The sequence below is a fragment of the Streptomyces sp. NPDC059989 genome (assembly GCF_042736975.1).
GTDB lineage: Bacteria > Actinomycetota > Actinomycetes > Streptomycetales > Streptomycetaceae > Streptomyces.
On sequence record NZ_JBHWUO010000014.1, the window covers coordinates 13,930 to 70,304 of the forward strand.

A 56,375-nucleotide genomic window follows, 5' to 3' on the forward strand; every position below is an offset into this window, starting at 1 on the left:
TCGCGGTCCCCCGCCCCGCCGCGGGGGCCCCCTCCCGGGCCGGGCCCCTCGCGGGCGGCTTACCCCCCCCCCTCCCCCCCGGGGGGGGGGGGGGGGCCCCCCCCCCGCCCCCCGCCCCCCTGCGGCATTGTCGGGAGGCGAGCCCTAGTCTGCCGGGAGAACGATCACCACCCCGCTCCCGCACTCCGGAGGCCCCCGTGCCGATGCGCCTGGGACAGGGCGAAGCCGAGCCGTTCAGCGTCGTGGTGGACCCGGGCCGGTACCGGGCGGAGGCCGCGATCGCCACGCTGGTGCGCCCCGACGGCCCGGAGGGATCCCGCCCGGACACCCGGGTCGCCGCCGCGCGTCTCGTGATACGGGACACGCCGACCGTGAGCTGGGAGATGGCCGTGGACGAGGGCCAGGACCCCGCCGTCCTCGGCGAGGACGAGTTCTACGGCTACGGCGTGGACGCGGGCACCGGCTGCTTCTACGACGCCTGCGCCGACGACTCGTTCCCGGTACCGAGGACGAGGAGGGGCCGGTGTGGGCCGCGATGGAGGCGGCCGGCGACGGCCCGTCCGTCTTCCTGGCCGAGGGAGAGGACGGTCACACCCTCGCGGGCTTCACCTCCGGATGGGGCGACGGCTGCTACCCGACCTGGATCGGGCGCGACGCCGAGGGCCGGGTCACCTGTTTCGTGACGGACTTCCTCGTCGTGCCCACGGCGCTGGTGCCCGCGGCGTAGGCTCGGCCGCATGCCGATCCGCGCCGTGCTGTGGGACATCGACGACACCCTCTTCGACTACACGGGGGCCGACGCCGCCGGGCTCGCGCGGCAGCTGGAGGCCGAGGAGCTCGCGGAGCGGTACGGGACCCCCGCGCAGGCACTCGCGCTCTGGCGGGAGATCACCGACCGGCACTGGGCGCGCTTCGCCGCCGGCGAGGGCACCTTCCAGGGGCAGCGACAGGACCGGGTGCGGGAGTTCCTCGGGCAGCCCGCGATGACCGCCGACGAGGCCGACGCCTGGTTCGACCGGTACGTCGAGCACTACAAGGCCCAATGGACCGTCTTCCCGGACGTGGTGCCCGCCCTCGACGCCCTCGCCGACGGCTACCGGCACGGGGTGCTCTCCAACTCCTCCACCGCCAACCAGGACCCCAAACTGCGTCAGCTCGGCCTGCGCGACCGCTTCGAGGTGCTGGTGTGCGCCGTCGAGCTCGGCGTCAGCAAGCCCGAGGCCGGCGCCTTCCTCGCCGCCTGCGACGCGATGGGGCTGCCGCCGGGCGACGTGGCGTACGTGGGGGACCAGCCGGAGATCGACGCGCGCGGGGCCCGGGACGCCGGGCTGCTGGCCTTCTGGCTCGACCGCGACGGCGGACGCGGGGCCGGGCCCGACGGCGTGCACCGGATCGCCGGCCTCGAACAGCTGCCGGAGCTGCTGGCGCTGGATACCCGTTTTGGAGCACGGTCAGGCATCCGGTAATGTTCTTTCTGCGCCGCCGGAGCGGGCCGAAAGGCCGGACGGAGGCGCCACTCGAAAGAAAGTCCCGACAAGGGCTTGACTTTCGGTGGGGTATAGTGTAATTGGCAACACGAGGGTTTCTGGTTCCCTTATTCTAGGTTCGAGTCCTGGTACCCCAGCGCAGTGCAGCAGTAACGCAGTGCTTTGCCCCCGTTGTGTAGCGGCCTAGCACGCCGCCCTCTCAAGGCGGTAGCGCCGGTTCGAATCCGGTCGGGGGTACAGATCCTTCCCGTGAGGTGTCCTGGGTAGCTCCCGTACGTCTTGATGCAGGATCGCTAGGGCCCCCGTTGTGTAGCGGCCTAGCACGCCGCCCTCTCAAGGCGGTAGCGCCGGTTCGAATCCGGTCGGGGGTACTGTTGGTCTGGTATAGACCACCTTGGGCTATGGTGTAATTGGCAACACGAAGGTTTCTGGTTCCTTTGTTCTAGGTTCGAGTCCTGGTAGCCCAGCGCAGTGCAGCGAAAGCTGTATGGCTTGCCCCCGTTGTGTAGCGGCCTAGCACGCCGCCCTCTCAAGGCGGTAGCGCCGGTTCGAATCCGGTCGGGGGTACGCATCGAAGAGGCCCTCCGCGTTCATCGCGGAGGGCCTCTTTCGTCGTTCCCGCCCCAAGGGCTTCCGGATGTAAGTGCGGGCCCGGAGGCGCGTGTTCGGACGTGTGCGGCGTCGTACGCGCCCCCGGGCCCGGGGGAGTGAACAGGTGGGTGTGTGGAGGTCAGCCGGAGCGGCGCAGGGCCTCCGTGAGGCGGGCGGCCGCGTCTATGACGGCCTGGGCGTGCATCCGGCCCGGGTGGCGGGTCAGCCGCTCGATCGGCCCGGAGACCGATACGGAGGCCACCACACGGTTCGACGGCCCGCGCACGGGCGCCGAGACGGAGGCCACGCCGGGCTCCCGCTCGCCGATCGACTGCGCCCAGCCGCGACGCCGTACGCCCGAGAGCGCCGTCGCCGTGAAACGCGCGCCCTGGAGGCCGCGGTGGAGCCGCTCCGGCTCCTCCCATGCCATCAGGATCTGCGCGGCCGAGCCCGCCTTCATCGGGAGCGTGGAGCCCACCGGCACGGTGTCGCGGAGGCCCGAGAGCCGTTCCGCGGCCGCCACGCAGATGCGCATGTCTCCCTGACGGCGGTAGAGCTGCGCGCTCTCGCCCGTCACGTCCCGGAGGTGTGTGAGTACCGGTCCCGCCGTGGCCAGCAGACGGTCCTCGCCGGCCGCGGCGGCGAGCTCCGCCAGCCGCGGGCCGAGGATGAACCGGCCCTGCATGTCCCTCGCCACCATCCGGTGGTGTTCCAGTGCCACGGCCAGGCGATGTGCCGTGGGTCGTGCGAGCCCTGTCGCCGCGACCAGCCCGGCGAGGGTGGCCGGACCGGACTCCAGTGCGCTCAGTACCAGAGCCGCCTTGTCGAGAACGCCGACGCCGCTAGAGTTGTCCATGAAACGATATTCACGTCTCACACTGTGAAACGCAAGTTCAATTTTTCCAAGAACCAGCGAGTCTGTATGTGCGGGTCCACGAACCACTGGGTCCGAGCCGTCGTCCGGGACGTGGGGTACGGGCGATCAGGCGCACAAGATCTCTATATAGCGCCGGCACAACCGGCCGGCCGGAGGGAAAGCGATGGGTAGGACACTCGCGGAGAAGGTCTGGGACGACCATGTCGTCCGGCGCGCCGAAGGTGAGCCCGACCTCCTCTTCATTGATCTTCACCTGCTGCACGAGGTGACCAGCCCGCAGGCCTTCGAGGGCCTGCGTCAGGCCGGCCGCAAGGTCCGACGCCTCGACCTCACCATCGCGACCGAGGACCACAACACCCCCACCATCGACATCGACAAGCCGATCGCGGACCCGGTCTCCCGGGCCCAGCTGGAGACGCTGCGCAAGAACTGCGCCGAGTTCGGCGTGCGCCTGCACTCGCTGGGCGACGTCGAGCAGGGTGTCGTCCACGTCGTGGGACCGCAGCTGGGTCTGACCCAGCCCGGCACCACGGTGGTCTGCGGTGACTCCCACACCTCCACCCACGGCGCCTTCGGCGCGCTGGCCTTCGGCATCGGCACCAGCCAGGTCGAGCACGTGCTGGCCACCCAGACGCTGCCGCTGGCCCGTCCGAAGACGATGGCGATCACCGTCACCGGCGCGCTGGCCGAGGGCGTCACCGCGAAGGACCTGATCCTGGCGATCATCGCCAAGATCGGCACCGGCGGCGGACAGGGCTACATCCTGGAGTACCGCGGCGAGGCCATCGAGAACCTCTCGATGGAAGCCCGCATGACCATCTGCAACATGTCGATCGAGGCCGGCGCCCGCGCGGGCATGATCGCGCCCGACCAGACCACCTTCGACTACCTGCAGGGCCGCGACCACGCCCCCGCGGGCGAGGACTGGGACGCGGCGGTCGCGTACTGGAAGACCCTGCGCACCGACGAGGACGCGGTCTTCGACGCGGAGGTCGTCATCGACGGCACCGCGCTGTCCCCGTTCGTCACCTGGGGCACCAACCCGGGCCAGGGCGCGCCGCTGTCGGCCAACGTCCCCGACCCGGCTTCGTACGAGGACGCTTCGGAGCGCCACGCCGCCGAAAAGGCCCTGGAATACATGGGGTTGACCGCCGGCCAGCCGCTGCGCGAGATCAAGGTCGACACCGTCTTCGTAGGTTCCTGCACCAACGGCCGCATCGAGGACCTGCGTGCCGTCGCCGGGATCATCGAGGGCCGCAAAGTCGCCGACGGCGTACGGATGCTGGTCGTCCCGGGCTCGGTCCGGGTCGCCCTGCAGGCCGTGGAAGAGGGCCTGGACAAGGTCTTCAAGGAGGCCGGCGCCGAATGGCGGCACGCGGGCTGTTCGATGTGTCTGGGCATGAACCCCGACCAACTGGCCCCCGGTGAGCGCTCCGCGTCCACCTCCAACCGCAACTTCGAGGGCCGGCAGGGCAAGGGCGGGCGCACGCACCTGGTCTCCCCGCAGGTGGCCGCCGCCACCGCGGTGCTGGGCCATCTGGCCTCGCCCGCCGACCTGTCCGACGCCAACGCGACCGCCGGAGTCTGAGAACCATGGAAGCCTTCACCACCCACACCGGCCGGGCCGTCCCGCTGCGTCGCAGCAACGTCGACACCGACCAGATCATCCCGGCCCACTGGCTGAAGAAGATCACCCGCGACGGGTTCGAGGACGGGCTCTTCGAGGCCTGGCGCAAGGACCCGGAGTTCATCACCAACCGTCCGGAGCGCGCCGGGGCGACCGTGCTGGTCGCCGGCCCCGACTTCGGCACCGGTTCCTCGCGTGAGCACGCCGTCTGGGCCCTGCAGAACTTCGGCTTCAAGACGGTCATCTCCTCCCGCTTCGCCGACATCTTCCGCGGGAACTCGCTGAAGAACGGCCTGCTGACCGTCGTCCTGCCGCAGGAGACCGTCGACCGGCTGTGGGAGCTGACCGAGGCCGACCCGACCGCCGAGGTCACGGTCGACCTGGTCGCCCGCCAGGTGCGAGCGGAAGGCGTCGAGGCCGAGTTCGAGCTCGACGACAATGCCCGCTGGCGTCTGCTGGAGGGGCTGGACGACATCTCGCTCACCCTTCAGAACGAAGCGGACATCGCCACGTACGAAAGCGCCCGACCGGCCTTCAAGCCGCGCACGATTCAGGCCTGATTCCGGCCTGATCAGGGCTTATTCGCCCTTGGGTGATCACCGCGACAACACTGTGCCCCCCGCCTTCCGGCGGGGGGCACAGGCGTTTGTTGAGGCCCCGTGAGGCGACAACTCGCCCCAGATGGCACAATCTGTGCATGGAACGCGACAGTCAACTCGAGCTCTACGAGCTCGTCGCGAGCCGGCTGAAAGAAGCACACACACGGGTGCGCTCACTGCAAGTCCCGGAGGGCGTAAGGATGGCGCTGTCCCGGAAGCTGTTGGTCGTCACGGCCGCGGCGAAGCACGATCTCGCCGATGCGGCAAGACGCCTGGACAGGTTGATGAAGGACCTCGACGAGGGTCGATTCCCTGAAGGCGACTGATGCGAAGGAACTCCGTAACGGCCTACAGCGTTGCGGCACTAGGGTGATTAGCCCGTTTCGTGTTTGATTTGCGGTATATATCCGCCTAACGTGCGAAATAAGCTTGAACACATTCGTTCTGGCGAAGTCTCCGAAGGGGAAGACGTTGAACAAGGCGCAGCTCGTAGAAGCGATTGCCGACAAGCTGGGCGGCCGCCAGCAGGCCGCGGACGCTGTCGACGCGGTACTGGACGCGATCGTCCGCGCTACCGTCGGGGGCGACCGGGTCTCGGTCACGGGCTTCGGCTCGTTCGAGAAGGTCGACCGTCCGGCCCGTTACGCCCGCAACCCGCAGACCGGAGAGCGCGTCCGGGTCAAGAAGACCTCGGTGCCCCGCTTCCGTGCGGGCCAGGGGTTCAAGGACCTGGTCAGCGGCACCAAGAAGCTCCCCAAGGGCGGCGAGGTCTCGGTGAAGAAGGCGCCCAAGGGCAGCCTCACCGGTGGCGCCTCCGCGACGGTCAAGAAGGCCGCCGCGAAGAAGGCCACCACCGCCAAGAAGGCCGCGGCAAAGACCGCGGTCGCAAAGAAGGTCACGGCCAAGAAGACCACCGCCACCGCGAAGAAGGCGGCGGTGAAGAGCACGGCCACCGCGAAGAAGGCGACGGCCACGGCGAAGAAGGCCACGGCCACCGCCAAGAAGGCCACGGCGACGGCCAAGAAGACCACCGCCACCGCCAAGAAGACCGCTCCGGCGGCCAAGAAGGCCACCGCAGCGACGAAGGCGCCCGCCAAGAAGACGGCGACGCGCAAGGCCACCGCGAAGAAGACCACCGCCCGCAAGAAGTAGGGGCACGAGTCACACACGCCGGGCCGGTTTCCCCTTCGTGGGGGAAGCCGGCCCGCGGTGCGTTTTTCGCAGGTGTGCGGATGCGTACGCGCGCACCCGCGCAGGTCAGAAGGTCTGCAGCGTGACCAGGGTGATCCGCAGGCCCGGGCCCTCGCCGTCCGTCTCGATCCGGACCCGCTGTCCGGGCCGCAGCAGCCGCAGGCCGCCCGCGTCGAAGGCCGGGGCCTCGAAGGGCACCGGAGTGCCGTCGTCCAGCAGCACACTGCCGCTGCGGGTCTGGGAGTCGTACGTGTACGCGGTCGCCTGCATACCGGCACTGTATCGGGCGGTGTGACGCCCCACACCGAGGGCGAGCGCCGTCCGCAGGTCCTCCGCCGTGTCCACGTCCCGGCGCACGCTGTCGACGCCCGCCAGGGCGATTTCCACCGCCCCCGACGCCGAATGCCTGGCCCGCGACGGGCCGCCGAACGAGGGTGCCAATTCCACCTCCGGCGCCGCGGAAAGCAAGGTCGTCCCGATTCCGGCCGCATCCGCCAGAAATGCCCGGGGAAATGCGGAGGCGGTTTCGAGCACGCGTAGCAATTCGGGCGGCCGCAGCGCCGGCAGATCCGCGTTCATCGCGGCCACGGGCGCACCCGGCCGGACCGCGCGTATCGCCCGCGCTCCGTGGGCCAGCGCCGCGTTGAGCCCCGCCCCCGGGGAGTCCGGGACGATCCGCGCGCCCAGCCGGGCCAGTTCCGCACCGGCCTGCGCGTCATCCGTGACGACGACCACATCCGCGACGGCCGCGCAGGCCAGCGCCCCCGCCACGGTGTCCTGGGCGAAGGCGAGCGCGAGCCCCGGGCGGGAGGCGCCCACGGCCGCCGCGAGACGGCTCTTGGCCGTCGCCAGAGGCTTCAGCGGGACCACCAGACTCCAGACGGCGTTCGTGACGGGCCCCTTCCCTCCGGTGCGCTCCGGCACATTCACAGGCCATGGCCAGGTCATGACCGGGTCATGTGTCGGCCCATTGTCGCCCCCGCCCGGGCAGCCCGGGGTTCCGGTGCCCTGAGCGGGGCGTACGGTGTTCTCGACAGAGACCGGGCCCGGGGCGACACTTGTCCGGCCGACGAGGTGCCCAAGCTCCCCCAGCCTCCGCTGGGAGGTAGCCACCCACCGGTCCAGAGGAAAGGTGTCCGAGTGTCCCGCCGCAGAATCGGCTTCTGGTACCGCCTGGCGGCGGTCATCGCAAAACCGCCGCTGGTAGTGCTCTTCAAGCGGGACTGGCGGGGAATGGAGCACATTCCGGCCGAGGGCGGCTTTATCACCGCCGTCAATCACAACTCGTATCTGGACCCGCTGTCCTACGCGCACTTCCAGTACAACACCGGCCGGGTGCCCCGATTGCTCGCGAAGGCCGCCCTCTTCAAGGTGCCCATTGTCGGCGCGATCCTGCGCGGTTCCGGGCAGATCCCGGTCTACCGGGAGAGCACCAACGCCCTGGACGCATTCCGGGCCGCGGTGGACGCGATCGAGCGCGGCGAATGCGTGGCCTTTTACCCGGAGGGCACCCTCACCCGCGACCCCGACATGTGGCCGATGGCCGGCAAGACCGGCGCCGCCCGCGTCGCGCTGATCACCAGGGCCCCCGTCATTCCGGTGGCCCAGTGGGGCGCGAACCTCGCGATGCCGCCCTACGCCAAGGAGGACAAGGTCCGGCTCTTCCCGCGCAAGACCCTCCAGGTGCTCGCAGGACCGCCCGTGGACCTCTCCGCGTACTACGACCGGGAACCCACCCCGGACGTGCTCAAGGAGGTCACGGAGGTCATCATGGCGGCCATCACCGCGCTGCTGGAGGAAGTACGGGGAGAAGCCGCGCCCGAGCAGCCGTACGACCATCGCAAGGCCAGGGCGGAACAGCGGCGCAAGGCCGCAGGGGAGGGCAAGAAGTGACACGTCCCGTGAAGGCGACCGTCTTCGGAACCGGCTCGTGGGGCACGGCCTTCGCCATCGTGCTCGCCGACGCCGGCTGCGAGGTGACCCTGTGGGGCCGCCGCCAGGAGCTGGTCGACGCCATCAACACCGGCCGGACCAACCCGGACTACTTCCCGGACGTCGAACTGCCGGAGAACATCCGCGCCACCACCGACCCCGCGCAGGCCGCGGCGGGCGCCGACTTCACCGTCCTCGCCATCCCCTCCCAGACCCTGCGCGGCAACCTCGCCGCCTGGGCGCCGCTGCTGGCCCCCGACACCGTGCTCGTCTCCCTCATGAAGGGCATCGAACTCGGCACCGCCAAGCGGATGAGCGAGGTCATCGAGGAGGTGGCCAAGGTCCCCGCCGAGCGGATCGCGGTCGTCACCGGCCCCAACCTGGCCGCCGAGATCGCCGCCCGGCAGCCCGCCGCCTCCGTGGTCGCCTGCGCGGACGAGTCCGTCGCCCGGCGCCTCCAGGCCGCCTGCCACACCCCGTACTTCCGCCCGTACACGAGCACCGACGTCATCGGCTGCGAACTGGGCGGCGCCGTCAAGAACGTCATCGGCCTCGCCGTCGGCATCGCGGACGGCATGGGCCTGGGCGACAACACCAAGGGCTCCCTCATCACCCGCGGCCTGGCCGAAGCCACCCGCCTGGGCGTGGCGATGGGCGCCGACCCGCTCACCTTCTCCGGCCTCGCGGGCCTCGGCGACCTCGTCGCCACCTGCTCCTCGCCGCTCTCCCGGAACCACACCTTCGGCACCAACCTCGGCCGCGGGATGACCCTGGAGGAGACCATCGCGGTCACCCGGCAGACCGCCGAGGGGGTCAAGTCCTGCCAGTCCGTGGCCGATCTGGCCGGCCGCTACGGGGTCGACATGCCGATCACCGACACGGTCGTCGACATCGTCCACCACGGCAAGCCGACCCTGGTCGCGCTCAAGGAGCTGATGGGACGCAGCGCCAAACCGGAACGGCGCTGACTCCTTTCCGGACGTCTGAGCGGGTACCCTCGTGGCGATATGAGCAGCGAGAACCTCCCCCAGACCCCTGAGCAGCAGGGCCGCAAGCCCCGCGTGGCCGTCGTGTTCGGCGGCCGCAGCTCGGAACACGCCATTTCGGTCGTCACGGCGGGCGCGGTGCTGCGCTCCATCGACCGCTCCAAGTACGAGGTGCTGCCCATCGGCATCACCACGGACGGCCGGTGGGCCCTGACCGCCGACGAGCCGTCGCGGATGGCCATCGCCGACCGCAAGCTCCCGAGCGTCGAGGAGCTCGCGGACTCCGAGGACGGCAGCGTCGTGCTGTCCGTCGACCCGGCCAGCCGCGAGGTCGTCTACACCGAGCCGGGCGCCATTCCCAAGGCGCTGGGCGAGGTCGACGTCGTCTTCCCGATGCTGCACGGCCCGTACGGCGAGGACGGCACCCTCCAGGGCCTCCTGGAGCTCTCCGGCATCCCGTACGTCGGCTCCGGCGTCCTCGCCTCGGCCGTCGGCCAGGACAAGGACTACATGAAGCGGGTGTTCACCTCCTTCGGGCTGCGCGTCGGCCCGTACGTGACCATCCGCCCCCGCGAGTGGGAAGCCGACCGGGACGCCGCCGAGGCCAAGATCCTGGACTTCGCCGCCGAGCACGGCTGGCCGCTGTTCATCAAGCCGGCCCGGGCCGGCTCCTCCATCGGCATCACCAAGGTCGACGACGCCTCCGGCCTGGACGCGGCGATCCGCGAGGCCCGCCGCCACGACCCGAAGATCATCGTGGAGGCGCTGCTGCGCGGCCGCGAGATCGAGTGCGGTGTCCTGGAGTTCGAGGACGGTCCGCGCGCGAGCGTGCCCGCCGAGATCCCGCCGGTGTCCAGCCACGACTTCTACGACTTCGAGGCGAAGTACATCGACTCCGCCTCCGGGATCGTGCCCGCCCCGCTCACCGCGGAGCAGACCGCCGAGGTGCAGCGGCTCGCGATCGAGGCCTTCGAGGCCGCGTCCTGCGAGGGCTTGGTGCGCGCCGACTTCTTCCTCATTGAGGACGGCGAGTTCGTCATCAACGAGATCAACACGATGCCGGGCTTCACGCCGATCTCCATGTACCCGCGGATGTGGCAGGAGTCGGGCATCGAGTACCAGGAGCTGGTGGACCGCCTGATCCAGGCGGCCCTGCGCCGCTCCACCGGGCTGCGCTAGAGCCTCGGGGCTCCCGTACAGCCCACCGCCCGCCGGACCGCCCCTCGGGGCATGGCCGGCGGGCGGCGGTGTGCCCGGCAGGACCGCTCAGTACGAGGAGATGCCCTCGGGCACGGTCGCGGCGATCGCCGCGGACAGGCCGACCAGCATCCCCGCATCCGTGGCATGCTCCTTGTCGACCCGGACCTCCGTGTACGCCCGCCGCAGCCCGGTGGTGAACCGGAAGCCGCCGCCCGTGTCGTCGGGGAGCTTCTCCAGCAGCCAGGCCACCCCGTTGACGTGGACCCCGTCCTGCTTCGGATCCGCCATCTCGGCGGGCTTGGGGATACCGCACCGCAGTACGATCGCCGAGCCGCCCCATGCGGCGGTCAGATCGGACTCCGGTGCGGTCTCGGTCCGCGCCAGGCCGGCCACCTTCTCCGGGAGCTCCTTGTGCAGCGCTGCACAGAACCCCGCGACGTCGGCGGGCGGCGTGGGCGGCGGGTCCACCCGGGCCTCGGAATCACCCGGGGCACAGCCCGCCAGGGCCAGCAGGGCCGAGAAGGCGGGCAGGACCAGCAGACGGACGGGCCGGCGGTGGAGGGACATCACCGGCCAAGAGTAGACGGGGGCTACAGATGGACCACCGGGCAGGTCAAGGTGCGGGTGATCCCCTCCACCTGCTGGACCTTGGCCACGACCATGCGGCCGAGCTCGTCCACGGTGTCGGCCTGGGCGCGCACGATCACGTCGTACGGGCCCGTCACGTCCTCGGCCTGGATCACCCCCGGGATCTGGCCGATGGACTCGGCGACGAACGACGCCTTGCCCACTTCGGTCTGGATGAGGATGTACGCCTGTACCACGGAACCTCCAGGGCGGCCACGAGGATCATTTCCCCTAACCTTCGGGTGGACCCCACACGAGGGACGGGGCCGGGGGAAGAAGGGACGCCACGGTACCGCGTCGCCGCGCGCCACGGGGAGACCCGGGAGCCCGGCGCCACGCACGGCGGGGCGTACGGAGAGCAGAAGTTGACGTATCTGTTGACGGTACCCAGAGCTGTGACGGCTCGCGACCGCAAGCGGACTGGGCAAGAAGGGGCACAGCGATGAAGGGCACTGTGGGCGAGCTGGGGGAGTTCGGGCTCATTCGAGAGCTCACCTCACGGCTCACCACCACCCCGGCGGTCCGGCTCGGTCCGGGCGACGACGCCGCGGTGGTGTCGGCCCCCGACCGACGGGTCGTGGCGAGCACCGACATCCTGCTGGAGGGCAGGCACTTCCGGCGCGACTGGTCCACGGCCTACGACGTCGGCCGCAAGGCCGCCGCGCAGAACCTCGCCGACATCGCCGCCATGGGCGCGGTGCCGACCGCACTGCTCCTCGGCCTCGTCGTCCCGGCCGAACTCCCGGTCACCTGGCCCACCGAGCTGATGGACGGCATCCGCGACGAGTGCCAGGTCGCCGGCGCGGCCGTGGTCGGCGGGGACGTCGTCCGCGGCGACACCATCACCGTGGCCATCACCGCCCTCGGCGACCTGCGCAACCACGAGCCCGTGCTGCGCTCCGGAGCCCAGCCCGGCGACGTCGTCGCCGTGACCGGCTGGCTCGGCTGGTCCGCGGCCGGCTTCGCGGTGCTCTCCCGCGGCTTCCGCTCCCCGCGGGCCTTCGTGGAGGCCCACCGGCGCCCCGAGCCGCCGTACCACGCGGGCCCCGCCGCCGCCGGGCTCGGCGCCACCGCCATGACCGACGTCAGCGACGGCCTGATCGCCGACCTCGGGCACATCGCCGAGGCCAGCAAGGTACGGATCGACCTGCGCTCGGCGTCCGTCGACATCCCGACGCAGATGCACGACATCGGGCAGGCCGTCGGCGTGGACCCGCTCCAGTGGGTGCTCACCGGGGGAGAGGACCACGCGATCGTGGCCACCTTCCCGCCCGACGTGAAGCTCCCCGCCCGCTGGAAGGTCATCGGCGAGGTCCTGAACCGCTCCGCGCTGCCCCAGGTGACCGTGGACGGCGCCCCCTGGACCAGCACCGGCGGCTGGGACCACTTCGGCGCCGACCCGGCCGTCCAGGACGGTCCGGCGTGAGCGTCGCGCCGCCGCTGTGCCTGACCGTCGCCGGATCCGACTCCGGCGGCGGCGCGGGCATCCAGGCCGACCTCAAGACCATGCTCGCGCTCGGCGTGCACGGGATGAGCGTGGTGACAGCCGTGACCGCGCAGAACTCCCTCGGGGTACGGGGAGCCTGGGAGCTGCCCGCGGAGGCCGTCACGGCCCAGTACCGGGCCGTCGTGGACGACATCGGCGTCCAGGCCGTGAAGACCGGGATGCTGTCCTCCGCCGTGCTCGTGGAGACGGTGGCGGCGCTGCTCGCCGGCACCCCCGCCCCGGCCGTCGTGGACCCCGTGGGCGTCTCCAAGCACGGGGACGCGCTGCTCGCCGCCTCGGCGCTGGACGCCGTACGCCAGGAGCTGCTGCCGCGGGCCACCGTGGCCACGCCCAACCTGGACGAGGTGGCGCAGCTCACGGGCGTGCTGGTGGAGACCGAGGACGACATGCGGCGGGCCGCCGACGCGGTCCTCGGCTACGGGCCCCGGTGGGCGCTCATCAAGGGCGGACACCTGGCGGCGCACGGCGACGAGGCCGTGGACCTGCTCACCGACGGGACCGAGGAGCGCTGGCTCCGGGCCCCCCGGTACGACAACCGGCACACCCACGGCACGGGCTGCACCCTCGCGAGCGCGATCGCGGCGGGCCTGGCGAAGGGCCTGGCCGTCCCCGAGGCGGTCACGGCCGCCAAGGAGTACGTCACGGGCGCCATCGCCGCCGGCTTCCCGCTCGGCGCGGGCATCGGCCCGGTCGATCACGCCTGGCAGTGGCGCTGAAGCCCTCCGGAATCCGGCCAGGGCAAGGCAAAAGGCCGGTTCACCAGAGGTGAACCGGCCTTCTTGGCAACCGGAAGGGGCTGCGCGAGGACGGGTGGCGTCAGCGCGAGACCTTGCCGGCCTTGATGCACGAGGTGCAGGCGTTGAGGCGCTTCGGCGTCCCATTGACCACGGCACGGACGCGCTGGATGTTCGGGTTCCAGCGACGCGAGGTGCGGCGGTGCGAGTGGGAGATGTTGTTGCCGAAGCTCGGCCCCTTGGCGCAAACGTCGCAGTTGGCAGCCACAGGTCACTCCAAAGACTTCAGATGCAATTACAGTGAAACCGGCGCACCGGAATCAGAGATCTGAAGTGGTTTGCCGGGGGAATGGCCCGACTCTCATCGGGCAACCGGAGCAGCATACAACGACTGCGTCCGTCCAAGAAAACTACCATGGCCGCCGCCGGCTCCGCCCCGCGGTCCGGACGCCCGGGCGGTCCTTGGTTACCCTGCGGTGAACCCCGGCCCGCACAAGGAGGAACGCCCGGTGCCGTACGAGCCTGCACCGCACACCCTCGACGCCGAAGCGGTGCGCACCTGGAGCTCGCTGGCCGTGGCCGCACTGGGCCGGGCCCGCGAGGACATCGACGCGATCAACGTCTACCCGGTGGCCGACGCCGACACCGGCACCAACCTCTGGCTCACCGCCGAAGCCGCCGACCGGGCCCTCGCCGAGGTCTTCGCGAAGCCCGCCCCCGGCATGACGGACGCCACACCGGAAACCTCCCTGGCCCGGGCCGTACGGGCGTACGCGCACGGCGCGCTGATCGGGGCCCGGGGGAACTCCGGGACGATCCTGGCGCAGCTGCTGCGCGGGGTGGCCGACGTACTGGGCGAGGAGCCCGGGGAGCCCGGGGAGGAGCGCGGGTCCGGCCGGCGGCTGGCCCAGGCGCTGACCCGGGCCGCGCAGGAGGCGTACCAGGCCGTCGCGCACCCGGTGGAGGGCACCATGCTCACCGTCGCCGCCGCGGCCGCCCGGGCCGGCGAGACGGCGCAGGCCGCCACCGGGACCGCCGCCGACGTGGCCCGGGCCGCCTACGACGCCGCCCGCGAGGCGCTGGCCGAGACCCCGGGGCAGCTGGCCGCGCTGGGCCGGGCCGGGGTGGTCGACGCCGGGGGCTGCGGGCTGGTCGCCGTGCTCGGGGCCCTGTGGCAGGCGCTGTCCGGCGTGGAGCCGTCCGCCGAGCCGGTGCCCGGCCGGGCCGTGTCCGTGCCGCAGCCGCCGGACCCGTGCGAGCAGCCGGACGCCGGGCCGGCGTACGAGGTGGTCTACCTGCTGGAGGCCTCCGACGCGGCCGTCGGGGAGCTGCGCACGCGGCTCGACGGGCTCGGCGACTCCCTGGTCGTGGTCGGCGGCGAGGGGCTGTGGAACGTCCACGTCCACGTGGACGACCCCGGCGCGGCCGTGGAGGCGGGGGTCGTCGCCGGACGGCCGTACCGGATACGCATCACGCACTTCGGCGACGAGCGGCGCCGGGCGCGCGGCGAGCGCGTCCAGCGGGCCGTCGTCGCGGTGGTCCCCGGCGAAGGACTGGCCGGGCTGTGCGGGGAGGCGGGCGCGACCACCGTGCTCGCGCCCCCCGGCGAGGTCCCGGCGGTCTCCGCACTGGTCGAGGCCATCCGGCGGGCGCACGCCCGCGAGGTGGTGCTCCTGCCGGGCGGCGCCGAACTGCGCGCGACCGCGGCCGCGGCGGCCGAACAGGCCCGCGCCGACGGCGTGCGGGTCGCCGTGATCCCCACCCGGTCCGCGGTCCAGGGCCTGGCGGCCCTCGCCGTGCACGACCCGGAGGGCAGCTTCGACGAGGACGTGGTCGCCATGACGGCCGCGGCCGGCGCCACCCGCTACGGGGAGCTGGCCGTCGCCGAACGGCAGTCCTTCACCTCGGCCGGCATCTGCCAGGCGGGCGATGTGCTCGGCCTCATCGACGGGGACGTCGCCGTCATCGGCTCGGGCCTCACCGAGACCGCCGAGGCCGTCCTGGAACGGATGCTGGGCTCCGGCGGCGAACTCGTCACCCTCGTCCTGGGACCCGAGGTGCCGGACACCCTCGCCGAGCGCCTGGAGGCGTACGTCCAGCAGGGGCACCTGGCCGTGGACACCGTCACCTACAGGGGCGGCCGGTACTCGGCCCCGCTCCTCATCGGCGTCGAGTAGCGGTCGAGTAGGGGTCGGGCGGGGTCGAAGGCCCCTCTTGTCAGCGGCATGGTGTGCAATGAACACGTGCCCGCGCTCGACGAAGACCTCAAGAAGACGCTCGGCCCCGCCACCGCCAAGGTGCTGGCCGAGCAGCTCGGCCTGCACACGGCCCTGGACCTGCTCCACCACTACCCCCGGCGGTACGCCGAGCGCGGTGAGCTGACCTCGCTGGCCGAGCTCGCCGACCAGATCGACGAGCACGTGACCGTCGTCGCGCAGGTCGCCGACGCCCGCGTCCTGACCTTCAACGGGGGCCGCGGGAAACGCCTCGAAGTGACGATCACCGATGGCAGCGGCCGGCTCCAGCTGGTCTTCTTCGGCGCCGGCGTCCACAAACCGCACAAGGACCTGCTGCCGGGCACCCGCGCGATGTTCGCGGGCAAGGTCGGGATGTTCAACCGCAAGCTCCAGCTCTCGCACCCCGCGTACGAGCCGCTGAGCACGGACGCCTCCGACCGGGACGCCGCCACCGCCTTCGCCAACCAGCTCATCCCGATCTACCCGGCCTGCGCGAAGCTGGAGTCCTGGAAGATCGCCAAATGCGTGGACGCGGTGCTGCCCAGCGCCCAGGAGGCCGTGGATCCGCTGCCGCCCGCCCTGCGCGAGGGCCGCGGGCTGATCCCGCTCACCGAGGCCCTGCTGAAGATCCACCGGCCCGGCACCAAGGCCGACATCGAGGACGCCCGCCAACGCCTGAAGTGGGACGAGGCCTTCGTCCTCCAGGTCGCCCTGGCCCGCCGCCGCCACGCCGACTCCCAGCTCCCGGCCGTCCCCCGGCGCCCCGCCCCCGCCGGCCTGCTCGACTCCTTCGACGCGAAGCTCCCCTTCACGCTCACCGAAGGCCAGCAGACCGTCTCGAAGGAGATCTTCGACGACCTGGCCACCAGCCACCCCATGCACCGCCTCCTGCAGGGCGAGGTCGGAAGCGGGAAGACGATGGTGGCCCTGCGGGCGATGCTCGCCGTCGTCGACTCCGGCGGCCAGGCCGCGATGCTCGCGCCCACCGAGGTGCTCGCGCAGCAGCACCACCGGTCCATCACCGAGATGATGGGCGAGCTCGCCGAGGGAGGCATGCTCGGCGGCTCCGACCAGGGCACCAAGGTGGTGCTGCTGACCGGATCGATGGGGATGCCCGCGCGGCGCCAGGCGCTGCTCGACCTGGTCACCGGCGAGGCCGGGATCGTCATCGGGACGCACGCGCTGATCGAGGACAAGGTGCAGTTCCACGACCTCGGCCTGGTCGTCGTCGACGAACAGCACCGCTTCGGCGTCGAGCAGCGCGACGCGCTCCGGTCGAAGGGGAAGCAGCCGCCGCACCTGCTGGTCATGACCGCGACCCCCATCCCGCGCACCGTCGCGATGACCGTCTTCGGCGATCTGGAGACCTCCGTCCTCGACCAGCTGCCCGCCGGCCGCTCGCCGATCGCCACCCACGTGGTGCCCGCCAAGGACAAGCCGCACTTCCTCACCCGGGCCTGGGAGCGGGTCCGCGAGGAAGTTGAGAACGGCCACCAGGCGTACGTGGTCTGCCCGCGCATCGGCGACGCGGAGGACGAGCCCAAGAAGAAGAAGGCCTCCGCCGAGGACGAGGCCGAGAAGCGGCCGCCCCTCGCCGTCCTGGAGATCGCCGAGCAGCTCACGCGCGGCCCGCTCGCCGGGTTGGGCGTCGAGGTGCTGCACGGGCGGATGGACCCCGCCGACAAGGACGACGTCATGCGCCGCTTCGCCGCCGGCGAGGTCAAGGTGCTGGTCGCCACGACGGTCATCGAGGTCGGGGTGAACGTCCCCAACTCCACCGTCATGGTGATCATGGACGCGGACCGGTTCGGCGTCTCCCAGCTCCACCAGCTGCGCGGCCGCGTCGGCCGCGGCTCCGCGCCCGGCCTGTGCCTGCTGGTCAGCGAGATGCACGAGGCGAGCCCCGCCCGGGCCCGGCTGGCCGCGGTCGCCGCCACCCTCGACGGCTTCGAGCTCTCCCGGATCGACCTGGAACAGCGCCGCGAGGGCGACGTGCTGGGCCAGGCCCAGTCGGGCGTCCGCTCCAGCCTGCGGATGCTCGCCGTCATCGAGGACGAGGAGGTCATCGCCCAGGCCCGGGAGGAGGCCACCCGCGTCGTCGCCGAGGATCCCGAACTGGAGCGGCTGCCGGGCCTGCGGACGGCCCTGGACGCCCTGCTGGACACCGAGCGCGAGCAGTACCTGGAGAAGGGCTGAGCGGCACGACCTATCGTTGGAGTGCCGCGGCACCGCCGCGGCACCCACCCACCGCCGTACCGAAGGACCCCAGATGACCCGCGTGATCGCCGGCAGCGCCGGCGGGCGACGGCTGGCCGTGCCCCCCGGCACCGGCACCCGTCCGACCTCGGACCGGATGCGCGAAGGCCTCTTCTCCACCTGGGAGTCCCTGCACGGCGTCGAAGGGGCCCGGGTCCTCGACCTCTACGCGGGCTCCGGCGCCGTCGGGCTGGAGTCCCTCTCCCGCGGCGCGGCGCACGCGCTGCTGGTCGAGACCGACCCCAAGGCCGCCAAGTCGATCCGCGACAACATCAAGGCGGTGGGCCTGCCCGGGGCCGAGTTCCGGTCGGGCAGGGCCGAGCAGGTCATCGCGGGCGCGGCGGGCGGGGACCCGTACGACATCGTCTTCCTGGACCCCCCGTACGCGGTCGGCAGCGACGATCTTCGCGAGATCCTCCTCACACTCCGGTCCAATGGCTGGCTCACGGACGATGCGCTCGTCACCGTGGAACGCAGCACCAGGAGCGGCGCCTTCCCGTGGCCCGACGGGTTCGAGCCGCTCCGGTCCCGGAAGTACGGCGAGGGCACCCTTTGGTACGGTCGCGCCGCTTTCACCAGCGAAGACTCATGAACGAGGGAGCTCAAGTGCGCCGCGCCGTCTGTCCGGGATCCTTCGATCCCATCACCAACGGACACCTCGACATCATCGGACGCGCCTCCAGGCTCTACGACGTCGTCCACGTGGCCGTGATGATCAACCAGTCCAAGCAGGGGCTGTTCACCGTCGAGGAGCGGATCGAGCTGATCCGCGAGGCGACCGCCGACTACGGGAACATCCAGGTCGAGTCCTTCCACGGCCTGCTCGTCGACTTCTGCAAGCAGCGGGACATCCCGGCCATCGTCAAGGGCCTGCGCGCCGTCAGCGACTTCGACTACGAGCTCCAGATGGCCCAGATGAACATGGGCTTGTCGGGCGTCGAAACGCTGTTCGTGCCGACCAACCCCACCTACAGCTTCCTGTCCTCCTCGCTGGTCAAGGAGGTCGCGGCCTGGGGCGGCGACGTCGCCCACCTGCTGCCGGCGCACGTGCACACGGCGCTGATGGAGCGGCTGCGCAACCGCTGACCGTCTGACGACCCGTCAGTCAGTGTCGGGGGCCCGCCCCGTGGCCTTACAGTCGTCCCGTCCTACTCGGGAACCGCCCGAGGCCGAGAGAGTGCGAGCCCCCATGGACGTGCAGAAGAAGCTCGACGAGATCGTCGCGTCCGTCGGCGGCGCCCGGTCCATGCCCATGTCGGCCTCCTGCGTGATCAACCGCGCCGAGCTGCTCGCGCAGCTCGAAGAGGTGCGCGAGGCCCTGCCCGGCTCCCTCGCGCAGGCGCAGGAGCTCATCGGCGGCCGGGAGCAGATGGTCGAGGAGGCCCGCCGGGAGGCGGAGCGGATCATCGAGTCCGCCCACAACCAGCGCGGCTCGCTCATCTCCGACACCGAGGTCGCGCGGCGCTCCCAGGCCGAGGCGGACCGGATCCTGGACGAGGCCCGCCGGGAGGCGGAGGAGATCCGGGCCGAGGCCGACGACTACGTCGACAGCAAGCTCGCGAACTTCGAGGTCGTGCTCACCAAGACCATCGGCTCGGTGGACCGGGGCCGCGAGAAGCTGCTGGGCCGCGGCCCTGGGCTGGACGAGCACGCTTACGGGGACCCCGACTACGCGGAGGCCCCCGAGCGCAGCCACGACCCCGAGACGCAGCGGCAGCAGGCGGACGCGTACGTGGACACCAAGCTGGCGACCTTCGAGGCGGTGCTCTCCAAGACCCTGGAGGCCGTCGGGCGCGGCCGGCAGAAGCTGCTGGGCCGGGTGCCGACGGACGACCTCGGCGCGCACATGGCCGCCCAGGACGCGGCGGCCGGGCAGTCCTCCCGCTCGGCGAGCGACGCGGACTTCCTGGCGGGCCTGGCCGAACCGGTCGCCCCGGCGGCCGCGCAGATCCCGGCGCAGGCGGAACCCGTGTACGACATGTACTCCGGCCAGGGCGCCGACTCCGCCGGGGCGGCCTACACGGGCTCCTATGCCGGGCAGCCGGACGCGTACGCCTACGCGGACCCCTACACCGGGACCGACGGCGCGGGTGTGGCCTACGGGGCGCCCTACGCCGGGCAGCAGCCCGACCCGTACGCCGGCTACCACCAGGTCCAGCAGCCCGACCCGTACGCCGGCTACCAGCAGCCCCAGGCCCCGCAGGCCGCCCAGGCGCCGCAGGCCGGGCTCGACGAGACCAGCCTCTTCGACACGAGCATGATCAACCTGGACCAGCTGCGCCAGTACGAACAGGGGCGCTAGCACCGGATTGGGCGCTGGGCGCCGCGCCGGGTATCCTGGCTCTTCGGTCGCGCGTATGCACCGCGATCAGTGCTGCCCTTACGTGCGGCATTTATGCAGCATTCTTTGATCTTCAGCGATCTGTGAAAGCAGGAACGGCCCTGAATACCCGCCTCGACCACCGCAACCCCCTCGTGTTCGACACGCACGAGCTGGGTCGGCGTCCTGGTGCCATGCAGCGGCTGTCCCGTGAGATCGCGGCACCGGCGGACTTCGGTCTCGTCGGCGTCATCGGAGTGCCGGAAGGCGCCCCGGTGAAGCTCAAGCTCCGCCTCGAGTCGGTCATGGAAGGGGTGCTTGTCACAGGCACCGCCCGTGCATCGGCCGTAGGCGAGTGCGTAAGGTGTCTGGAGTCCGTCGAGCGCGAGCTCAAGGCGGACTTCCAGGAGATGTTCTCGTACCCTGACGCCGACGACCGGAGCCGCTCCAAGGCGGAACCGGCCGACGACGCCGAGGACGACGAGGACACGCTCTTCCTCGAGGACGGTTTGTTCGACCTCGAACCCGTGCTGCGGGATGTGGTGGTGCTCGCACTGCCCATGCAGCCGGTGTGCCGGGAGGACTGTCTCGGACTGTGCCCCGATTGCGGGCTCAGCCTGAACGACGACCCGGACCACCACCATGACGCCGTCGACATCCGTTGGGCGGCACTGCAAGGACTCGTCACCGATCAGGGCGTCGAGAAGGACAACATGAGCGGCACTGCCTCTGACGGAGTTCAGGGCGCCGCCGAGAAGCAGGAGAAGTAGCCGTGGCTGTTCCGAAGCGGAAGATGTCGCGCAGCAACACGCGCCACCGCCGGTCGCAGTGGAAGGCTGCGGTCCCCACCCTGGTTTCGTGCGAGCGTTGCCAGGAGCCGAAGCTCCAGCACATTGCGTGCCCGAGCTGCGGCACCTACAACAAGCGCCAGGTCCTCGAGGTCTGAGCGGCTGGTGAGAGGCGCAATGTCTGAGCTGTCCAACGCTGAGAAGCAGGCAGACAGTAACAACGCGGCCTCGTCCCACACGCTTCTGGAAGGGCGGCTCGGGTATCGACTCGAGTCCGCCCTTCTGGTGCGTGCTCTGACCCACCGCTCGTACGCGTACGAGAACGGCGGTCTGCCCACCAACGAGCGGCTGGAGTTCCTCGGGGACTCCGTGCTGGGCCTGGTGGTCACGGACACGCTGTACACGACCCACCCCGATCTCCCCGAAGGCCAGCTGGCCAAGCTTCGGGCCGCGGTGGTCAACTCGCGCGCACTTGCGGAGGTCGGGCGCGGCCTCGAACTCGGCTCCTTCATCCGGCTCGGCCGGGGCGAAGAGGGCACGGGCGGCCGGGACAAGGCCTCCATCCTCGCCGACACCCTTGAAGCGGTGATCGGCGCGGTTTACCTCGACCAGGGCCTCGACGCGGCCTCGGAGCTGGTTCACCGGCTCTTCGACCCGCTCATCGAGAAGTCCTCGAACCTCGGGGCCGGCCTGGACTGGAAGACCAGTCTCCAGGAGCTGACGGCGGCCGAAGGTCTTGGCGTACCGGAATACCTGGTCACCGAGACCGGTCCGGACCACGAGAAGACCTTCACTGCTGCCGCCCGCGTCGGTGGTGTCTCGTACGGCACCGGCACCGGCCGCAGCAAGAAGGAAGCGGAACAGCAGGCGGCGGAATCCGCCTGGCGCGGTATCCGTACCGCGGCGGACGAGCGGATCGCGGCGGCAGCCGCTGCCGCCGCCGCTCCGGTGGCGGTCCCGGCTTCGGCCGAGGCCGACGCCGCCGACGGCGGGGCGCCCGAGCCCGTCGACCCGGCGCCGGACGCCTGACCGCTTTCTTTTACAGTGACCCCGTCGCACCTCGGTGCGGCGGGGTTTTGCTGTCCGCCCTCACGCCCACTCCGGAGGAACACGTGCCAGAGCTGCCCGAAGTCGAAGTGGTGCGGCGGGGCTTGGAGCGCTGGGTGGCCGGGCGGACCGTCGAGTCCGTCGAGGTCCTGCACCCGCGGGCCGTACGCCGCCACCCGGGCGGCGGCGCCGACTTCGCGGCGCGGCTCACCGGGCAGACCTTCGGGGTGCCCCAGCGGCGCGGGAAGTACCTGTGGCTGCCCCTGGAGGGGCGGGACCTGTCCGTGCTGGGGCATCTGGGGATGAGCGGGCAGCTGCTCGTGCAGCCCGCGGACGCCGCGGACGAGAAGCACCTGCGGATCCGCGTGCGGTTCACCGATTCCGACAGCGGCTCCGCCGCGGGCGCCGCCGGGACCGAGCTGCGCTTCGTGGACCAGCGGACCTTCGGCGGGCTCTCCTTGCACGAGAACACCCCCGAGGGGCTGCCCGACGTCATCGCGCACATCGCGCGGGACCCGCTGGACCCGCTGTTCGACGAGGGGGCCTACCACCTCGCGCTGCGCGCCAAGCGGACCACCGTCAAGCGGGCGCTGCTGGACCAGTCGCTGATCAGCGGGGTCGGCAACATCTACGCGGACGAGGCGCTGTGGCGCGCCAAGCTGCACTACGAGCGCCCCACCGCCACCCTCACCCGCCCCCGGAGCGCGGAACTCCTCGGTCATGTGCGGGACGTCATGAACGCGGCCCTCGAAGTCGGCGGCACCAGCTTCGACAGCCTCTACGTCAACGTGAACGGCGAGTCGGGCTACTTCGACCGCTCGCTCGACGCCTACGGGCGGGAGGACGAGCCCTGCCGGCGCTGCGGTACGCCGATGCGCCGCCGCCCGTGGATGAACAGGTCGAGCTACTTCTGCCCGCGCTGTCAGCGGCCGCCGCGCGTCTCGTCGTAGGACTGCCGGGCCGTGAGCACCTCCGGCATGCTCCCCTCCAGGAAGTGGATCAGGGCGAGCAGCCGGTCCGCGACCTCGACGCCGAGCGGGGTCAGCTCGTAGTCGACGCGGGGCGGGTTCGTGGGTTGCGCGTCGCGGTTGACGATGCCGTCGCGCTCCAGCGCGTGCAGGGTCTGGGAGAGCATCTTCTCGCTCACGCCCTCCACCCGGCGGCGCAGCTCGTTGAAGCGGCACGGGCCCTCGCGCAGGGCGCCCACGGTGAGGCTGCCCCAGCGGCCGGTGACGTGCTCCAGGGTCTCCCGGGACGGGCACGCGCGGGCGAAGGCGTCGAACGGCAGCCCGGGGTCGGCCGCGTCGGTACAGATGGCTGGTGTCTCCATGAAGAGAGCGTACCCCCGTGCAGCGCTAACTGCGGGGTTGCGCTTTCTAAAAGTTAGTGATTCTCTTCTGTTGTCGCACCACGCCCCGTGGTGCGGCGGGACTTATCCGAGGAGAGATCCACCGTGTCCGGTACCACCCACACCCCCGTCGTCTCGATCGCCTACCACTCCGGCTACGGTCACACCGCCGTCATCGCCGAGGCCGTCCGGGCCGGTGCCGCCGAGGCCGGTGCCACCGTCCACCTGATCAAGGTCGATGAGATCGACGACGCGCAGTGGGAGCTGCTCGACGGATCCGACGCGATCGTCTTCGGCTCCCCGACCTACATGGGTACGGCCTCCGGCGCCTTCCACGTCTTCGCCGAGGCCAGCTCGAAGCGCTGGTTCGGTGACGCCTGGCAGGACAAGGTCGCCGCCGGCTTCACCAACTCCGCCTCCAAGAGCGGCGACAAGCTGCACACGCTCCAGTTCTTCCAGATCCTGGCCGCGCAGCACGGCATGAGCTGGGTCAACCTGGGCCTGAAGCCGGGCTGGAACTCCAGCACCGCCTCCGAGAACGACCTCAACCGCCTCGGCGTCTTCGCCGGCGCGGCGGCCCAGACCAACTCCGACGAGGGTGTGGAGGGCGTCCACAAGGCCGACGTCGCGACCGCCGAGCACCTCGGCCGCCGTGTCGCCGAGCACACCCGGGTCGTCGTCGCCGGCCGCGCGGCGCTGGCAGCGCTCTAGGCCGGGATGCGCCGGCGCCCGCGCGCCGGCAAGGGGCTAGAAGCCGAAGTCCTGCGTCCACCAGGGGCCGCCGGCGGCGAAGTAGGCGCCGACGCCCAGGGTGCGGAACTCGCAGTTCAGGATGTTCGCCTTGTGGCCGGGGCTGTTCATCCAGGCCTTCATCGCGGCCGTGGCGTCGCCCTGGCCGCGGGCTATGTTCTCGCCGCCCATGCCCGAGATCCCGGCCTTGGTGGCGCGGTCCCAGGGGGTGTTCCCGTCGGGGTCGGTGTGGTCGAAGAAGCCGCGGACGGCCATGTCCTTGCTGAAGGCCGCGGCCAGTGTCGCCAGCGGCGGGTTCGCCCGGACCGGTCCGCACCCGGCCTGGGCGCGCTCCTGGTTCACCAGGGCCAGTACGGCGGCCTCCTCGGCCGAGTGTCCGTCCCCGGCGGGCGGGGCGGTCGGCGCCGGCACGGGAACCGGTGCCTTGGTCGCCGGCTTCGAGGGCGCGGGGGCGGGCGCCTTCTTCGGGGCCTTGGTGGAGGGCGCGGCCGAGGGGGAGGAGCTCGGCGAGGGCGACGCGGACGGACTCGGCGAGGCCGACGGCGACGGGGAGGCCGAGGGCGACGGCGAGGCCGACGGGGTGCCGGAGGGGGAGGAGCCGGCGCCGGCGGAGGCGCGGCCGGACAGGCTGACGAGGCCGCCCTGCTGCTCCGCCGCGTTGTCGGGGCTCGCCGAGGGCTTCGCCTTCGCCTGCGTGCCGCTGTCGGTACCGGTACCGCTCACCCCTACATAGGGGAAGGAATGGCCGACCGGTACCACGCCGGTGGTGACCGCCGCGGTGCCCAGGGCCACGGCCACCGCGACACCCAGCAGGCCGTTGCGCACGGCGGTGCCGCGCTTGCCGCCGCGGCCCGGCGCGGCGTGGAGTCGGTGGCGTCCCATCGGCGTCGTGCCTTCCTTACCAGTCAAGATCATCCCTAACTCACCCAAACGGGTGAGTTCATTGGTGCGCGACTGTACGCCATGGGGCCAAGGGGCGATGTGCCCCGAAAGTGTTTGCCCGGTTAGCGTTCACGCATGAATGAAGATGTCCGCATGACCGCCTGGGTGCGCGGCCGTGTACAGGGAGTGGGCTTCCGCTGGTTCACCAGGGAGAACGCTCTGGAGGTCGGCGGGGTGGTCGGCTTCGCGCTCAATCTCGACGACGGGCGAGTGCAGGTGGTGGCCGAAGGTCAACGTGAGAATTGCCACCGGCTGCTGGACTGGCTGCGCTCGGCCGACACGCCCGGCCGGGTGGACGGGGTGACAGAGATCTGGGGCACACCGCGCGGTGGCTATGACGGGTTCGCCATCCGGTGACGGATCGGCTGATCATGTACTGATCACACCTCCGGACCGCCCGCACCTGGTCGGATCTGCGCATTCTCCGCCGGCACGTTGCCGACGCGGTAGATCCGTGGAAGGCTCGGAGATGAGGATGATCTCCATGCCCCGTGCAGGGGCCGGGCCGCCCGCCGATACGGGGCGTGATCGTGTTGACCGTCAAACTTTTTGGTGAGACGCTGGAAGCCCCGCGCACCTGAGCTGTTTGGCAGTGTTGGCAATAGTAAGAGCAGTGACTGTCAGTCGCTGCCGGACATCCGCGGGTGCGATTCCCTCACGACCCACACCGCTTCGGTCGGTCACTCAGTGTGGAGGACCATCCATCATGGCAAAGGCGCTTCTCGGTTACGTCGGCGGTTCCGATCCGCGACTCCTCGCCGAGATGCGACGGCTTCAGCAGCGCGTCCAGGACCTCGAGTCCGAGCTCGTACGGATTCAGTCCGAAAATGACGCGCTGAACGCGGCCGCCGCTCAGCACGACGGAGACTCGCTGCTGGACAGCATCGATATCGACGTACCCCAGGCGGAGCCTGCGCTCACCTGATCCCATAACGTCGCTCGACTCCAGCCTCGCATGATCTGCAAGGGACGCTCCGGCGTCCCTTCTTTCTTTGACCGCCGATTCCTTTAACGTCTGTCGTGCCCTGCGCCTTCATGGGCGAAACCGAACGTGAAAGGTAGAGTCCGGCGGCGTGCACCTCAAGTCCCTGACCCTGCGCGGCTTCAAATCCTTTGCTTCCGCCACCACCCTGCGCTTCGAACCCGGCATCACGTGTGTCGTGGGGCCGAACGGCTCAGGCAAGTCCAATGTGGTGGACGCGCTGTCCTGGGTCATGGGCGAACAAGGGGCCAAATCCCTGCGCGGCGGGAAGATGGAAGACGTCATCTTCGCCGGGACCACCGGGCGTCCGCCGCTCGGGCGCGCCGAGGTCTCGCTGACGATCGACAATTCCGACGGCGCCCTGCCGATCGACTACGCCGAAGTCACCATCACGCGGATCATGTTCCGCGGCGGCAGCAGCGAATACCAGATCAACGGGGACACCTGCCGCCTCCTCGACATCCAGGAGCTGCTCTCCGACTCCGGCATCGGCCGCGAGATGCACGTCATCGTCGGACAGGGCCAGCTGGACTCCGTACTGCACGCCGATCCCATGGGGCGCCGCGCCTTCATCGAGGAGGCGGCCGGCGTACTGAAGCACCGCAAGCGCAAGGAGAAGGCGCTGCGGAAGCTGGACGCGATGCAGGCCAACCTCGCGCGCGTGCAGGACCTCAACGAAGAGCTCCGGCGGCAGCTGAAGCCGCTGGGACGGCAGGCGGCGGTGGCCCGGCGGGCCGCCGTGATCCAGGCGGACCTGCGGGACGCGCGGCTGCGGCTGCTCGCCGACGACCTCGTCACGCTGCGGCGGGCGCTCGACGCGGAGATCGCGGACGAGGCCGCGCTGAAGGAGCGCAAGGAGGCCGCAGAGGCGCAGCTCGCGGGCGCGCTGCGGCGCGAGGCGGAGCTGGAGCAGGCGGTACGGGAGCTCGCGCCGAGGCTCCAGCGGGCGCAGCAGACCTGGTACGAGCTCTCGCAACTCGCCGAACGGGTGCGCGGGACCGCGTCGCTGGCGGACGCGCGGGTCAAGAGCGCGACGGCTCCGGTGGAGGAGGAGCGGCGGGGCCGCGACCCGGAGGAGATGGAGCGGGAGGCCGCGCGGATCCGCGAGCAGGAGGCGGAACTGACGGCCGCTCTGGAGGCGGCCTCGCGCGCGCTGGAGGACACGGCCGCGCACCGGGCCGAGCTGGAGCGGGCGCTGGCCGAGGAGGAACGGCGGCTGCGGGACGCGGCGCGGGCCATCGCCGACCGGCGCGAGGGGCTGGCCCGGCTGACGGGGCGGCTCGGCGCGGCCCGGTCGCGGGCGGGCGCCGCGCAGGCGGAGATCGACCGGCTGGTCGCGGCGCGCGACGCGGCGCAGAGCCGTGCGGTGGCGGCGCAGGAGGAGTACGAGGCCCTGGCGGAGGAGGTCGGCGGCCTCGACGACCCGTCGGTGGACGCCGATCTCGCGGCCGCGCGGGCGGAGCTGGCGACGGCGGAGGCCGAGCTGTCCGCCGCGCGGGACGCGGTCACCGCGGCGGAACGTTCCCGGGCGGCGGTCTCGGCGCGCCGGGACGCGCTGGCGCTCGGGCTGCGCCGCAAGGACGGTACGGGGGCGCTCCTCGCGGCGCGCGAACGGCTGGCCGGGCTGCTGGGTCCGGCGGCGGAGCGGCTGTCGGTGACCCCGGGGTACGAGGTCGCCGTGGCCGCCGCGCTGGGCTCGGCGGCGGACGCGCTGGCGGTGTCCTCCCCGGCCGCGGCCGCCGACGCGATCCGCCACCTCCGCACGGCGGACGCGGGCCGCGCCACGCTCCTGATCACCCCTTCCCTCCCGGGCGGGGTGGCGGATCCGGCGGGGCCGCCCACCTTCCCGGGCCAGGCCCTCGCGGGACCGCCAGCCCTCCCGAACCGGACCGAGGCCCCCGCCGGATCGGTCGCCCTGCCGGGCCAGGTGTCGGGTTCGGAGCTCGGCCCGACGGGCCCTGCCGTTCCGGGCGGGGCTGTGGACGCTGCCGGGTCGGCCGACGTGCCGGGTCAGGTGTCGGGTTCGGGGGTTGGCCCGACGGGCCCTGCCCTGGCAGGTCAGGTCCCTGGCGCGGCCGGGCCGTTCGGACTGCCGGGCTCGGCGGAGCCTGCCCTTTCGGGTGAGGGCTCGGGCACGGTGGGCTCCGAGGCCGGGGGCGGCCCGCTGATCGGCCCGGCCTCGGCTTCGGCCGGGGCCGAGGGATTCCCCCACCCCGCCCCTTCCCGAGACCGGGCGCTGCCCGGACCCGCGCCTCAAGCTCCCCCAGCTACCGCTGGGAGGGGCCCCCAGGCGAGGCTGAGGGTTGGCGCCGAGCCGGGTGGCGCGGCTGGGCAGGAGGTGCGCACCGCGCGTCCCGGCCGTCCCGGCGAAGCGGAGGCACCTTCAGCCCCGCCGGCGTTTGAGGCGCGGGGTCTGGGGCGGAGCCCCAGCAGCGGAGCTGCAGAGCACGCCGTCAACGCCTTGGCCGTCTCGGGGCTGGTGCACGGGGACGCCGAGGTGTGCCGGGCCGTCGCATGGGTGCTGCGGGAGCACTGCGTGGTCGGGACGCTCGACGAGGCCGAGGCCCTCGTCGCGGCGCGGCCCGACGCCGTGGCCGTGACCCTGGACGGCGACGTGCTCGGGACGCACCTCGCGCACGGCGGCTCCGCGGGGGTGCCCAGCCTGATCGAGGTGCAGGCCGCCGTGGACGAGGCCGCGGCGGAGCTGGCCCGGCTGGACGGGCAGTGCGCGGAGCTGGCCGCCGCCCAGGCCGCCGCCCAGGAACGGCGGCAGGCCGCCGCGGCCCTGGTCGAGGAGGTCGCCGAGCGGCGCCGGGCCGCCGAACAGGCCCGGGCCGGGGTCGCGCAGCAGCTCGGGCGGCTCGCCGGGCAGGCGAAGGGGGCCGCCGGCGAGGCCGAGCGCAGTGCCTCCGCCGCAGCCAGGGCCCAGGACGCCCTCGAACAGGCGCTGGCCGACGTAGAGGAGTGCGCGGAACGGCTGGCCACGGCCGAGGAGATGCCCGTCGAGGACGAGCCCGACACCGCGGTGCGGGACCGGCTCGCCGCCGACGGGGCCAACGCCCGGCAGACCGAGATGGAGGCCCGGCTCCAGCTCAGGACCCACGAGGAGCGGGTCAAGGGGCTCGTGGGGCGGGCCGATTCACTCGATCGGGGGGCCCGTGCCGAACGGGAGGCCCGGACCCGCGCCGAGCGGCGCCGCGCACGGCTGAGGCACGAGGCCGAGGTGGCCCGGGCCGTCGCCGACGGGGCCCGCCAGCTCCTCGCGCACGTGGAGGTCTCCCTCCTGCGCGCCGACGAGGAGCGCGCCGCGGCCGAGTACGCCAAGGGGCTGCGCGAGCGGGAGCTCGGCGAGGCCCGCAACAGCGGCCGGGACCTGAAGGGCGAGCTCGACAAGCTCACCGACTCCGTGCACCGCGGTGAGGTGCTCGGCGCCGAGAAGCGGCTGCGCATCGAGGCCCTGCAGGACAAGGCGCTGGAGGAGTTCGGCATGGAGACGGCCGGGCTCGTCGCCGAGTACGGCCCCGACCAGCCGGTGCCGCCCTCCCCGCCCGCCGAGGGCGAGGCCTCCGACATCAGCGGCTCCGCCGCGGGGCCCGAGGACCCGGAGGACCCGCGGAACCGGCCCGGCCCCTTCGTCCGCGCCCAGCAGGAGAAGCGGCTCAAGGCGGCCGAGCGCGCCTACCAGCAGCTCGGCAAGGTCAACCCCCTCGCCCTGGAGGAGTTCGCGGCGCTGGAGGAGCGCCACCAGTTCCTCAGCGAACAGCTGGAGGACCTGCGCAAGACCCGCGCCGACCTCCTTCAGGTGGTGAAGGAGGTCGACGAGCGCGTCGAGCAGGTCTTCACCGAGGCGTACCGGGACACGGCCCGGGAGTTCGAGGGGGTGTTCTCGCGGCTGTTCCCCGGCGGCGAGGGCCGGCTGATCCTCACCGACCCCGGCAACATGCTGACCACCGGGGTCGACGTCGAGGCCCGCCCGCCGGGCAAGAAGGTCAAGCGGCTGTCGCTGCTCTCCGGCGGTGAGCGCTCGCTGACCGCCGTGGCCCTGCTGGTGTCCATCTTCAAGGCGCGGCCCAGCCCGTTCTACGTGATGGACGAGGTCGAGGCCGCGCTCGACGACACCAACCTGCAGCGGCTGATCCGGATCATGGAGGAGCTCCAGGAGAGCTCGCAGCTGATCGTCATCACGCACCAGAAGCGGACGATGGAGGTCGCGGACGCGCTGTACGGCGTCTCCATGCAGGGCGACGGGGTCTCCAAGGTGATCAGTCAGCGGCTCCGCTGAGACCCAGTCAATTCAAGAAGTGAATGCAATCGCCCCAGTTTTCGGTTCACATGAACTTCACGCAGACTGTTGACTTCAGGAAATGAACGCATAGGCTCGCTCTGCTGTCTCCCGCCTTCGGGTGGTGCCCGATCTTGAACTGTGCGCCACTGGGAGGACGGACAAAACCCCCACGGAGCACACCTTGACCAGCAGCACAGCGCAGGAACCGGCGGCAGGCGGCGGCGGACGTGCCGCGCACCCCGACCACCTCGGCCACGTCATCTTCATCACCGCGGCCGCGGCGATGGGCGGCTTCCTCTTCGGCTACGACAGCTCCGTCATCAACGGCGCCGTCGTCGCGATCCGCGACCGCTTCGACATCGGCTCCGGAGCGCTCGCCCAGGTGATCGCCGCCGCGCTGATCGGCTGCGCCTTCGGTGCCGCCACCGCCGGCCGCATCGCCGACCGGATCGGCCGCATCCGCTGCATGCAGATCGCCGCCGTCCTCTTCACGGCGAGCGCCATCGGCTCGGCGCTCCCCTTCGCCCTCTGGGACCTCGCCGTGTGGCGCGTGATCGGCGGCTTCGGCATCGGCATGGCCTCCGTCATCGGCCCCGCCTACATCGCCGAGGTCTCCCCGGCCGCCTACCGCGGCCGCCTCGCCTCCTTCCAGCAGGCCGCCATCGTCATCGGCATCGCCGTCTCCCAGCTCGTCAACTGGGGCATCCTGAACCTCGCCGACGGCGACCAGCGCGGCGAGATCGCCGGCCTGGAGGCCTGGCAGTGGATGCTCGGCGTCATGGTCGTCCCCGCCGTGCTCTACGGGCTGATGTCCTTCGTCATCCCGGAGTCCCCGCGCTTCCTGATCTCCGTCGGCCGCACCGACCAGGCCAAGCAGGTGCTGCGCGAGGTCGAGGGCTCGAAGATCGACCTCGACGCGCGTGTCGCCGAGATCGACCTGGCCATGCGCTCCGAGCACAAGTCCACCTTCCGGGACCTGCTCGGCGGTCGCTTCGCCTTCCTGCCCATCGTCTGGATCGGCATCGGCCTCTCCGTCTTCCAGCAGCTCGTCGGCATCAACGTGATCTTCTACTACAGCTCCTCGCTGTGGCAGTCCGTCGGCATCGACCCGACCAGCTCCTTCCTCTACTCCTTCACCACGTCGATCATCAACATCATCGGCACCGTGATCGCGATGATCTTCGTCGACCGGATCGGCCGCAGGCCGCTCGCCCTCATCGGCTCGGCCGGCATGGCGCTCTCCCTCGGCCTCTGCGCCTGGGCGTTCTCCTACAAGACCGGCTCCGGCGACAACATCTCCATGCCCGACACCCAGGGCACGGTCGCGCTGATCGCGGCGCACTGCTTCGTGCTCTTCTTCGCCCTGTCCTGGGGCGTGGTGGTCTGGGTGCTGCTCGGCGAGATGTTCCCGAACCGCATCCGGGCCGCGGCCCTCGGCGTCGCCGCCGCGGCCCAGTGGGTCGCCAACTGGGTCATCACCGTCTCGTTCCCGACCCTCTCGGACTGGAACCTGTCCGGCGCGTACGTCATCTACACGGCCTTCGCCGTGCTCTCGATCCCGTTCATCCTCAAGTGGGTGCCGGAGACCAAGGGCAAGGCGCTGGAGGAGATGGGGTAACCATCCCCGCCACCACCCCTTCTCCTCGATACTGCCCCGGCTCAGTCCTTGAGCCGGGGCAGTACCTGTTCGCACAGCAGGTGGAGGCTGCGCCAGCCCTCGTCCAGGGGCATTCCGCCGCACAGCGGGTGCAGCACCAGGTTCCCCGCCTCGCCGGCCTCGCGGGCGTACGCCACCGCCTCGTCCGGGGTGAGGATCCGGTAGACGCCCTCCGCGCGCAGCTCCGCCACCGAGCGCGCGGAGGACCGTACGGCGCTGCGGATGTCCTTCGACTGCCAGGAGGCGTACATGCCCGCCTCGTGCAGGAAGCGCTCGCCGTGCTCGGCCCAGGTCCGGTCCGGGTCCTCGGCTACGTGCAGCAGCGGGGTCTGGGCCGCGGGCATCATGCAGAAGCCCTCCGTGCCGTACTCCGCGAGCTTCGCCTGGTAGTACGCCTCCAGCTCGGGCAGGTGCGCGCTGGGGAAGAACGGCAGCCCGAGCCGGGCCGCGCGCCGGGCCGCCGCCTCGGAGCTGCCGCCGACCAGGAGCATCGGGTGCGGCTGGGTGAAGGGCCGCGGGGTGACCCGTACGGTACGGCCGCGGTACTCGAAGGGCTCGCCGGTCCACGCCTTCAGCAGGGTCTCCAGCAGCTCGTCCTGGAGCCTGCCGCGCCGGCCCCACTCCACGCCGTGCTGCTCGTACTCCTCGGGCCGGTAGCCGATGCCCGCGACCGTCACCAGGCGTCCGCCGCTCAGCAGGTCGAGGACGGCGATGTCCTCGGCCACCTTCAGCGGGTCGTACAGCGGGCCGATGATCGCCGAGACGGTGACGGCGATCCGGCGGGTGGCGCCGAAGACGGCGCCCGCGAAGGCGAAGGGGGAGGGCAGCCAGTTGTTGCCGGTGCCGTGGTGCTCCTCGGTCTGGATGGTGTCGATCCCGCGGTCGTCCGCGTACCGGGCCATCTCCAGCGCCGCCTTGTAGCGGGCGGAGAGGGACTCGGGGGTGCCGTTCGGGTCGACGAGATTGAACCGGGCCACGGTGATGGGCATGGAGAAGTCCCCCTTCGCCGGATGTGGGTGGGCGCGCGAAGGGGGACGTTAGCTGACGCAGCGTCAGTTGGACAGGGATCCGGCGAGCTCGGGCTCCTCCGTCGGAGCGGTCGCGTCCGGGGCCGCCGTGCGGGGCAGTACGGCGTACAGCAGGGCCGAGGTGAGGATGCCCGCCGCCCAGCCCAGGCCGTTCTGCCCGATCCAGGTGGAGGCGAGCGGTCCGCTGAACCAGTCCACCTTGGTGAACAGCAGGCCCACGACGAGGGCGAGGCCCCACGCGGTCATCGCCTGCCAGGCGAAGCCGCCCTTGTACCAGTAGGCGCTGGTCCGCGTGGTGTCCAGCAGCGCGGGGCCGTCGTACGTCCGCCCGCGCAGCATGTCCACGCCGAAGACGCCGATCCACGCGGAGAAGGCCACGGCCAGCAGGGTCAGGAAGGAGATGAAGGAGCCGAAGAAGCTGGTCGCGACCACCATCAGGAGGAAGCCGAAGACCAGGCTGATCACGGCGTTGACGCTGACGGCCCAGGCGCGCGGGACCTTGATGCCGAGGGTCTGCGCGGTGAAGCCGGCCGAGTACATGGACATCGAATTGATCAGCAGCATGCCGATGAGCGCGATGAGCAGGTACGGGACCGCGATCCAGGTCGGCAGCAGCTCGCCGATGAAGGAGACCGGGTCCTGGGCGGTGGCGAGGTCCGGAGTGCCGACGGCCATGACCGCGCCCATCAGGACCATGGGGAGGACGACCACGCCGGCGCCGCCGATCGTCGCGCCCACCATGCCCTTGGAGGAGGCGGTGCGCGGCAGGTAGCGGGTGAAGTCGGGACCGGAGGGGACCCAGCTGATGCCGCCGGCCGCGATGGTGCCTATGCCCGCGATCATCATCGCCGTCGAGCCGGCCGGCTTGCCGAAGACGGCGGACCAGTCGGTGGTGAAGAGCAGGTAGCCGAGGACGAGCACGCTGAAGGTGCCGAAGAGGTACGTGGACCACTTCGAGCAGACGCGCAGCGCGTTGATGCCGAGCCCCGAGACCACGAAGGTGCAGCCCACGAAGAAGAGCAGGGTGACCACGATGAGCGCGGTGTTGCTCTTGATGCCGAAGAGCAGGTCGAGCACGGTCAGGACGGCGTAGGCGCCGCTGACCGCGTTGATGGTCTCCCAGCCCCACCGGGCCACCCAGATCAGCGCGCCGGGGAAGAGGTTGCCGCGCTGCCCGAACACGGCGCGCGACAGGGCCATGCCGGGGGCGCCGCCCCGCTTTCCGGCGATCGAGATCAGGCCGACGATCCCGTACGAGACGACCGGCGCGGCGACCGCGACGACCAGCACCTGCCAGATGTTGAGCTTGTTGAAGATCACCAGGCCGGCGCCCATGGTCAACAGCAGCACGCTGATGTTGGCGGCGACCCAGGTGGGGACGAGCTCGCGGACCCGGCCGCTGCGCTCGCTGTCCGGGACGGGTTCCAGGCCGCGGGTCTCGACCGAGGTCTCTTCGGCAGGCATGCGGTACTCCGTGGGGGAGGGTGCGGGGAAGCTGCCCATCATCGTAGATGTGATGCTAAGAGCACAAATAGAGCCTTCCGTCCCGGTGTGAGCGCCGAGGTCCGAGGTCTGGGCCGCCCGTGGCCGATACTGGGGTCGTTATGGAAATCCTCATCCTTGCTGTAGTCATCGCCCTGGTCGCGGTCGGCGCGATCAGCGGGCTCGTGGTCAGCAGCCGCAAGAAGAAGCAGCTGCCTCCCCCGGCACCGCCGAGCACGCCGACCATCACTGCCCCGCCTGCCGAACCGCAGGTGGGGGAGGACGCCGTAGAGACGGCGGAAGAGCCGCGCCGCACCATCGAGGAGGTCGTACTCCCCGAGGCGGGGGCCGAGGCACCCGCAGAGGTGCCGGTCGCGGAAACGCCCGCCGTGGATGCGGCCCCGGCCGCTCCCGCGATCGAGGTGCCCGAGCCCACCGCCGGCCGCCTGGTCCGGCTGCGCGCCCGGCTCGCCCGGTCGCAGAACTCCCTCGGCAAGGGGCTGCTCACGCTGCTCTCCCGGGAGCACCTCGACGAGGACACGTGGGAGGAGATCGAGGAGACCCTCCTCATCGCCGACGTCGGCGTCGTCCCGACCCAGGAACTGGTCGACCGGCTCCGCGAGCGGGTCAAGGTGCTCGGCACCCGCACCCCGGCGGACCTGCGCGCCCTGCTGAAGGAGGAGCTGCTGACCCTGGTCGGCACCGACTTCGACCGCGTCGTGAAGACCGAGAGCGGCGAGGACACGCCGGGCGTGATCATGGTCGTCGGGGTCAACGGCACCGGCAAGACCACCACCACCGGCAAGCTGGCCCGCGTGCTCGTCGCCGACGGCCGCAGTGTGGTGCTCGGCGCGGCCGACACCTTCCGCGCCGCCGCCGCCGACCAGCTCCAGACCTGGGGCGACCGCGTCGGCGCCCGTACCGTCCGCGGCCCCGAGGGCGGCGACCCGGCCTCGATCGCCTACGACGCGGTCAAGGAGGGCATCGCCGAGGGCGCCGACGTGGTGCTCATCGACACCGCCGGCCGCCTGCACACCAAGACCGGCCTGATGGACGAGCTCGGCAAGGTCAAGCGGGTCGTGGAGAAGCACGGCCCGCTCGACGAGATCCTGCTGGTCCTGGACGCCACCACCGGGCAGAACGGCCTGACCCAGGCCCGTGTCTTCGCGGAGGTCGTGGACATCACCGGCATCGTGCTGACCAAGCTCGACGGCACCGCCAAGGGCGGCATCGTCGTCGCCGTCCAGCGCGAGCTGGGCGTCCCCGTCAAGCTCGTCGGCCTCGGCGAGGGACCGGACGACCTGGCGCCCTTCGAGCCGGAGGCGTTCGTGGACGCTCTGATCGGCGACTGAGCGCAGTTCGCGGTACGCATGCCAGTGCCCCCGAGTTCCGGACGGAACTCGGGGGCACCGGCATGTCCGGAGGGCGGGCGGCGGCTACCGGCGGAAGCGGTGGCACAGGTAGGCGAGCGTGCCCAGCAGCAGCCGGGCCTGCGGCGGAGCGCCGGCGGAGTCGAGCGCGGGCGGCCGCAGCCAGCCGACCGGGCCGAGCCCGGCCCGGTCGGACGGCGGGGCCGTGACGAAGGCCCCGTGCCCCAGGGCCCGCAGGTCGAGGTCGGCGTCGTCCCAGCCCATCCGGTACAGCAGCTCCGGCAGCTCGGCGGCCGCGCCCGGGGCGACGAAGAACTGCGCCCGGCCGTCCGGGGTCACGATGACCGGGCCGAGCGGCAGGCCCATCCGCTCCAGCCGGACCAGCGCCCGCCGCCCGGCCTCCTCGGAGACCTCGATGACGTCGAAGGAGCGGCCGACGGGGAGCAGCACCGCCGCACCGGGGTACTCGCCCCAGGCCTCGGTGACCTCGTCCAGGGTGGCCCCGGCCTTGACGGTGGGGGCGAAGTTCAGCGGGTGCGCGCCGGGGGCGGCGCACCGCGGGTCGCCGCAGGAGCAGTCCCGGGCGGGCGCCGCGGCGCGGGCGCCGGGGACCACGTCCCAGCCCCACAGCCCGGTGTACTCCGCCACCGCCGTGCACTCCGAGGTCCGGCCGCGGCGCCGGACGCCGGAACGGAACTCCCTGGTGCCGCGGCTGCCGCCGATCGTGAAGCCCATGCCCATGCCCCCTCCAACGGGTCGGACGCACCGGTGGTTACGACGTCGGCCGGACTCCCCCCGCTTCCGCGGGGAGGTTCCCCCGGCTGCGGGGGGTCTGCTGCGGGGTGCCGTCCGGTCCGGCACGGCGCACTCCTCGCCGCGCGCGCCCCGGGTGCACTCCAGTCCAACCAAGCCGTTTCACCTCGGTGTCAAGTGAATCGCGCCTGGCGGGTGGCTAGTTCATTCGAAGGGGTGGCGAATGGTGGCGTTTCCGGGATCGACCTCGCCGAAGGGGTGATCGTAGGATTACTTTCAGTGCACGAACCCCGAAGGCAGGCCCGTCCGTGGGTATGCCGGAGGCAATGTGTGGAGGACCTGTGAAGGTCCGTGGCGGCGCTTGCCGCCCCCGCCAGGGTTTCGTGTGGAAGAGGCTGAGCGGATGGGGGCGTTCCAGTGAGCGGCAACGGCGCAAGCGGAACGATGGACGACTCTGCTGCGCGCAATGAACAGCTGACCTCGTGGTTCGTCCGCAGCGGTTGGTCCAAGGGCGAGCTGGCCCGCCAGGTCAACCGCCGGGCCCGTCAGATGGGCGCCCACCACATCAGCACGGACACCTCCCGGGTGCGCCGCTGGCTGGACGGCGAACAGCCCCGCGAGCCCGTCCCGCGGATCCTCTCCGAGCTGTTCTCGGAGCGCTTCGGCTCGGTCGTCGCCATCGAGCAGCTCGGCCTGCGCACCGCCCACCAGACCCCCTCGGTGTCCGGCGTCGACCTGCCCTGGGCCGGCCCGCAGACCGTCGAGCTGCTCGGCGAGTTCTCCCGCAGCGACCTGATGCTGGCCCGCCGCGGCTTCCTCGGGACCTCGCTCGCCCTCTCCGCCGGCCCCGCCCTCATCGAGCCCATGCAGCGCTGGCTCGTCCCGGTCCCGGCCGCCGACCCGGGACCGCGCACGGCGGGGCCGACGGGGGCCCTCGGCGGCCACCGCCCGCCCCGGCTCTCCGAACCGGAACTCGACCTCCTCGACGCCACCACCGTCATGTTCCGCCAGTGGGACGCCCAGTGCGGGGGCGGGCTGCGCCGCAAGGCCGTCGTGGGCCAGCTCCACGAAGTCACCGACCTGCTCCAGGAGAACCACCCGGCCCCGGTCATGAAGCGGCTCTTCAAGGTCGCCGCCGAACTCGCCGAACTGGCCGGCTGGATGAGCTACGACATCGGCCTGCACCCCACCGCGCAGAAGTACTTCGTCCTCGCGCTGCACGCCGCGAAGGAGGGCGGGGACAAGCCGCTGGGCTCGTACATCCTCTCCAGCATGAGCCGCCAGATGATCCACCTGGGCCGCCCCGAGGACGCCCTCGAACTCATCCACCTCGCGCAGTACGGCAGCCGCGACTGCGCCGGCCCGCGCACCCAGGCCATGCTGTATGCGATGGAGGCCCGCGCGTACGCCAACATGGGCCAGCCCAGCCGCTGCAAGCGGGCCGTGCGGATGGCCGAGGACACCTTCGGCGACGTCGGCTTCGGCGGCGAGGCCGAGCCCGACTGGATCCGCTTCTTCTCCGAGGCCGAGCTGCACGGCGAGAACTCCCACTCGTACCGCGATCTGGCCTACGTCGCCGGGCGCAGCCCCATGTACGCCTCCCTCGCCGAACCCGTCATGGAGCGGGCCGTCGAACTCTTCGAGAAGGACCAGGAGCACCAGCGCTCCTACGCCCTCAACCTCATCGGCATGGCCACCGTCCACCTGCTCCAGCGCGAGCCCGAGCAGGCCGCCGTCCTCGTGGACCGGGCCCTCGACGTGGCGGGAAAGGTGCGGTCCGAACGGGTGAACACCCGGCTCCGCAAGACCGTCGACACCGCCGCCCGTGAGTACGGTGACGTCGCCGAGGTGGTCCGGCTCACCGACCACCTCGCATCCCGCCTCCCCGAATCCGCGGAGGCCGTCTGACGGCCCGCGCGGCCGCCCCCAAGGCCCCGGCCGCGGCAGTCACCCCGTGAAGCCCGATCAGGCTCCCCCAGCCAGGACATCCGGGTCACTGCCGCGGCCGGTTTCCGCGTACCACCCGTTCATGGACGCGTAACACGCCCGACCTCTTCGTCACGGGCACGAAACACCCAGCGGCGCCGCCGGAAACCGGCCTGCGCGAATCTCAGGGCCAATAACCGGCCAGGTTCCTTTTGCCGCCGCTCAGGTTTTCACGATCGCCCGCACGCGAACGTACCGACGACGAGGAGACGCCGATGGCATCAGCCATCACGACCCTCGCGGAAGACGCCCCCACGCTGTCTGCCGCGAACACCGGGTTCATGCTCATCTGCTCCGCCCTGGTCATGCTGATGACCCCGGGACTCGCCTTCTTCTACGGAGGCATGGTCCGCGTCAAGAGCAGCCTCAACATGCTGATGATGAGCTTCATCAGCCTCGGGATCGTCACGATCCTCTGGGTGCTCTACGGCTTCAGCCTCGCCTTCGGCACCGATTCCGGCTCCATCATCGGCTGGAACTCCGACTACGTCGGCCTCAGCGGCATCGGCATCACCGAGCTGTGGGACGGCTACACCATCCCGGTCTACGTCTTCGCCGTCTTCCAGCTGATGTTCGCCGTCATCACCCCGGCCCTGATCAGCGGCGCCCTCGCGGACCGCGTGAAGTTCAGCGCCTGGGCCCTCTTCACCGTCCTGTGGGTCACCGTCGTCTACTTCCCCGTCGCCCACTGGGTCTGGGGCGCCGGCGGCTGGCTCTTCGAGCTCGGCGTCATCGACTTCGCGGGCGGCACCGCCGTCCACATCAACGCCGGCGCCGCCGCCCTCGGCGTGATCCTCGTCATCGGCAAGCGCGTCGGCTTCAAGAAGGACCCGATGCGCCCGCACAGCCTCCCGCTCGTGATGCTCGGCGCCGGTCTGCTGTGGTTCGGCTGGTTCGGCTTCAACGCGGGCTCCTGGCTCGGCAACGACGACGGCGTCGGCGCCGTCATGTTCGTCAACACCCAGGTGGCCACCGCCGCCGCCATGCTCGCCTGGCTCGGCTACGAGAAGCTGCGCCACGGCTCCTTCACCACCCTCGGCGCCGCCTCCGGCGCGGTCGCCGGCCTCGTCGCCATCACCCCCGCGGGCGGTGCGGTCAGCCCGCTCGGCGCGATCGCCGTCGGCGCCATCGCCGGTCTGCTGTGCACCATGGCGGTGGGCCTCAAGTACAAGTTCGGCTACGACGACTCCCTCGACGTGGTCGGCGTCCACCTCGTCGGCGGTGTCGTCGGCTCGCTGCTGGTGGGCCTCTTCGCCACCGGCGGGGTCCAGTCCGACGTCGCGGGCCTCTTCTACGGCGGCGGCCTGGAGCAGCTCGGCAAGCAGGCCATCGGAGTCTTCTCCGTCCTCGCCTACTCTCTCGTGGCGTCCGCGCTGCTCGCCTTCCTCCTCGACAAGACGATCGGGATGCGGGTCACCGAGGACGACGAGGTCTCCGGCATCGACCAGGTCGAACACGCCGAGACCGCCTACGACTTCAGCGGTGCCGGCGGCGGCTCCTCCTCGCGGAGCACCGCCGTCCCGACCCCCGCTGCCGCCGCGAGCAAGAAGGTTGACGCATGAAGCTGATCACCGCGATCGTCAAGCCGCACAAGCTGGACGAGATCAAGGAAGCCCTCCAGACCTTCGGGGTCCAGGGACTCACGGTCACCGAGGCCAGCGGCTACGGCCGCCAGCGCGGCCACACCGAGGTCTACCGCGGCGCCGAGTACACCGTGGACCTCGTACCCAAGATCCGCATCGAGGTACTGGTCGAGGACGCCGACGCCGACGAGGTGATCCGGGTCATCGTGAGCGCCGCCGCCACCGGCAAGATCGGCGACGGCAAGGTGTGGAGCGTCCCCGTGGACTCGGTCGTACGGGTCCGCACCGGCGAGCGCGGCGCTGACGCGCTGTAGGACCTGTCCGGTCGGTCAGGCCGGATAAGCGAGCGGGGTCTGGTGCGTGCGCTCGCAAGGCGGAGGAGGGAATCGACGCGGAGCGTCGGTGACCGACGACAACGCGGCTGGGGGTCCCCCCGGACGCAGTCTGGGGGAGTGCGTGCCAGACCCCGCTCGCCCGGCCTGGCCGACCGGACAGGTCCTAACTGACGGGAGCCTCTGGGTGACGAGCGTCGAAGAGAACACGGACCACACGGCCGACTCGGGACCCAGCGGATACGCCGCGGCCCGGCTGCGACTCCTCCAGGAGGAGTCGCGGTCCGGGCCTTCGCGGCGTTCCGCCCTGGCCGGGCTGACCGACACATGGCTGAACTCCCTGTTCACGACCGCCGTACGGGAGACGGGCGTACGCGGCGCGGCCCTGGTGGCCGTCGGCGGCTACGGGCGGGCCGAACTCTCCCCGCGCAGCGACCTCGACCTGGTGCTGCTGCACGACGGCAAGGCCGAGCCGCGGGCGCTGAGCGCACTGGCCGACCGCATCTGGTACCCGGTGTGGGACCTGGGCCTGGCCCTCGACCACTCGGTACGGACCCCCGGTGAGGCCCGCAAGACCGCCTCCGAGGACCTCAAGGTGCACCTCGGGCTGCTGGACGCCCGGCCGGTCGCGGGCGACGTCGGACTCCTCGCCGGCCTGCGGACCTCCGTCCTCGCCGACTGGCGCAACCAGGCCGTCAAGCGGCTCCCGCAACTGCACTCCCTGTGCCGGGAGCGGGCCGAGCGGGCCGGGGAACTCCGCTTCCTGCTCGAACCCGACCTGAAGGAGGCCCGCGGCGGGCTCCGGGACGTCACCGCGCTGCGGGCGGTGGCGGCGTCCTGGCTGGCCGACGCCCCGCGCGAGGGCCTCGCCGACGCCCGGCGGCGGCTCCTGGACGCGCGGGACGCGCTGCACCTGGTGACCGGCCGGGCCACCGACCGGCTCTCCCTCCAGGAACAGGACCAGGTCGCCGCGCAGCTCGGGCTGCTCGACGCCGACGCACTGCTCCGCGAGGTGTACGAGGCCGCGCGGGTCGTCGCGTACGCCGCCGACGTGACCTGGCGGGAGGTGGGGCGCGTGCTGCGGGCGCGCGCCGCCCGGCCGCGGCTGCGGGGGCTGCTGGGCACCCGGGGCGCCCCGGCGGTCGAGCGGGCGCCGCTGGCCGAGGGGGTCGTGGAGTCCGACGGCGAGGCCGTACTGGCCCTGGCCGCGCGCCCCGACCGCGATCCGGTGCTCGCGCTCCGGCTCGCCGCGGCCGCAGCGCAGGCGGGTCTTCCCGTATCGCTGCACGCCCTGCGCAGGCTCGCCGCGCAGGCCAAACCGCTCCCGGTGCCGTGGCCGGCGGAGGCCAGGGAACAGCTGCTGACGCTGCTGGGCGCGGGGGAGCCGACGGTGGCCGTGTGGGAGGCCCTGGAGGCGGAGGGCCTGATCACCCGGCTGCTGCCCGACTGGGAACGGGTGCGCTGCCGTCCGCAGCGCAATCCCGTCCACACCTGGACGGTGGACCGCCACCTGATCGAGACGGCGGTCCGCGCCTCGGCCCTCACCCGCCGGGTCGGCCGCCCCGACCTGCTGCTGATGGCCGCCCTCCTGCACGACATCGGCAAGGGCTGGCCGGGGGACCACTCGGTGGCCGGCGAGACGATCGCGCGCGACGTCGCCGTACGGGTCGGCTTCGACGCGCAGGACGTCGCCGTACTGGGCACCCTCGTACGGCACCACCTGCTGCTGATCGACACCGCGACCCGGCGCGACCTGGACGACCCGGCCACGGTCCGCTCGGTCGCCGAGGCCGTGGGCTCGGTGGGCACGCTGGAGATCCTGCACGCCCTGACGGAGGCGGACGCCCTGGCCACCGGGCCGGCGGCCTGGAGCGCGTGGCGGGGATCGCTCGTCGCGGACCTCGTCGGGCGGGTCGCCGCCGTCCTGCGCGGCACGGCCCCGGCGGCGCGGGAGCCGGAGATCGCGACCACGGAACAGGAACGCCTGGCCGTGGAGGCCATGCGGACCGGAGAGCCGGTGCTCGCGCTGCACGCCCGGCAGGAGGAGGACGCCGTCGGCGTGGAGCTGGTCGTGGCCGTCCCCGACCAGCCGGGGGTCCTGCCGGCGGTGGCCGGGGTGCTGGCCCTGCACCGCCTCACGGTCAGGGCGGCCGACCTGCGCTCCATGGAGCTCCCGGACCGGCTGGGCGAGGTCCTGGTGCTGCGGTGGCGGGTGGCGGCCGAGTACGGATCGCTGCCGCAGGCGGCGCGGCTGCGGACCGACCTGATCCGCGCCCTGGACGGCTCGCTGGACGTCCCGGCGAAGCTGGCGGACCGGGAGGCGGCCTATCCGCGCCGGCGGGGCGTGGTCCCGCCGCCGCCGCGGGTCGCGGTGGTCCCGGACGTCTCCTCGCTGGCCACGGTCCTGGAGGTCCGGGCGCCGGACGCGGTGGGCCTGCTGCACCGGATCGGGCGGGCCCTGGAGTCCCGCGGCGTCCGGGTCCGCAGCGCGCACGTCTCCACGCTGGGTGCCAATGCGGTGGACACGCTGTACGTCACGTCTCCTGACGGCAAGCCGCTGGATGCAGCGGAGGCGGCCACCCTGGCCGGGGCGGTGACGTCGGCCCTGACGTAGCGGGTGCGGCCGCTGCGCGGGGCTGGTCCCCTACCCGCCCTTCCACCGTTCCCTGAGGCTCCGCCCCAGACCCCGTACGTGCGCTCCGCGCCCGTGCCCTCAAACGCCGGGCACATCCAGCCCCTCCGGCGTTTGAGGAGCGGGGTGCGGGGCGGAGCCCCGGTTCCGTAGCCGCACCTGTGCACTCACGCGGGCAAAATCAAGCCTCCCCGGCGTTTGAGGGGCGGGGTCCGGGGGCGGCGCCCCGGGGAATGCCGCCCGCAGGGCCGGATGGGCGGCGGGGCCGGATACCCTGGGGGACGACCACCACGCCCCCGACCCGAGGAATCGCGACCACCGTGTTCGATACGCTCTCCGACCGCTTGGCGAATACCTTCAAGGGCCTGCGCGGCAAAGGCCGGCTGTCCGAGGCTGACATCGACTCCGCGGCCCGGGAAATCCGTATCGCCCTCCTCGAGGCCGACGTCGCCCTCCCGGTCGTCCGTTCCTTCATCTCGAACGTCAAGGAGAGGGCTCGCGGCGAGGAGGTCAGCAAGGCGCTGAACCCCGGCCAGCAGGTCCTCAAGATCGTCAACGACGAGCTCGTGACGATCCTCGGCGGCGAGACCCGGCGGCTGCGCTTCGCCAAGACCGCCCCCACCGTGATCATGCTGGCCGGTCTCCAGGGTGCCGGTAAGACCACCCTCGCCGGAAAGCTCGGCCTCTGGCTGAAGGGGCAGGGCCACACCCCGCTCCTCGTCGCGTGCGACCTCCAGCGCCCCAACGCCGTCAACCAGCTCTCCGTCGTCGCCGACCGCGCGGGCGTGGCCTTCTACGGCCCCCAGCCGGGCAACGGCGTCGGCGACCCGGTCCAGGTCGCCAAGGACTCCATCGAGTACGCGCGGACCAAGCAGCACGACATCGTCATCGTCGACACCGCCGGCCGCCTCGGCATCGACCAGGAGCTGATGCAGCAGGCCGCGGACATCCGCGACGCCGTCAGCCCCGACGAGATCCTCTTCGTCGTCGACGCCATGATCGGTCAGGACGCGGTCAACACCGCGGAGGCCTTCCGTGACGGCGTCGGCTTCGACGGCGTCGTGCTCTCCAAGCTCGACGGCGACGCCCGCGGCGGTGCCGCGCTCTCCATCGCGCACGTCACCGGCAAGCAGATCATGTTCGCCTCGAACGGCGAGAAGCTCGACGAGTTCGACGCCTTCCACCCGGACCGCATGGCGGGCCGGATCCTCGACATGGGTGACATGCTCACCCTCATCGAGCAGGCCGAGAAGACCTTCTCGCAGGCCGAGGCCGAGAAGATGGCGGCCAAGCTCGCCAAGGGCCCCAAGGAGTTCACGCTCGACGACTTCCTGGCCCAGATGGAGCAGGTCCGGAAGATGGGCTCCATCTCCAAGCTGCTCGGCATGCTCCCCGGCATGGGTCAGATCAAGGACCAGATCAACAACATCGACGAGCGCGACGTGGACCGCACCGCCGCGATCATCAAGTCGATGACCCCGGCCGAGCGCCAGGACCCGACGATCATCAACGGCTCGCGCCGCGCCCGTATCGCCAAGGGTTCCGGCACCGAGGTCAGCGCCGTCAAGTCCCTCGTCGAGCGGTTCTTCGACGCCCGCAAGATGATGTCCCGCATGGCCCAGGGCGGCGGCATGCCGGGCATGCCCGGCATCCCCGGGATGGGCGGCGGCCCCGGCCGGCAGAAGAAGCAGGTCAAGCAGGCCAAGGGCAAGCGCAAGAGCGGCAACCCGATGAAGCGCAGGGAAGAGGAGGCCGCAGCCGCGGCCCGCCGCGAGCAGGGCCCGCAGGCGGTCGAGCCCGCGGCCGGCGGCAACCCCTTCGGCCTTCCGGCCGGGGGCGGCCAGCCGGGCCAGGACTTCGACCTTCCGGACGAGTTCAAGAAGTTCATGAAGTAGTACCCGCTCAGGCGGGCAGCGAAGGGCCCCGGTCGTGATCCTCGTGATCCTACGACCGGGGCCCTCTGCTTTCTGTGGGGCAACGGGTGGATTTGTCGCTTATCGTCGGCCGGGAGGACGGCAGAAGGAGGCACTCGTGCCCAGCCCCACCCCCGTACCGCCGCGCGACCGGGCCGATACGCCCTGGCGCTCCGAGGGCGCGCCGCCCACCCCTCCGCCCAAGAAGAAGATGCCGGGCTGGCGCTGGCTCATCCTTTCCGCCCTGATCGTGTACCTGGTCACCAACCTGGTGCTGTCCTTCTTCAACGAGGGCGACGAGCCGACGATCTCGTACACGGAGTTCAGCAAGCAGGTCGCCAACGGCAACGTCTCGAAGATCTACTCCAAGGGCGACGCCATCCAGGGCCAGCTGAAGGCCAAACAGCCGGTACCCGACGGCGGCAAGGGCGACTACACCAAGTTCGTCACCCAGCGCCCCGCCTTCGCCGACGACGACCTCTGGGCCGACCTCACCAAGCAGAACGTGAACGTGACCGCCTCCCCGGTCGTCGAGCAGCGCAGCTTCCTGGCCAACCTGCTGCTCTCCCTCGCCCCGATCCTGCTGCTGGTCCTGCTGTGGGTGTTCGTCGCCCGCCGGATGGGCGCGGCCATGGGCGGCGGCCTCGGCGGGCTGGGCCGCAAGGCACCGCCCAAGCCGGTGGAGCTGGAGGAGGGCGCCCAGCGCACCACCTTCGAGGACGTGGCGGGCATCGACGAGGTCGAGGGCGAGCTCAACGACGTCGTCGACTTCCTCAAGAACCCCCAGGCCTACCGGAAGCTCGGCGCCCGGATGCCCGGCGGCGTGCTCCTGTCCGGCCCGCCCGGCACCGGCAAGACCCTGCTCGCCCGGGCGGTCGCGGGCGAGGCCGGAGTGCCGTTCTTCTCCGCCTCCGCGTCCGAGTTCATCGAGATGATCGTCGGCGTCGGCGCCTCACGGGTGCGCGAACTCTTCAGCGAGGCGCGCAAGGTGGCCCCCGCGATCATCTTCATCGACGAGATCGACACCATCGGGCGGGTGCGGGGCGGCGGCGCGGCCATGGGAGGCCACGACGAGCGCGAGCAGACCCTGAACCAGATCCTCACCGAGATGGACGGCTTCTCCGGCTCGGAGGGGGTGGTCGTCCTTGCCGCCACCAACCGGGCCGACGTCCTGGACCCCGCCCTGACCCGGCCCGGCCGCTTCGACCGCACGGTGGTCGTCTCCCCGCCCGACCGGGGCGGCCGCGAGGCCATCCTGCGCATCCACACCCGGGACATCCCGCTCGCCCCGAGCGTCGACCTCGCCCAGGTGGCCCGTACCACCCCCGGAATGACCGGCGCCGAACTGGCCAACCTGGCCAACGAGGCCGCGCTGCTGGCCGTCAAACGCCGGCAGGACCAGGTCACCCAGTCCGACCTGTCCGACGCCCTGGAGAAGGTCCAGCTCGGCGCCGAACGGTCCCTGGTCATGCCGCTGGAGGAGCGCCGCCGCACCGCGTACCACGAGAGCGGCCACGCCCTCCTGGGCATGCTCCAGCCGGGCGCCGACCCGGTCCGCAAGATCACGATCGTGCCCCGCGGCCGCGCCCTCGGCGTCACCCTCTCGACCCCGGACGCCGACCGGTACGCGTACACCGAGGAGTACCTGCGCGGCCGCATCATCGGCGCGCTCGGCGGCATGGCCGCCGAGCACGTCGTCTACGACGTCATCACCACGGGCGCGGAGAACGACCTCGAACAGGTCACCAACATCGTCCGGGGCATGGTCGGCCGCTGGGGCATGAGCGAACGCGTCGGCAAGCTCACCGCCATCCCGTCCGACGGCGGCGGCCCGTACGGCCTGTCCGCCGCCCCCGCCACCCTCGACGCGGTGGACCACGAGATGCGGCGGATCGTCGACGAGTGCTACATGGAGGCCTGCCGCCTCCTGCGCGAACACCGCCCCCAGCTCGACGCCCTCGCCGAGGCCCTGCTCGCCAACGAGACCCTGGACGAGGCGGCCGCCTACGCCGCCGCCGGGATCACCCGCCTGACGAAGAGCCACGACATCGACTGACCGGGACCGGTTAGGCCACCCGGGCGATCACATACCGGAAGATGTTCGGCAGCCATACGGCCCCGTCGGGCCGCTCGTACGGGTGAAGGGCCTCGGCCAGTTCCTTCTCCGCGAGCGCGGGATCCGCCGCGCCGTCGTAGAGGCGGGTCGACAGCAGCCCGCGCACGGCGCTGTCCACGTCCGCGTACCCGAACGGGCAGAACACCCGCCCCGAACCGTCCGGCCACAGCCCCGCCCCCTCCACCAGCGCGTCCAGGTCCCGGGGCGCGGGCCCGCCGCCCAGCACCGACGGCACCGTGCAGCGCTCCGCCGGACCCCAGTCGGCCAGCACCACGGCGCCGCCCCGCCGGACCGCAGGCAGGGCCGCGGCCAGGGCCGCCGGGTCGGGGGAAAAGGCCAGCAGGGCGTCGTACGGCCGGTTCGCCGGCGGCGCCGTGGGCGGCGCCGCCAGCACCTCCAGCAGCCGTTCACGGGCCAGCGCCCGCCGCGCCGGATCCGTCTCCACACCCGTGGCCACGGCTCCCCGCCCGGCCGCGAGCAGCAGGGGCAGCCCGGCCCCGCAGTCGAGGCCGAGCAGCCGGTCGCCCGGCCCGACCTCCAGCCGGTCGTAGACCGCCTCGTACAGCGGTACCAGCATCCGTTCCTGGATCTCCGCCCAGTCCCGGGCGACGAGCGTGGCCGTCGGCATCGGTGTCATCGAAAGAGCGCTCCTGATTCCGTGTCGCCCCCTTGCCCCCGTTGCCAGAGAACTCCCCATTCGCGCCCGCGTCCAGAGGAGCGCGCCACCCGATTCACGCTCGGCGCGCCGGGCGCCGTACCATTCGCGCCATGGCAAAGGCACCCGTTCTCACCCCGCAGGCGGAGGATTTCCCCCGCTGGTACCAGGATCTGATCAACAAGGCCGAGCTGGCCGACAACGGTCCGGTCCGCGGCACCATGGTCATCCGACCGTACGGCTACGGCCTGTGGGAGCGGATGCAGCAGGAGATGGACGCGCGGATCAAGGACGCGGGCGCCCAGAACGCGTACTTCCCGCTGTTCATCCCGCAGTCGTACCTGACGAAGGAAGCGGAGCACGTCGAGGGCTTCGCCCCCGAGCTCGCGGTCGTCACGCACGGCGGCGGCAAGGAGCTGGAAGAGCCGGTCGTCGTCCGGCCCACCTCCGAGACGATCATCAACGACTACTTCTCCAAGTGGGTCCAGAGCTACCGCGACCTGCCCCTGCTGATCAACCAGTGGGCCAACGTGGTCCGCTGGGAGATGCGCCCGCGCGTCTTCCTCCGTACGAGCGAGTTCCTCTGGCAGGAGGGCCACACGGCCCACGCCACCTACGAGGACGCCCGCGACTACGCCGCCCGCATCCACACGGACGTCTACGGCGACTTCATGACGAACGTGCTCGGCATCGACGTCGTGCTCGGCCGCAAGACCGCCAAGGAGCGCTTCGCCGGCGCCATCAACACCCTCACCCTCGAGGGCATGATGGGCGACGGCAAGGCCCTGCAGCTGGGCACGAGCCACGAGCTCGGCACCAACTTCGCCAAGGCCTTCAACACGCAGTACCTGTCGAAGGAAGGCAAGCAGGAGCTCGTCTGGCAGACCTCGTGGGGCGTTTCGACCCGCATGGTCGGCGGCCTGATCATGTCCCACGGCGACGACAACGGACTGCGCGTTCCGCCGCGTCTGGCGCACGTCCAGGTCGTCGTCATGGCGATCAAGGGTGACGAGGCCGTCGCGAAGGTCCGCGAGCTGGGCGCGCAGCTGAAGGCCGCGGGCCTCCGCGTGCAGGTCGACGACCGCGTGGACACCCCCTTCGGCCGCCGCGCCGTGGACTGGGAGCTCAAGGGCGTACCGGTCCGCATCGAGATCGGCCCCCGCGACCTGGAGGCCGGCACCGCGATGCTGGCCCGCCGGATCCCCGGCGGCAAGACCCCGGTGCAGATCGACGCGCTCGCCGACCTGCTGCCCAAGGTGCTCGACGAGGACCAGGCGCAGCTGCTGCGCGAGTCCCGCGAGCGCCGTGAGGCCCGTACGTCCGACGTCGCCACCATCGAGGAGGCCGCCGAGGCCGCCATCGCCGGCGGCTGGGCGCGCATCCCGTGGGCCGACCTCGGCCCGGAGGGCGAGGCCAAGCTGGCCGAGCAGGCCGTCTCCGTGCGCTGCCTGATCGCCGCCGACGGGTCGGTCCCGGAGACGGACGACGCCCCCGGCACCCTCGCGATCGTCGCGCGCTCGTACTAGTCGCAGGCCCAGCCCCGGCAGCGCGGCCGTGCCGCGCCGCCGGGGCTGTGACCGTCGTTGGTACTCCTTACGTACCGACTCCTCCTGAGATGGACGCACCCGTCCTCGTCAGGACGCATCAGAGTGAACTGACTGGTACGTGCAAAAAATTTGGAATGGCCCGGAATCGGAACACCGGGGCACCTCGGCTCGTTGTCACGACGTGAGCACGACACCACCTGTTCTCGCCGCAGAGCTGGCGCAGGCGTGGGCCGACATTCAGCGGTACCACCCCGAGCTGCCTGACCTTGCCGCGCCCGAGTCCCTGATCGGAGAGTCCTCGTCCGCCTGTGGCGCCGAACTCTCCTTCGAGCGACTGCTGCACGAGGCAGTCCACGGAATCGCCGCCGCCCGCGGGGTCCGAGACACCTCGCGCGCCGGCCGCTACCACAACCGCAGATTCCTCGCGATCGCCGAGGAGATGGGGCTGGACCACTCCGAAGAGCCGCACGCGAGCAGCGGCTTCTCGCTGGTCACGCTCAATCCCGAGGCGAAGCGCCGCTACCGCCCGACCATGGAGCGGCTCCAGCGGGCCCTGAAGGCCCACACGGCCGCCACGGCCGCCGACACCAAGCGCAGCTTCCGCGGACCGGCCGCCCGGCACGGGTCCTCCGGCGGCGGCGTGCGGGTCAAGGCGGTGTGCGACTGCGGGCGCAACGTACGGGTGGTCCCCTCCGTGCTCGCCCAGGCGCCCATCGTGTGCGGCGGCTGCATGAAGCCGTTCCGCATCCCGGAAGTGGCGGTCGCGGCCGTAGCGTCCTGATCCGGGCCGGCTGCCGTGCCGAGGAGTCCGATGCACCGCCTGCGGCTCGGCGCGCCGCAGGCGTATGGCACAATGGACAGCTGTACTCGACAGTCGCATAGGACCCCTCTCTCCTCCGGCTGACGCGTCCATCGGGCACCCGAGTACCGCAACCCCACGTGGCATCTCATGTGCCCAACCACGTCAAGTTCAGGAGACACCACTCCAGTGGCAGTCAAGATCAAGCTCAAGCGCCTCGGCAAGATTCGCCAGCCGCACTACCGCATCGTCGTCGCCGACGCCCGCACCCGCCGTGACGGTCGCGCGATCGAAGAGATCGGTATCTACCACCCGACGTACAACCCGTCGCGCATCGAGGTCAACGCCGAGCGTGCGCAGTACTGGCTGTCCGTTGGCGCCCAGCCCACCGAGGCTGTGCTCGCCATCCTGAAGCTGACCGGTGACTGGCAGGCCCACAAGGGTCTCCCCGCCCCCGCGCCGCTGCTGCAGCCGGAGACGAAGGAGAGCAAGCGTCGCTCCTTCGACGAGTTCGCCAAGGCCCTCGAGGGCATCGGCGAGGGCAAGGGCGAAGCCATCACGCAGAAGGCCAAGAAGGCCGACAAGAAGGCGGACGAGGCTGAGGCCGCCGACGCCGAGTCGACCGAGGCCTGATCATGCTCGAGGAGGCTCTTGAGCACCTCGTGAAGGGCATTGTGGACAACCCCGACGATGTGCAGGTCGCCTCGCGCAACCTGCGCCGCGGACAGGTGCTCGAGGTCAGGGTTCACCCCGACGACCTCGGCAAGGTGATCGGCCGCAACGGCCGCACCGCGCGTGCTCTGCGTACCGTCGTGGGCGCCATCGGCGGCCGGGGGATCCGCGTCGACCTCGTCGACGTGGACCAGGTCCGCTGAGCAGTTGATACACCGGCACGGGCCGGGGAGGGCATTCGTGCCCGCCCCGGCCCGTCGTCGTCTGAACAGGAGAGAGACAGTGGAGCTGGTAGTCGCGCGGATCGGCCGCGCCCACGGCATCAAGGGTGAGGTCACCGTCGAGGTGCGCACGGACGAGCCGGAGCTGCGGCTCAGCCCCGGTGCCGTGCTCAAGACGGAGCCCGCGGCGGCGGGACCGCTGACCATCGAGACGGGCCGGGTGCACAGCGGCCGGCTCATGCTCCGCTTCGCAGGCGTCAAGGACCGCACCGGGGCCGAGGCGCTGCGCAACATCCTGCTGATCGCCGAGGTGGACCCCGCGGAGCTGCCGGAGGAGGAGGACGAGTACTACGACCACCAGCTGATGGACCTGGACGTGGTCCTCGCCGACGGCACCGAGATCGGCCGGATCACCGAGATCTCCCACCTGCCCTCGCAGGACCTGTTCATCGTCGAGCGGCCGGACGGCTCCGAGGTGATGATCCCGTTCGTGGAGGAGATCGTCGCCGAGATCGACCTGGAGGAGCAGCGGTGCGTCATCACCCCGCCGCCCGGGCTGATCGACGAGCGCGAAGCGATCATCGACTCCACGCGTGACGAGGCCGGGGAAGACGCCTGATGCGTCTCGACGTCGTCACGATCTTCCCCGAGTACCTGGAACCGCTGAACGTCTCCCTCGTCGGCAAGGCGCGGGCCCGCGGCCAGCTGGACGTGCACGTCCACGACCTGCGGGACTGGACGTACGACCGGCACAACACCGTCGACGACACCCCGTACGGCGGCGGCCCCGGCATGGTCATGAAGACCGAGCCGTGGGGCGAGGCCCTGGACCAGGCGCTGGCCGACGGCTACGAGGCGGGCGCGCACGGGCCCGTCATGGTGGTCCCCACGCCCAGCGGCCGGCCCTTCACCCAGGAACTGGCCGTCGAGCTCTCCGAGCGGCCCTGGCTGATCTTCACGCCGGCCCGCTACGAGGGCATCGACCGCCGCGTCATGGACGAGTACGCCACGCGCATGCCGGTGTACGAGGTCTCCATCGGCGATTACGTGCTGGCGGGCGGCGAGGCCGCCGTCCTGGTGGTCACCGAGGCCGTGGCCCGGCTGCTGCCCGGGGTGCTCGGCAACGCCGAATCCCACCGCGACGACTCCTTCGCGCCCGGCGAGATGGCGAACCTGCTGGAGGGGCCCGTCTACACCAAGCCCCCCGTGTGGCGCGGCCGCGACATCCCCGAGGTGCTGCTCAGCGGCCACCACGGCAAGATCGCCCGCTGGCGCCGGGACGAGGCCTTCCGCCGCACCGCGCAGCACCGCCCGGACCTGATCGAGCGCTGCGAGGCCGCCGCCTTCGACAAGAAGGACCGGGAGATGCTCTCCATCCTGGGCTGGAAGCCGTCCGCCGACGGCCGATTTTGGCTCAGGCCGCAGGCCGTGGAAGAATAGGCGGCTGCTGTGTGCTCGTGGACGCCCCTGCCACAGGGGGACCGTCGTCCGCGGAGTGGCACGGCTCCCGAATTCTCTACGGAAACCCGCACTGGCGACCTGTGGCGTCATGCGAAGAAAGCAGACGAAGAACATGTCTCACCTGCTCGATGGCGTCAACGCCGCCGCGCTCCGCTCGGACGTCCCGGCCTTCCGCCCGGGTGACACGATCAACGTGCACGTCCGCGTGATCGAGGGCAACCGCTCCCGTATCCAGCAGTTCAAGGGCGTAGTCATCCGCCGCCAGGGCGCCGGTGTCTCCGAGACCTTCACGGTCCGCAAGGTCTCCTTCAGCGTCGGCGTGGAGCGTACCTTCCCGGTCCACTCCCCGATCTTCGAGAAGATCGAGCTCGTCACCCGCGGTGACGTGCGCCGCGCCAAGCTGTACTACCTCCGTGAGCTCCGCGGCAAGGCCGCGAAGATCAAGGAGAAGCGCGACAACTGAGGTCCCCTTCGGGGTCACGGGATGGCCGGATAGGCTCGCTCCCGATGGACACCGAAGCACCTCACACGGAACGCGGCCACTCTTCCCCTCGCGAGGGGGAGGAGCGGTCGCGTTTCGCTTTTTCGGGGACCCGTGCTTTTTCGGGGACCCGTGCGCTTTCAGGGACCCGCGCCCGCGCGCTGTCGGGAACCCGCGCGTCCTCGGCCGTCCGGCGGCCGCTGACCCTGCGGCGGGCCGGAGTGCTGGGCGTGGTCCTCACCGCCTTCCTGCTGCTGCTCAGCAACTTCGTGGTCCAGCCCTTCCTGATCCCGAGCCGCTCGATGGAGCCGACGCTCCAGGTCGGGGACCGGGTCCTGGTCAACAAGTTGGCGTACCGTTTCGGCGACCGGCCGCGCCGGGGGGACCTGGTGGTCTTCGACGGCACGGGATCCTTCGTACGGGAACGGCCCGAGGGCAATCCGATCGGTACGGTCCTGCACGGCGCGGCCTCGGCGCTCGGCCTCGCGGAGCCCTCCGACACCGACTTCGTGAAGCGGGTCGTGGGCGTCGGCGGGGACGACGTGGTGTGCTGCGACGCCGCCGGCCGGGTGGAGGTCAACGGTGTTCCGCTGGAGGAGCCGTACCTGTACCCCGGCAACGCTCCCTCGAAGGTGCCCTTCCGGATCGTCGTACCCCTGGGCACCCTGTGGGTGATGGGTGATCATCGTGCCCAGTCCCGGGACTCCCGGGACCACCTGGGGGAACCGGGCGGGGGAATGGTGCCGGTGGAGAAGGTGATCGGGCGGGCCGACTGGATCGGCTGGCCGGTCTCGCGCTGGGGTGCCGTCGGCGGCGGTCATGGGTAGCCGGGGGCGGCCGCGGCGCGAGCGGGAGCCCGAGCCGGAGCCGGAACCCGTCCCGGTCGCCGAGGGCGGCCGGGCCGAGCGGCGCCGGCTGGCCCGCAGGGTGCGGCGGCGCCGCCGTACGCGCCGCGCGGGCGAGCTGCCCCTGCTGGTGGCGGTGGCCCTGTTGATCGCCCTGCTCCTCAAGACCTTCCTGGTGCAGGCCTTCTTCATCCCGTCGGGCTCCATGGAGCAGACCATCCGGATCGGCGACCGGGTCCTGGTGGACAAGCTGACCCCGTGGTTCGGCTCCGAGATCGAGCGCGGCGACATCGTCGTCTTCAAGGACCCCGGCGGCTGGCTCAAGGGCGAGGCGGCCAGGCCCGCTCCCGACCCGGTCGGCGTCAAGCAGGTCAAGCAGGCCCTGACCTTCATCGGCCTGCTGCCCTCGGCCGACGAGCAGGACCTGATCAAGCGGGTCATCGGGGTCGGCGGGGACACCGTCAAGTGCTGCGACGCCAAGGGCCGGGTCTCCGTCAACGGCTCGCCGCTCGATGAGCCGTACGTGAACCCCGGCAACGCTCCGTCGGAGATCCCCTTCGAGGTGAAGGTGCCGGAGGGCCGGCTCTTCGTCATGGGCGACCACCGGGCGAACTCGGCCGACTCCCGCTACCACCTCGACGAGGCCTTCGAGGGCACCATCGACGAGAACGGGGTCGTGGGCGAGGCCGTCGTGATCGCCTGGCCGTACGCGCACTGGCGCCGCCTGGAGCAGCCCGCGACCTTCCGGATGGTGCCCGATCAGGCGCGGCGCGAGGGACGCGCCCGTCGGCGGCGCCGCAGTGACGTGCCGGTCGCATAGTGTGTCCTGGGTCTCCCGAGCCCTAGGGAACTCCCGCTCGTTAGGGGAGGGGAGGGCCCGTGTCCGATTCGGCGCGGGCGGCGAATTCCGAGTGAGGAGTGGATGTGGGGGATGTGGCGGTAGGCGCACGATCCGGACGCGACGAAGGCGAGGAGCGGCCGGACGATGCCGTCAAGCGCGAGGCCGAGGAGGACGGCGGCACCAAGGCGCGCCCGCACCGCTCCTTCTGGAAGGAGCTCCCGCTCCTCATCGGTATCGCCCTGCTGCTGGCCCTGCTGATCAAGACCTTCCTGGTGCAGGCGTTCTCGATCCCGTCCGACTCGATGCAGGACACCCTGCAGCGCGGGGACCGGGTCCTGGTGGACAAGCTGACCCCGTGGTTCGGCTCCGAGCCCGAGCGCGGTGAGGTCGTGGTCTTCCACGACCCCGCGAACTGGCTGTCCGGGGAGCCCACCCCGGAGCCGAACTTCGCGCAGAAGGCCCTCAGCTGGATCGGCCTGATGCCGTCCGCCGAGGAGAAGGACCTGATCAAGCGGACCATCGCCATCGGCGGAGACACGGTCGAGTGCAAGAAGGGGGGACCGGTCGTCGTCAACGGCAAGGAGCTCGACGAGCCGTACATCTTCCCCGGCAACACCGCCTGCGACGACGCCCCCTTCGGTCCGATCACCGTGCCCAAGGGCAAGATCTGGGTGATGGGCGACCACCGGCAGAACTCCCAGGACTCCCGCTACCACATGCAGGACTCCACCCAGGGCTTCGTTCCGGTCGACGACGTCGTCGGGCGGGCCGTGGTGGTCGCGTGGCCGATCACCCGCTGGTCCACCCTGCCGATCCCGGACACCTTCGACCAGCCGGGCATCGGCAACCAGACCAAGGCCGCCGCGCTCGGACTCGGGGCCTCCGGACTGGCTCCGGTCGGACTGGGCCCGGCCGCGCTCGGCCTGACGGGCGCCGTGCCGCTCGTCATGTGGCGCCGGCGGAAGCTGACCCGGGGCCGTACCGCCGGGTAGGGTGCGCCCAGGTCGACGATCTCCGAGTGTGGGGGCGCTGCAATGGGCGGAAAACAAGCAATACGCGGTGGCAGGGATGGCCGCGGCGGACTCGGCAACGTGCTGTCGGGTATCGCCGTGGCCATCGGTTTTGCGCTCTTCCTCGGCGGTTTCGTGTGGGGGGCGGTCGTCTACCAGCCCTACACCGTGCCGACCGACTCGATGATGCCCACGGTGCGCCCCGGCGACCGGGTGCTGGCGCAGCGCATCGACGGCGGTGAGGTGCGCCGCGGGGACGTGGTCATCTTCACCGATTCCCTGTGGAGCGATTCGCCCATGGTCAAGCGGGTCGTCGGCGTCGGCGGAGACACCGTGAAGTGCTGCGGCGCGGGCGGCGAGCTGACCGTGAACGGCACGGCCCTGGACGAGCCCTACATCGACGACACCAAGCCCGACTCGGGCCTGGCCATGCCCGCCGGGCAGGCCCCGGCCCCCGGGACCCCCTTCGAGGTGACGGTCCCCGAGGACAACCTCTTCCTGCTGGGCGACCGGCGGGCGGCCTCCCTGGACTCCCGGGCGCACCTCCAGGAGGCCGGGCAGGGGACCGTCCCCCGGTCCACGGTCAGCGCCCGCGTCGACGCCCTGGCCTGGCCCTCCCAGACGATGCTGGAGCGGCCGCGGACGTACGAGGGCCTGCCGGGCGGAGTCTCCCGGCCC

Annotated in this window: 52 protein-coding genes, 5 tRNA genes and 3 pseudogenes (1 of these 60 running past the window's edge); 49 read left to right on the forward strand and 11 right to left on the reverse strand. The window is 71.6% G+C overall.

What is annotated here, in order from left to right:
• Window positions 1–203: 203 nt before the first annotated feature.
• The 8 genes and pseudogenes from ACFWBN_RS14750 to ACFWBN_RS14785 all read left to right on the forward strand — a co-directional run.
• Window positions 204–437 (forward strand): annotated as a pseudogene (locus ACFWBN_RS14750) (DUF4241 domain-containing protein); the annotation flags it as partial.
• An 86-nt stretch (window positions 438–523) separates the two neighbouring features.
• Window positions 524–727 carry a DUF4241 domain-containing protein gene (locus ACFWBN_RS14755; RefSeq protein ID WP_385176202.1) on the forward strand — a complete coding sequence of 68 codons (204 nt, stop codon included), beginning with the start codon at window positions 524–526 and terminating at the stop codon, window positions 725–727.
• Window positions 728–737: 10 nt separating this feature from the next.
• Window positions 738–1,466 (forward strand): HAD family hydrolase, encoded by a 729-nt coding sequence (locus tag ACFWBN_RS14760; protein ID WP_385176205.1) that lies wholly within the window; start codon window positions 738–740, stop codon window positions 1,464–1,466.
• Window positions 1,467–1,552: 86 nt separating this feature from the next.
• Window positions 1,553–1,624 (forward strand) — tRNA-Gln (locus tag ACFWBN_RS14765).
• A gap of 27 nt (window positions 1,625–1,651) precedes the next feature.
• Window positions 1,652–1,724 (forward strand) — tRNA-Glu (locus tag ACFWBN_RS14770).
• A gap of 61 nt (window positions 1,725–1,785) precedes the next feature.
• Window positions 1,786–1,858: transfer RNA gene (locus ACFWBN_RS14775), tRNA-Glu, on the forward strand.
• A 24-nt stretch (window positions 1,859–1,882) separates the two neighbouring features.
• Window positions 1,883–1,954 (forward strand) — tRNA-Gln (locus ACFWBN_RS14780).
• A gap of 27 nt (window positions 1,955–1,981) precedes the next feature.
• Window positions 1,982–2,054: transfer RNA gene (locus ACFWBN_RS14785), tRNA-Glu, on the forward strand.
• Between the two features lie 163 nt (window positions 2,055–2,217).
• Here the strand turns inward: ACFWBN_RS14785 and ndgR are convergent.
• Window positions 2,218–2,934, reverse strand: a complete 717-nt coding sequence (ndgR, locus tag ACFWBN_RS14790; protein ID WP_007266782.1) for an IclR family transcriptional regulator NdgR — start codon at window positions 2,932–2,934, stop codon at window positions 2,218–2,220.
• Window positions 2,935–3,118: 184 nt separating this feature from the next.
• On the opposite strand from ndgR, the gene leuC reads away from it, so the two are divergent.
• The 4 genes from leuC to ACFWBN_RS14810 all read left to right on the forward strand — a co-directional run bounded on the left by leuC (window position 3,119) and on the right by ACFWBN_RS14810 (window position 6,333).
• Entirely contained in the window at window positions 3,119–4,543 is a 1,425-nt protein-coding gene (gene leuC / locus ACFWBN_RS14795) for a 3-isopropylmalate dehydratase large subunit (RefSeq protein ID WP_385176209.1), read from the forward strand.
• Window positions 4,544–4,548: 5 nt separating this feature from the next.
• Window positions 4,549–5,142 carry a 3-isopropylmalate dehydratase small subunit gene (gene leuD, locus ACFWBN_RS14800; RefSeq protein ID WP_385176211.1) on the forward strand — a complete coding sequence of 198 codons (594 nt, stop codon included), beginning with the start codon at window positions 4,549–4,551 and terminating at the stop codon, window positions 5,140–5,142.
• Between the two features lie 137 nt (window positions 5,143–5,279).
• Entirely contained in the window at window positions 5,280–5,507 is a 228-nt protein-coding gene (locus tag ACFWBN_RS14805; protein WP_385176214.1) for a hypothetical protein, read from the forward strand.
• Window positions 5,508–5,652: 145 nt separating this feature from the next.
• Complete coding sequence (locus ACFWBN_RS14810; protein ID WP_385176217.1) at window positions 5,653–6,333, forward strand: HU family DNA-binding protein; 681 nt, start codon at window positions 5,653–5,655, stop codon at window positions 6,331–6,333.
• A gap of 306 nt (window positions 6,334–6,639) precedes the next feature.
• Here the strand turns inward: ACFWBN_RS14810 and cofC are convergent.
• Window positions 6,640–7,296, reverse strand: a pseudogene (cofC, locus tag ACFWBN_RS14815) (2-phospho-L-lactate guanylyltransferase); the annotation flags it as partial.
• Window positions 7,297–7,512: 216 nt separating this feature from the next.
• Between cofC and ACFWBN_RS14820 the strand changes: the two are divergent.
• The 3 genes from ACFWBN_RS14820 to ACFWBN_RS14830 are packed head-to-tail and all read left to right on the forward strand — an operon-like array spanning window position 7,513 to window position 10,469.
• Window positions 7,513–8,265 (forward strand): lysophospholipid acyltransferase family protein, encoded by a 753-nt coding sequence (locus ACFWBN_RS14820; protein WP_385176220.1) that lies wholly within the window; start codon window positions 7,513–7,515, stop codon window positions 8,263–8,265.
• Entirely contained in the window at window positions 8,262–9,272 is a 1,011-nt protein-coding gene (locus ACFWBN_RS14825; protein ID WP_385176223.1) for an NAD(P)H-dependent glycerol-3-phosphate dehydrogenase, read from the forward strand. Before ACFWBN_RS14820 ends, ACFWBN_RS14825 begins: the two co-directional genes overlap by 4 nt.
• Window positions 9,273–9,311: 39 nt before the next feature.
• Window positions 9,312–10,469: a D-alanine--D-alanine ligase family protein gene (locus ACFWBN_RS14830; RefSeq protein ID WP_385176226.1), complete on the forward strand. Its 1,158-nt coding sequence runs from the start codon at window positions 9,312–9,314 to the stop codon at window positions 10,467–10,469.
• 87 nt (window positions 10,470–10,556) lie between these two features.
• Here the strand turns inward: ACFWBN_RS14830 and ACFWBN_RS14835 are convergent, their stop codons facing one another.
• Both ACFWBN_RS14835 and ACFWBN_RS14840 read right to left on the reverse strand, forming a co-directional pair.
• Entirely contained in the window at window positions 10,557–11,057 is a 501-nt protein-coding gene (locus ACFWBN_RS14835) for a DUF3515 domain-containing protein (protein WP_385176229.1), read from the reverse strand.
• Window positions 11,058–11,080: 23 nt separating this feature from the next.
• Entirely contained in the window at window positions 11,081–11,314 is a 234-nt protein-coding gene (locus ACFWBN_RS14840) for an Lrp/AsnC family transcriptional regulator (RefSeq protein ID WP_030028650.1), read from the reverse strand.
• Between the two features lie 245 nt (window positions 11,315–11,559).
• On the opposite strand from ACFWBN_RS14840, the gene ACFWBN_RS14845 reads away from it, so the two are divergent.
• Window positions 11,560–12,543, forward strand: coding sequence for a thiamine-phosphate kinase (locus tag ACFWBN_RS14845; protein WP_385176232.1), 984 nt, complete (start codon window positions 11,560–11,562; stop codon window positions 12,541–12,543).
• Window positions 12,540–13,340: a bifunctional hydroxymethylpyrimidine kinase/phosphomethylpyrimidine kinase gene (thiD, locus tag ACFWBN_RS14850; protein ID WP_385176235.1), complete on the forward strand. Its 801-nt coding sequence runs from the start codon at window positions 12,540–12,542 to the stop codon at window positions 13,338–13,340. Before ACFWBN_RS14845 ends, thiD begins: the two co-directional genes overlap by 4 nt.
• A 100-nt stretch (window positions 13,341–13,440) precedes the next feature.
• On the opposite strand, the gene rpmB is transcribed toward thiD, so the two are convergent.
• Window positions 13,441–13,626: a 50S ribosomal protein L28 gene (gene rpmB, locus ACFWBN_RS14855; RefSeq protein ID WP_007266795.1), complete on the reverse strand. Its 186-nt coding sequence runs from the start codon at window positions 13,624–13,626 to the stop codon at window positions 13,441–13,443.
• Window positions 13,627–13,867: 241 nt separating this feature from the next.
• Between rpmB and ACFWBN_RS14860 the strand changes: the two genes are divergently transcribed.
• The 9 genes from ACFWBN_RS14860 to mutM all read left to right on the forward strand — a co-directional run bounded on the left by ACFWBN_RS14860 (window position 13,868) and on the right by mutM (window position 22,956).
• On the forward strand, window positions 13,868–15,535 hold the full coding sequence (locus ACFWBN_RS14860; protein ID WP_385176239.1) for a DAK2 domain-containing protein: 1,668 nt from the start codon (window positions 13,868–13,870) through the stop codon (window positions 15,533–15,535).
• A 48-nt stretch (window positions 15,536–15,583) separates the two neighbouring features.
• Entirely contained in the window at window positions 15,584–17,791 is a 2,208-nt protein-coding gene (gene recG / locus ACFWBN_RS14865) for an ATP-dependent DNA helicase RecG (RefSeq protein ID WP_385176241.1), read from the forward strand.
• 73 nt (window positions 17,792–17,864) lie between these two features.
• The gene (gene rsmD, locus ACFWBN_RS14870; protein ID WP_385176244.1) at window positions 17,865–18,443 is read left to right on the forward strand and encodes a 16S rRNA (guanine(966)-N(2))-methyltransferase RsmD; all 579 of its coding nucleotides are present in this window, start codon (window positions 17,865–17,867) and stop codon (window positions 18,441–18,443) included.
• A gap of 14 nt (window positions 18,444–18,457) precedes the next feature.
• Window positions 18,458–18,937 carry a pantetheine-phosphate adenylyltransferase gene (gene coaD, locus ACFWBN_RS14875; RefSeq protein WP_385176599.1) on the forward strand — a complete coding sequence of 160 codons (480 nt, stop codon included), beginning with the start codon at window positions 18,458–18,460 and terminating at the stop codon, window positions 18,935–18,937.
• 103 nt (window positions 18,938–19,040) lie between these two features.
• Complete coding sequence (locus ACFWBN_RS14880; RefSeq protein ID WP_385176247.1) at window positions 19,041–20,153, forward strand: DivIVA domain-containing protein; 1,113 nt, start codon at window positions 19,041–19,043, stop codon at window positions 20,151–20,153.
• 122 nt (window positions 20,154–20,275) lie between these two features.
• Complete coding sequence (locus tag ACFWBN_RS14885) at window positions 20,276–20,941, forward strand: YceD family protein (protein ID WP_385176250.1); 666 nt, start codon at window positions 20,276–20,278, stop codon at window positions 20,939–20,941.
• A 2-nt stretch (window positions 20,942–20,943) separates the two neighbouring features.
• On the forward strand, window positions 20,944–21,117 hold the full coding sequence (gene rpmF, locus ACFWBN_RS14890; RefSeq protein ID WP_003965982.1) for a 50S ribosomal protein L32: 174 nt from the start codon (window positions 20,944–20,946) through the stop codon (window positions 21,115–21,117).
• A gap of 19 nt (window positions 21,118–21,136) precedes the next feature.
• On the forward strand, window positions 21,137–21,988 hold the full coding sequence (rnc, locus tag ACFWBN_RS14895) for a ribonuclease III (RefSeq protein WP_385176253.1): 852 nt from the start codon (window positions 21,137–21,139) through the stop codon (window positions 21,986–21,988).
• Window positions 21,989–22,071: 83 nt separating this feature from the next.
• Window positions 22,072–22,956 carry a bifunctional DNA-formamidopyrimidine glycosylase/DNA-(apurinic or apyrimidinic site) lyase gene (gene mutM, locus ACFWBN_RS14900; RefSeq protein WP_385176256.1) on the forward strand — a complete coding sequence of 295 codons (885 nt, stop codon included), beginning with the start codon at window positions 22,072–22,074 and terminating at the stop codon, window positions 22,954–22,956.
• On the opposite strand, the gene ACFWBN_RS14905 is transcribed toward mutM, so the two are convergent.
• Complete coding sequence (locus ACFWBN_RS14905; protein WP_385176259.1) at window positions 22,929–23,336, reverse strand: winged helix-turn-helix transcriptional regulator; 408 nt, start codon at window positions 23,334–23,336, stop codon at window positions 22,929–22,931. The genes mutM and ACFWBN_RS14905 overlap by 28 nt on opposite strands.
• Window positions 23,337–23,459: 123 nt before the next feature.
• On the opposite strand from ACFWBN_RS14905, the gene ACFWBN_RS14910 reads away from it, so the two are divergent.
• Window positions 23,460–24,065, forward strand: coding sequence for a flavodoxin family protein (locus ACFWBN_RS14910; RefSeq protein ID WP_385176262.1), 606 nt, complete (start codon window positions 23,460–23,462; stop codon window positions 24,063–24,065).
• 36 nt (window positions 24,066–24,101) lie between these two features.
• Here the strand turns inward: ACFWBN_RS14910 and ACFWBN_RS14915 are convergent, their stop codons facing one another.
• Entirely contained in the window at window positions 24,102–24,986 is an 885-nt protein-coding gene (locus ACFWBN_RS14915) for a CAP domain-containing protein (protein WP_385176265.1), read from the reverse strand.
• Between the two features lie 135 nt (window positions 24,987–25,121).
• Between ACFWBN_RS14915 and ACFWBN_RS14920 the strand changes: the two genes are divergently transcribed.
• The 4 genes from ACFWBN_RS14920 to ACFWBN_RS14935 all read left to right on the forward strand — a co-directional run bounded on the left by ACFWBN_RS14920 (window position 25,122) and on the right by ACFWBN_RS14935 (window position 31,931).
• On the forward strand, window positions 25,122–25,403 hold the full coding sequence (locus ACFWBN_RS14920; RefSeq protein WP_215013014.1) for an acylphosphatase: 282 nt from the start codon (window positions 25,122–25,124) through the stop codon (window positions 25,401–25,403).
• A 349-nt stretch (window positions 25,404–25,752) separates the two neighbouring features.
• Window positions 25,753–25,971: a hypothetical protein gene (locus ACFWBN_RS14925; protein WP_030032603.1), complete on the forward strand. Its 219-nt coding sequence runs from the start codon at window positions 25,753–25,755 to the stop codon at window positions 25,969–25,971.
• Between the two features lie 148 nt (window positions 25,972–26,119).
• Complete coding sequence (locus tag ACFWBN_RS14930) at window positions 26,120–30,310, forward strand: AAA family ATPase (protein WP_385176269.1); 4,191 nt, start codon at window positions 26,120–26,122, stop codon at window positions 30,308–30,310.
• A 184-nt stretch (window positions 30,311–30,494) separates the two neighbouring features.
• Entirely contained in the window at window positions 30,495–31,931 is a 1,437-nt protein-coding gene (locus tag ACFWBN_RS14935) for a sugar porter family MFS transporter (protein WP_385176272.1), read from the forward strand.
• Window positions 31,932–31,972: 41 nt separating this feature from the next.
• Here ACFWBN_RS14935 and ACFWBN_RS14940 read toward each other — a convergent pair whose 3' ends face one another.
• Both ACFWBN_RS14940 and ACFWBN_RS14945 read right to left on the reverse strand, forming a co-directional pair.
• Entirely contained in the window at window positions 31,973–32,959 is a 987-nt protein-coding gene (locus ACFWBN_RS14940; protein ID WP_385176275.1) for an LLM class flavin-dependent oxidoreductase, read from the reverse strand.
• 63 nt (window positions 32,960–33,022) lie between these two features.
• Entirely contained in the window at window positions 33,023–34,462 is a 1,440-nt protein-coding gene (locus ACFWBN_RS14945) for a cytosine permease (protein ID WP_385176278.1), read from the reverse strand.
• A gap of 140 nt (window positions 34,463–34,602) precedes the next feature.
• On the opposite strand from ACFWBN_RS14945, the gene ftsY reads away from it, so the two are divergent.
• A complete protein-coding gene (ftsY, locus tag ACFWBN_RS14950) occupies window positions 34,603–35,832 on the forward strand; it encodes a signal recognition particle-docking protein FtsY (RefSeq protein ID WP_385176281.1) in 1,230 nt (409 codons plus the stop codon).
• A gap of 84 nt (window positions 35,833–35,916) precedes the next feature.
• Here the strand turns inward: ftsY and ACFWBN_RS14955 are convergent, their stop codons facing one another.
• The gene (locus tag ACFWBN_RS14955; RefSeq protein ID WP_385176603.1) at window positions 35,917–36,585 is read right to left on the reverse strand and encodes a bifunctional DNA primase/polymerase; all 669 of its coding nucleotides are present in this window, start codon (window positions 36,583–36,585) and stop codon (window positions 35,917–35,919) included.
• Between the two features lie 435 nt (window positions 36,586–37,020).
• Here ACFWBN_RS14955 and ACFWBN_RS14960 point away from each other — a divergent pair, with 435 nt between their 5' ends.
• The 6 genes from ACFWBN_RS14960 to ftsH all read left to right on the forward strand — a co-directional run bounded on the left by ACFWBN_RS14960 (window position 37,021) and on the right by ftsH (window position 47,105).
• Window positions 37,021–38,511, forward strand: a complete 1,491-nt coding sequence (locus tag ACFWBN_RS14960; protein ID WP_385176285.1) for a hypothetical protein — start codon at window positions 37,021–37,023, stop codon at window positions 38,509–38,511.
• Between the two features lie 293 nt (window positions 38,512–38,804).
• A complete protein-coding gene (locus tag ACFWBN_RS14965) occupies window positions 38,805–40,151 on the forward strand; it encodes an ammonium transporter (protein WP_385176288.1) in 1,347 nt (448 codons plus the stop codon).
• Window positions 40,148–40,486 carry a P-II family nitrogen regulator gene (locus tag ACFWBN_RS14970; RefSeq protein ID WP_328927872.1) on the forward strand — a complete coding sequence of 113 codons (339 nt, stop codon included), beginning with the start codon at window positions 40,148–40,150 and terminating at the stop codon, window positions 40,484–40,486. Before ACFWBN_RS14965 ends, ACFWBN_RS14970 begins: the two co-directional genes overlap by 4 nt.
• A 205-nt stretch (window positions 40,487–40,691) precedes the next feature.
• Window positions 40,692–43,118 (forward strand): [protein-PII] uridylyltransferase, encoded by a 2,427-nt coding sequence (locus ACFWBN_RS14975; protein ID WP_385176291.1) that lies wholly within the window; start codon window positions 40,692–40,694, stop codon window positions 43,116–43,118.
• Window positions 43,119–43,456: 338 nt separating this feature from the next.
• On the forward strand, window positions 43,457–45,031 hold the full coding sequence (ffh, locus tag ACFWBN_RS14980; protein ID WP_385176294.1) for a signal recognition particle protein: 1,575 nt from the start codon (window positions 43,457–43,459) through the stop codon (window positions 45,029–45,031).
• A 136-nt stretch (window positions 45,032–45,167) separates the two neighbouring features.
• Window positions 45,168–47,105 carry an ATP-dependent zinc metalloprotease FtsH gene (gene ftsH, locus ACFWBN_RS14985; RefSeq protein ID WP_385176297.1) on the forward strand — a complete coding sequence of 646 codons (1,938 nt, stop codon included), beginning with the start codon at window positions 45,168–45,170 and terminating at the stop codon, window positions 47,103–47,105.
• A 10-nt stretch (window positions 47,106–47,115) separates the two neighbouring features.
• Here the strand turns inward: ftsH and ACFWBN_RS14990 are convergent, their stop codons facing one another.
• Window positions 47,116–47,802 (reverse strand): methyltransferase type 11, encoded by a 687-nt coding sequence (locus tag ACFWBN_RS14990; protein ID WP_385176300.1) that lies wholly within the window; start codon window positions 47,800–47,802, stop codon window positions 47,116–47,118.
• Window positions 47,803–47,933: 131 nt separating this feature from the next.
• Between ACFWBN_RS14990 and proS the strand changes: the two genes are divergently transcribed.
• From proS to lepB (ACFWBN_RS15045), 11 genes and pseudogenes are all read left to right on the forward strand, one after another.
• Window positions 47,934–49,346 (forward strand): proline--tRNA ligase, encoded by a 1,413-nt coding sequence (proS, locus tag ACFWBN_RS14995; protein ID WP_385176303.1) that lies wholly within the window; start codon window positions 47,934–47,936, stop codon window positions 49,344–49,346.
• 202 nt (window positions 49,347–49,548) lie between these two features.
• Window positions 49,549–50,148, forward strand: a complete 600-nt coding sequence (locus ACFWBN_RS15000) for a hypothetical protein (protein WP_385176306.1) — start codon at window positions 49,549–49,551, stop codon at window positions 50,146–50,148.
• A gap of 207 nt (window positions 50,149–50,355) precedes the next feature.
• On the forward strand, window positions 50,356–50,799 hold the full coding sequence (rpsP, locus tag ACFWBN_RS15005) for a 30S ribosomal protein S16 (protein ID WP_385176309.1): 444 nt from the start codon (window positions 50,356–50,358) through the stop codon (window positions 50,797–50,799).
• A 2-nt stretch (window positions 50,800–50,801) separates the two neighbouring features.
• Entirely contained in the window at window positions 50,802–51,041 is a 240-nt protein-coding gene (locus ACFWBN_RS15010; RefSeq protein WP_007266827.1) for an RNA-binding protein, read from the forward strand.
• Between the two features lie 79 nt (window positions 51,042–51,120).
• A complete protein-coding gene (gene rimM / locus ACFWBN_RS15015) occupies window positions 51,121–51,678 on the forward strand; it encodes a ribosome maturation factor RimM (RefSeq protein ID WP_385176313.1) in 558 nt (185 codons plus the stop codon).
• Window positions 51,678–52,499, forward strand: coding sequence for a tRNA (guanosine(37)-N1)-methyltransferase TrmD (gene trmD, locus ACFWBN_RS15020; protein WP_385176316.1), 822 nt, complete (start codon window positions 51,678–51,680; stop codon window positions 52,497–52,499). The genes rimM and trmD overlap by 1 nt, the downstream gene beginning before the upstream one ends.
• 133 nt (window positions 52,500–52,632) lie before the next feature.
• On the forward strand, window positions 52,633–52,983 hold the full coding sequence (gene rplS / locus ACFWBN_RS15025) for a 50S ribosomal protein L19 (RefSeq protein WP_073911044.1): 351 nt from the start codon (window positions 52,633–52,635) through the stop codon (window positions 52,981–52,983).
• A 44-nt stretch (window positions 52,984–53,027) separates the two neighbouring features.
• A complete protein-coding gene (gene lepB, locus ACFWBN_RS15030) occupies window positions 53,028–53,828 on the forward strand; it encodes a signal peptidase I (RefSeq protein ID WP_385176319.1) in 801 nt (266 codons plus the stop codon).
• Window positions 53,821–54,859: pseudogene (gene lepB / locus ACFWBN_RS15035) on the forward strand (signal peptidase I); the annotation flags it as partial. The gene lepB (ACFWBN_RS15030) and the pseudogene lepB (ACFWBN_RS15035), both read left to right, overlap by 8 nt.
• On the forward strand, window positions 54,780–55,679 hold the full coding sequence (gene lepB, locus ACFWBN_RS15040) for a signal peptidase I (RefSeq protein ID WP_385176322.1): 900 nt from the start codon (window positions 54,780–54,782) through the stop codon (window positions 55,677–55,679). The pseudogene lepB (ACFWBN_RS15035) and the gene lepB (ACFWBN_RS15040), both read left to right, overlap by 80 nt.
• 42 nt (window positions 55,680–55,721) lie before the next feature.
• Window positions 55,722–56,375: the 5' portion of a signal peptidase I gene (lepB, locus tag ACFWBN_RS15045; RefSeq protein ID WP_385176325.1), read on the forward strand. Its footprint extends 126 nt past the window's final position; only the first 654 of its 780 coding nucleotides appear in the window; the start codon lies at window positions 55,722–55,724; the stop codon falls past the right edge of the window.

Coding starts and splice junctions, on each gene's coding strand:
- ftsY (WP_385176281.1), top strand. CDS start 34,603: ATGGAAATCCTCATCCTTGCTGTAGTCATCGCCCTGGTCGCGGTCGGC.
- trmD (WP_385176316.1), top strand. CDS start 51,678: ATGCGTCTCGACGTCGTCACGATCTTCCCCGAGTACCTGGAACCGCTG.
- ACFWBN_RS14905 (WP_385176259.1), bottom strand. CDS start 23,336: ATGGAGACACCAGCCATCTGTACCGACGCGGCCGACCCCGGGCTGCCG.
- rsmD (WP_385176244.1), top strand. CDS start 17,865: ATGACCCGCGTGATCGCCGGCAGCGCCGGCGGGCGACGGCTGGCCGTG.
- rplS (WP_073911044.1), top strand. CDS start 52,633: ATGTCTCACCTGCTCGATGGCGTCAACGCCGCCGCGCTCCGCTCGGAC.
- recG (WP_385176241.1), top strand. CDS start 15,584: ATGGTGTGCAATGAACACGTGCCCGCGCTCGACGAAGACCTCAAGAAG.
- ACFWBN_RS14880 (WP_385176247.1), top strand. CDS start 19,041: ATGGACGTGCAGAAGAAGCTCGACGAGATCGTCGCGTCCGTCGGCGGC.
- ACFWBN_RS14970 (WP_328927872.1), top strand. CDS start 40,148: ATGAAGCTGATCACCGCGATCGTCAAGCCGCACAAGCTGGACGAGATC.
- lepB (WP_385176319.1), top strand. CDS start 53,028: ATGGACACCGAAGCACCTCACACGGAACGCGGCCACTCTTCCCCTCGC.
- proS (WP_385176303.1), top strand. CDS start 47,934: ATGGCAAAGGCACCCGTTCTCACCCCGCAGGCGGAGGATTTCCCCCGC.
- leuC (WP_385176209.1), top strand. CDS start 3,119: ATGGGTAGGACACTCGCGGAGAAGGTCTGGGACGACCATGTCGTCCGG.
- ACFWBN_RS14990 (WP_385176300.1), bottom strand. CDS start 47,802: ATGACACCGATGCCGACGGCCACGCTCGTCGCCCGGGACTGGGCGGAG.
- ACFWBN_RS14925 (WP_030032603.1), top strand. CDS start 25,753: ATGGCAAAGGCGCTTCTCGGTTACGTCGGCGGTTCCGATCCGCGACTC.
- ACFWBN_RS15010 (WP_007266827.1), top strand. CDS start 50,802: ATGCTCGAGGAGGCTCTTGAGCACCTCGTGAAGGGCATTGTGGACAAC.
- ACFWBN_RS14945 (WP_385176278.1), bottom strand. CDS start 34,462: ATGCCTGCCGAAGAGACCTCGGTCGAGACCCGCGGCCTGGAACCCGTC.
- ACFWBN_RS14845 (WP_385176232.1), top strand. CDS start 11,560: ATGAAGGGCACTGTGGGCGAGCTGGGGGAGTTCGGGCTCATTCGAGAG.
- ACFWBN_RS14830 (WP_385176226.1), top strand. CDS start 9,312: ATGAGCAGCGAGAACCTCCCCCAGACCCCTGAGCAGCAGGGCCGCAAG.
- leuD (WP_385176211.1), top strand. CDS start 4,549: ATGGAAGCCTTCACCACCCACACCGGCCGGGCCGTCCCGCTGCGTCGC.
- ACFWBN_RS14940 (WP_385176275.1), bottom strand. CDS start 32,959: ATGCCCATCACCGTGGCCCGGTTCAATCTCGTCGACCCGAACGGCACC.
- ACFWBN_RS14835 (WP_385176229.1), bottom strand. CDS start 11,057: ATGTCCCTCCACCGCCGGCCCGTCCGTCTGCTGGTCCTGCCCGCCTTC.
- ACFWBN_RS14920 (WP_215013014.1), top strand. CDS start 25,122: ATGAATGAAGATGTCCGCATGACCGCCTGGGTGCGCGGCCGTGTACAG.
- ACFWBN_RS14915 (WP_385176265.1), bottom strand. CDS start 24,986: ATGGGACGCCACCGACTCCACGCCGCGCCGGGCCGCGGCGGCAAGCGC.
- rnc (WP_385176253.1), top strand. CDS start 21,137: ATGTCTGAGCTGTCCAACGCTGAGAAGCAGGCAGACAGTAACAACGCG.
- ACFWBN_RS14955 (WP_385176603.1), bottom strand. CDS start 36,585: ATGGGCTTCACGATCGGCGGCAGCCGCGGCACCAGGGAGTTCCGTTCC.
- ACFWBN_RS14805 (WP_385176214.1), top strand. CDS start 5,280: ATGGAACGCGACAGTCAACTCGAGCTCTACGAGCTCGTCGCGAGCCGG.
- ndgR (WP_007266782.1), bottom strand. CDS start 2,934: ATGGACAACTCTAGCGGCGTCGGCGTTCTCGACAAGGCGGCTCTGGTA.
- ACFWBN_RS14965 (WP_385176288.1), top strand. CDS start 38,805: ATGGCATCAGCCATCACGACCCTCGCGGAAGACGCCCCCACGCTGTCT.
- ACFWBN_RS14760 (WP_385176205.1), top strand. CDS start 738: ATGCCGATCCGCGCCGTGCTGTGGGACATCGACGACACCCTCTTCGAC.